This window comes from Frankia nepalensis (assembly GCF_016786325.1).
In the GTDB taxonomy this organism is placed as follows: domain Bacteria; phylum Actinomycetota; class Actinomycetes; order Frankiales; family Frankiaceae; genus Pseudofrankia; species Pseudofrankia nepalensis.
Genome location: NZ_JADWYU010000119.1, coordinates 1 through 57,671, shown reverse-complemented (window position 1 = coordinate 57,671; position 57,671 = coordinate 1). Strand labels below are relative to the sequence as shown.

The window sequence follows — 57,671 nt, the reverse complement described above, 5'->3', positions numbered from 1 at the left end:
CGTGACGGTGCGCGCCGGTGAGCCTGTCGGCGACGAGGTCACGGCGCTGCTGGCGACGCCGCTGCTGCGGCTCGCGGAGCTGACCGAGCTGGACCAGGAGGCCGTCGACGGGCTGCTGCGGGCCGTGCTGGGCGGGCCGGCCAGCCGCCGCGCCCTGGGCGTGCTCTACCAGGCGTCCGGTGGGAACCCCCTGTACCTACGGGAACTGGTGCATGGCCACCTGCGGGCCGGGACGCTCGCCGGTGACGGCGAGGTCTGGCATCTCAGCGAGGATCCCGCCGGTGAGGGACGGCCGGTCGGGACGGCCGCGCTGACCGAGCTCATCGACACCCACCTCGGGATGGCGGGCGCCGCCGGCCTGGAGGTGCTCGACACGCTGGCCCTGTGCGGCCCGCTGCCGGAGGCGGACCTGCGCGCCGCGGGCCAGGACCACGCGCTGTCGGAACTCGTCGGTGCCGACCTGATCCGGTTCGTCGCCGACGGGCGGCGCACCCTGGTGACCCTGACGCATCCGATCTACGACGAGATCCTGCGCGGGCGGATCGGCGAGCTACGGGCCCGGATGCTGCTGGGCAGGCAGATCGACCGCGTGGAGGCGCACGGGGCGCGGCGCCGTGACGACGCGCTGCACGTCGCGACGTGGCGGCTCGCCGCCACCGGCACCGCCGACCCGGCCCTGCTGGCCCGGGCGGCGAGCCAGGCGCAGCACGCCGGCGACTTCCAGCGGGTCCGGTCACTGCTGGAGGCGCTGCCGGCGAGCGCGCACACCGCCGCGACCCGGGGCATGCTGGCGCTGACGCTCGCCGACTTCGGGGAGTGGGAACGCGCGGACGAGCTGCTCGGCGACCTCGCCGCCGCGAGCGCCGACGAGGGCGAGGTGCTGCTGCTGACCGTGGCGCGGGCGACGTCGTTGCTGTGGGGAGCGGGCCGGGCGGACCTCGCCCTGGCCGCGAACGCCGAAGGACGGGCGCGGATCACCGATCCCGCCTCGCTGCGGGTCGTTCAGGTCACCGAGGGGACCGTGCGCGCGCTGTCCGGCGAGCCCACCCGCGGGCTCGCGCTGCTGGGCGAGCACCTGCCCCGTGACCACCGCGAGCTCGCGGACGTCAACGCCTGGCTGCATGGCGCGACCGCGGCGGGGATGGCGCTGGCGGCGACGGGCCGCGCGGCGGAGGGCATGGACTGGGCCGAGCACGCCTACGAGACCCATCGGCGCCTCGAGACGGCCGAGCTGGTCTCGCAGCCGGTGACGACCAGGCTGACGGCCGTGTTCGCGCTGGGCGAGTGCGGCCGGCTTACCGAGGCCCGGGCGTTGGGACAGGCGTGCGTCGACGCGATGATGCCCACCGGCACCGCCTCGCCGCGGGCCTGGGGAGCGTTGTACCTCGGCCGGGTGGAGTGGCTGGCCGGGCACCTGACCGAGGCCCGGCGCTGGTACGCCGAGGCGGCGGCGGTCGCCCGCAACCAGCGCCATCACCAGGTGGAGCACCTGGCCCTGATCGGGCTGACGGCGTCCGCGGCCGCGCTGGGTGACCTGGCCGCCGCCGACGAGGCGCGCGGGCGCGCCGCGGCGCATCGGCCGCTGGGGTTCCTCGCCGGCGAGGACCGCCTCGGTGAGGCCTGGTCACAGGTCGCCCGGGGGCATCTCGCGCTGGCCCGGGAGATCCTGCTGGAGAGCGCGGGCCGAGCCCGCGACACCGGTCATCTCAGCTGCGAGGGCCTGCTGCTGACCGAGCTCGCCAGGCTCGGGGGCGCCCGGGCGGCCGCCGCCCGGCTGGCCGAGATCGCCCGGATCGCGGGGGACCGGCTGGCCGCCGCCCGGGCGGAGCTGGCCGGCGCGCTGGCGGCCCGCGCCCCCGCGCGGCTGCTCGCGGTGGCCGACGAGCTGGAGGAGCTCGGCGCGGACCTGCTGGCCGCCGAGGCGGCGACCGCGGCGGCGGCCTTCCACGACCGGGGCGGGCGGCGCGGAGCCGCGGCGCGCGCCCGCCGGCGGGCCGAGGACCCGGCGAGCCGCTGCCCGGGGATGCGCACCCCGCTGCTGGCCTTCGCCGCCGGGCCCGCCCAGCTCACGCCGCGGGAGTGGGAGATCGCGCTGCTCGCCTCGGCCGGGCGGCCCAGCAAGGACATCGCGAAGGCGCTGGGGCTGTCGGCGCGAACGGTCGACAACCATCTGAGCAGCGTCTACGCCAAGCTCGGGGTGAGCACCCGGCGGGACCTGCGGGAGGCACTGGCCGTCGTCACCGTCTGACCAGCGCCCCCGCGACCTCCGCGATCGAGGAGATCACCAGGTCTGGCTGGCGCTCGTGGGAACCGAGGGTTGCCCAGCACGGGTACCTGGGGTGAGGGCGGGTCCCGCCGATGCCCGCAGGGCCGGGATCAGGGCGGCGAGCCGGTCGAGCTGCTCGTTCTGGGACCGCGGGTCCAGGGCGCCGAGGCGGACGACGACGTGCCGCGCGCCGGCGGCGACATATCGCAGCAGGCCCGCGAGGACCTGGTCGGCGGAGCCGGTGACCACCGCCTGGATCTTCTCCAGGTCCGCCAGCGGCATGCCGTAGGTCGCCCGCGCATAGGCGTCCAGGGCCTGGCGGCCGCGCTCGGTGTCCTCGTCGACCCGGGCCGAGACGAACAGCGCTGGCGTGACGTCCGCCGCCGCGCGACCGGCGTCGGCGGCCGCGTCGCGGATCTCGCCGAGCCCGGAGGCGTAGTCGGCCGGGTCGGGCGGGTAGGGCAGCCACCCGTCGTACCAACGGCCGGCGCGGGCGAGCGCCGCCGGGGTCGCGCCGCCCAGCCAGATCGGCGGGCCGCCAGCGTGAAACGGCCTGGTCATGGGCGGGAGGTCGGCGAACCTGAGGATCTCGCCGTGGAAGGAGCCGGCGCCGGTCCACAGGGCCCGCCACAGCGCGACCGTCTCGTCCAGCCGCGCGAAGCGCCGTTCCCACGGCACCTCGGACAGCGCGTACAGGGGCTGCCCGAAACGGCCGGGGAAGCCCGCGCCGACCGCCACGACGAGCCGGCCTCCGGCGAGCAGGTCGACCGACGCGAGGGCCTGCGCGGCCTGGAGGGGCCGGCGCAGGAACGGCAGCAGCGCGCCCGTGCCCAGGACGGCGGTCTCGGTGGCCGGGGCGAGCGCGGCCAGCATCGTCAGCGCCTCGATGCGCGGGCTGACCAGGGTGTCGTTGACGAAGAGCGAGGAGAAGCCCGAGCGTTCGGCCCGGCGGCCGAACGCGACCAGCTCCCGGGGGTCGCCGGCCGCGCCCCACTGGGCGGCTCCGGTCGGGATCAGTACACCGATGTCCATGCCGGTGAGGATCATGCGTGGTGTGGGGCGCGGCAATTCCCGCCAGGGAATGGCCGAGAACCGCGGTCGCGGTTAGAAACCGGTGGGTGGACTTCCCCCTGGCGCTGCGCGAGCGCCGCACCCGCCGCCGCGTCAGCCAGCTCGACCTGGCGCTGCGGGCGGGCACCACCCAGCGGCACCTCAGCTTCCTCGAGTCCGGCAGGTCCGTCCCCGGCCGGGACATGGTGGTGCGGCTCGCCGAGTCGCTCGACCTGCCGCTGCGGGAGCGCAACGAGCTGCTCTTGGCGGCTGGGTACGCCCCGGTCTACCCGCACAGCTCGCTCGACGGCCCGGCGCTGGCGCCGGTCCGCGCCGCGATCGACCACATCCTGCGTGGGCACCTGCCGTATCCGGCGCTGGTCGTGGACCGCGACGGCGACCTCGTCGCCGCGAACGCCGCGCTGGCCCTGATCACCGAGGGCGCGGCGCCCGAGCTCGTCGGGCCGGGTACGAACGTCTACCGCCTCGCGCTGCACCCAGACGGCCTCGCGCCCCGGATCCGCAACTTCGCCGAGTGGGCTCGGCACATCCTGGCGCGCATCGGTCACCTGGCGGAGCTGCGCGCCGAGCTCGCGGAATACGTCCCCGATTTGGCGCCGTCCGACGGGCAGCTCGGTTTCGCGGTGCCGCTGCGCCTCGCGTCCTCGCGCGGGGAGCTGCACCTGATGACGACCGTGACGACCTTCGCGACCGCCGTCGACGTCACCCTCGCCGAGCTGAAGCTGGAGGCGTTCCTTCCGGTCGACCCGGCGACGGCCGAAGCCCTCGCGGCCGCGGCAGTGGCAGCGGCGGGGCCGCGGCCTCGCGGGTCTGGAGACCAGACCCGCGAGGACGCGTAGGCCGGTTGCCCAGGCGTCAGTCGACGGGGGACAACCGGACCGGGATGCCGTTGAGGACGGCGTTGCCGGACAGCGGGTCGAGCTGGGACGCGTCGGTGAGGATGTTCGTGTTCACACCGGGGTGCGCGGCGGCGACCGACATCCGGGTGCCGGCCAGGCCGTGGCCCCAGCCGTGCGGGAGGCAGACGACACCCGCCATCACCTCGTCGCTCACCTCGACCTGGACCTCGAGCGTTCCCGTCGCGGACGCCAGCCGGGTCCGGCCGCCGTCGGCGACGCCGTGGCGGGCCGCGTCGTCCGGGTGCACGAGCAGGGTGCAGCGCTCCCGGCCCTTCACCATCGCCGGGACGTTGTGCAGCCAGCTGTTGTTGGTACGCGGGTGGCGCCGGCCGATCAGCACCAGGCCCTCGTCGGCGCCCGCGCCGGCCGCGGCGTCGAGCGTGGCGCGCAGCCGCGCGACGTCCGCCACGAGCGGCTCCGGGGCGAGCTCGACCTTCCCGCTCGCGGTGCGCAGCAGCGCCGGGAGCCGCGGGGTCAGCGCCCCGAGGTCCACCCCGTGCGGGCTGGCCAGCAGCCGGGCGAGCCGCAGCCCGTCCGGCCGGGCACCGAACCCGTCGCCGAAGTAGCCCGTGCGCAGGGCCACGTCCAGCAGGCGCTCCGGCGCGGACTCGCCGTCGACGAGCGCGCGCAGCTCGGCGGGGTCGCGGCCGGCGACCGGCGAGCCCGGCTCGGCCACCGCCCGGCGCAGCGCCTCGTCGAGCAGCGTCTCGTGCACGACCGACACGTCGGCGTCGGCCGGCTCGCCGAGCGCGATCAGCGTCAGCCGGGCCAGGATGTCGTGCTCGGCCAGCCCGCCGGGGTCGGGCGGCAGGACCGGTGGGGAGTAGCTGGCCACCGTGCGCACGGCCAGCGCCCCGAGCATGAAGTCGTAGTGCCCGACCCGGGCCGGGTCGGTGGGCGGCAGGATGACGTCGGCGTGGCGCGACGTCTCGTTCAGGTACGGGTCGACGCTCACCATGAACTCGAGCGTGTCGAGCGCCGCCGACAGCCGCCGCGCGTCCGGGGTGGACAGCACGGGGTTGCCGGCGACGGTGACCAGGGCCCGCAGCTGGCCCTCGCCGGGGGTGTCGATCTCCTCGGCCATGGCCGCGGCGGGGAACTCGCCCATTACCTCCGGCAGCCCGCGGACCCGGGTGTGCCACCGCCCGGTGGTCCACCCGCGCCCGCGGGCGCGGCCGTCCACCGGTGGCCGGTCGGCGCGGCCGTGGGCGCCGCGGCCGAACATCGCCCCGCCGGCGGCGTCGAGGTTGCCGGTCAGCGCGTTCAGGACGATCGTGAGCCAGCTCGTCAGCGCGCCGAACGCGACCGTCGTCGTCCCCATCCGGCCGTAGACGGCGGCCCTCGGCGCCGCGGCGAGCTCGGCGGCGATCCGCCGGGTCGTCTCGGCGGGCACCCCGCAGGCCGGCGCGACCGCCTCCGGGGTGAACGGCGCGGCCAGCTCGACGACGCGCTCGACGCCGGCGAGGTGCTCGGCGGCGGGGCCCAGGCTGACCAGGCCGGCCGCGGCCAGGTGGTTGACGAGCGCGAACAGCCACAGCGCGTCCGTGCCCGGCCGGATCGGCAGGTGCTCGTCGGCGAGGGCGGCGGTGCGGGTCCTGCGCGGGTCGACGACGACCACCTTGCCACCGCGGTCCCGGATCCCGGCGAGCCGGCCGGGGAAGTCGGGCGCGGTGCACAGGCTGCCATTGGAGACGGCGGGGTTCGCGCCGAGCATCAGCAGGTAGTCGGCGCGGTCCAGGTCGGGCACCGGGATCAGTGAGGGATGCCCGAAGACAAACCCGCAGGCGACGTGCATCGGCATCTGGTCGACCGTCGTCGCGCTGAACCGCCAGCGGCTGCCCAGGGCGCGGCTGAACGCCGGGAGGTGCTGGGAGCCGGACATCGTGTGCGCGTTCGGGTTGCCGACGTACAGGCCGACGGCGTCCCGGCCGTGCGCGTCGACGACCCGGCGCAGGCCCGCGCGCACGGTCTCGAACGCCTCGTCCCAGTCGACCTCGCGCCAGCCGGCCTCGCCGTGCCGGCCGCGCCCGCCACCGGCGGTGTCGCGGACCAGCGGGCGGCGCAGCCGATCCGGGTCGTTGAGCAACTGCGGCAGCGAGGCACCCTTCGGGCAGATGTAGCCCCTGCTGAACACGTGGGCCGCGTCGCCGCGCGCGCCGACCACCCGACCGTCGGCCACCCGCAGCTCCAGCCCGCAGGTTGCCTCACACAACGGACATATACGCGGCGCGGTCGACTCTAACCCGATAGTCATGTCTGGAAGAGTCGCACATCTGATGGTCATCGGCTCGTGTCCAGAGGCGGCGGGCTTGGCGCGCCGGCCGGCCGGCCCGAGGCGTAGGCAGGGAGCCGCCCCTGGCGACCCGCAATCGCGGAGGCGGCCGGTGGCGGAGCAGCCGGCCTGGCACGGCGGGGTCCGCCTCGGCACCGGCCCGAGCGGCGCCGAACTCTAGGGTGGGCCGCGTGACGGGGGTTCGCCGGGGGCGGAGGGGTGGGACGTGCCCGCGTGCGGCCGCGCGCTCGTCTTGTCCGACGTCACGGGGAATCGTGTCAGACATCAGAACCGCGACCGGCATCGTTTCGTGACTCTGATGTCTGACAGCGCGTCCGGGATCCCTCGGGCGTCTGCCACGACACCGGGAGAGGGGTGGCGGGGGTGCCGCTCTGCCAGGCCGTCGACCGGGCAGACGTTGCCTGATGCCTGGGGTCGCGCCACTTCTTAAAGATCTTGGTCTGCGGGTGCGGCTGGCGGGGCTGACGTTTGTTGAGATGGCGCCACGCGTTTGTTGAGATGGCACCACGCGTTGCACTGGCCAGGTGCTTGCCCGTTCATTCCTGGGCGGTGGCGGTGCGCGCGATCACCACGCCGAGCAGGGCCAGGAGCACGTTCCAGCCGCCGATGCCCAGGAAGAAGACGTCGCCGCCGGCCATGACCAGCGGGGTGAGGCCGACGAACACGAACACGCCGCACAGCAGCGGGACGAACCGGCCGGCGCCGCGCAGGGCGCGCTCGCGCAGCACGCCTATACCGGTCAGCGTGAACCCGAGCCCGGCGATCATCGAGGCGACCCCGATCAGGGTGCCGACCAGGACGAAGCCTGAGTCGTCCACCTCCGCGTGGGCGAACGGGATGAACGCCAGCTCGCACGGCACGAACAGCGCCATCCCCACCAGCATGACCGGGTTGCCGGCCCGGGCGGCGCGGCCGCGGCCGGCGAGGCCGGACCGGGCGAGGGCGAGGGCGCCGAGGAACGTCAGGACGTGCGTGAGCGTCCAGACCACCTCGAGGCCCTGGAACAGGCCCGGGCCGTAAGGCCAGCTGACCTCGTCCGTGGACACGGGCGAGGTTCGGGCGGCGCTCCAGGCCGCGCCCGCCACCGCGATCAGCCCGCCGGCCGCGCAGAGCGCGCCGAACAGGCGCGGGAACCGTGGGCCGGCCGCCCGGGCCGGGATCGGTAGCGGTCTGGTGGCCACACGGGTCGTGACGTCGTAACTGCCGGTCATCGTCCACCTCCTGGTGGGTCGTCGGAATGACGTCGAGGCTGCCGCGCCGGGGTGGCTCACCGCAGCCGCGCCGCCACCTGACCCGCGACAGGTGCTGGCACTGTTGTCACCGGCCGGGGCGGCACGCGACGATCACCCCGTGACCGGTCACGACGTCCGCGCGCACCCGCTCCCGGTGGCGCTGCTGGTGCTGACCTGCGCGGTCGCCGTCGCCTCGGTACCGCTCTCGGCCGGTCGGGAGCCCGTCATCGACACGGCGCTCTACCCGCTCAACGCGGTCGCGCTCGGCGCGGCCGGCCTGCTCATCCGGATGCGGCTGCCGCGGCACCGGGTCGGATTGCTGCTGGCCGGTCTCGGCCTGGTGGGGGCCCTGGTCGAACTGCTGGAGGGATACGGCTACCACGACACCTGGCCGGGCGCGCTCAGCGTGCAGTGGGGCGCGGCCTGGGGGTCGCCGGTCGGCGCGGGCAGCACCGCCACGCTGCTCGCGCTGTTCCCGGACGGGCGCGCGGCGGGCCGCCGGTGGCGGTGGCTGCCGCCCTTCACGATCGGAGCCACCGCGACGCTCGTGCTCGGGGCGGCGCTGTCGCACGCGAACGACGACTCGTACGCCTTCACCACAGACGGCAACCCGTACGCCGTCGACGGGTTCGACATCCTTTTCCACATCGGCGAGCTCGCGTTCGCGGCGTCGATCGTGCTCTCGATCGCCTCGCTGGTGGGCCGGTTCCGACGGGCCGGAGGCATGGAGCGCCAGCAGCTCAAGCTGATCTTCTGGTTCGCCTGCCTGCTCGCGGTGGTCGGCCCCGCCGCGGCGGTGAGCTACCACAGCAACGTCGTCGTGCAGGTCGCGATCACGCTGCTGGTGCCGCTGCTGCCGGTCACGATCTGTGTGGCGATCCTGCGCTACCGGCTGTACGACGTCGACGTCCTGATCGCCCGGACGATCGCCTACGCGGCGCTGACCGCGCTGCTGGCCGTTGCCTGGGGCGTCACCGCCCTCGTGCTCGGCGCCCTGCTCGGCGGCGGCTCGGCCTGGGTGACCGCGGGCGCGACGATCGCCGCCGCGGCCGTCGTCCTGCCACTACGGCGAAGGGTGCAGGACGGCGTCGACCGGGCGTTCCGGCGCGCGCGGCACCATGCGCTGGCCCGGGTCGACGCCTATCTGGAGGACCTGCGCGCCGGCCGGGCCTCGGCGGACGAGCTGGAAGGGCTGCTGCGCGACGTGCTCCGTGACCCCGCGCTGACGTTGCGGCTGCTGTTGCCCGGCCAATCCCCACCCGCCAGCGTTGACGGTCCCAGCGCCGACCGGCCGAGCGTCGACGGTCCCAGCGCCGACCGGCCCAGCACCGACGGCTCCAGCGTCGACGGCCGCGTCCGGACGCTGGTCGAGCGCTCGGGGGTCGCGCTCGCAGAGGTGACGCACGCGGTGCCGGAGGGCGAACCGCTGGCCGATGTGCTGTCCCGGGCCGGGCTGGCGATCGAGATCGCCCGGCTCCAAGCCGAGGTGCGCCACCGGCTCGCCGAGGTGGAGGCCTCGCGCGCCCGGATCGTCGCGGCGGCGCACGACGAGCGCCGCCGGCTGGGGCGCGACCTGCACGACGGGGCGCAGCAGCGGCTGGTCAGCGCGGGACTCGCGCTGCGGCATGTGCAGCACCAGCTCGGCGACCAGCCAGCGGCCAGCGACCTCGAGACCGTCGTCACCGAGATCGGCGGCGCGATCCAGGACCTGCGCGAGCTGGCGCACGGCATCCGCCCGGCCCGGCTCGACGACGGGCTGGAGCTGGCGCTGCGCGAGCTGGCCGGCCGGACGCCGCTGCCCGTGCGGGTGGCGGCCGCGCCCGGCCCGCTGCCGGACGCCGTCGTCGCCGCGGCCTACTACGTCGCCGCGGAGGCGCTGACGAACGTGGTGAAGCACGCGGTCGCCAACACGGTGGAGCTGCGGGCGGACCGGGAGGACGGGGAGCTGGTGCTGAGCGTGCGGGACGACGGCGTCGGGGGCGCGGAGCCGGGCGCCGGGTCGGGCCTGCGCGGCCTGGCCGACCGGGTGGGGGCGCTCGGCGGGCGGCTGCGGCTCGAAAGCCCGGCCGGCGCGGGCACGACGCTGACGGTAAGGCTGCCGTGCGCGTCGTGATCGTCGAGGACCAGGTGCTCCTCCGGGAGGGCCTCGTCCGCCTGTTCGAGGACCATGAGCACACCGTCGTCGCCGCCCTCGGGGACGCGACCGGAGTGCTCGCCGCGGTCGCCGGGCACGCGCCCGACCTCGTGGTGCTCGACATCCGGATGCCGCCGTCCTTCACCGACGAGGGCGCCCGGGCCGCCCGCGAGGTGAAGGACGCCCATCCGGAGGTGGGCGTCCTCGTGCTGTCCCAGCACGTGGAGGCCCGGTACGCCACCGGGCTGGTCGCGCTCGGCGGGTTCGGCTACCTCCTCAAGGACCGGGTCCTCAACGTGGGCGAGTTCCTCGCGGCCGCCGGCCGGGTGGCCGCCGGTGGCTCGGCGCTGGATCCGCACGTCGTCGGCACGCTGCTCGCGGCGCAGGGCACGGCGGACCCGGTGGCCGGGCTGTCGGCCCGCGAGCGGGACGTGCTCGCGCTCATGGCCGAGGGTCTCAACAACACCGCCATCGCCCGGCGGCTGGTCGTCAGCGAACGCACCGTCGAAGGGCACGTGCGCCACCTGCTGATCAAGCTCGGCCTGGCCGAGGTGGACGACGGCCACCGCCGCGTGCTCGCCGTTCTCGCCCACCTGCGCCACGCCGCCCTGCCGCCCCCGCGACCGTCCGGTCCCAGCGGCTGACCTCACTCGCGCCCGTCAGGAGCCGGCGGACGGTTCCGAGCCGCTGTTCCCGAGGTCCATGCTGGCCAGCTCCGTGGCGCGACCTCGGCGTACGTCGTCTCGATCAGCGCGGCCCGGGCGACATCGCCGGGCAGGACGGCACGGCGTGCCTCGGTAAGGGAACCGAGCGCGTGCTGGAAGCATCCGCGCCGTAGTTGCACCTGCGCCAGCGACGTGAGCAGCTCGCCTCGGACGTGGGCCTGGCCGGTGTCGTAGGAGAGAGTGAGGCCCCGGGCCAGGTGGCGTTCGGCGTCGGGCAGCCGGTCCAGCGCCGACTCGGCGGCGCCCAGGCGTCGCAGACTGGCGAGGTCACGGATCAGCTCGGCGTCCGGCGCCGCGTCGATCAGGTCGGCCGCCGCCGTGGCCGCCGTGGCGGCCACGCGGGCAGGGGCCGCGTCGCCGGCGTGCAGCCGCGCCAGGGACAGCACCGCCAGCGCCCCGGCCTCGCCTGTCCGGTCAGCGAGGCCGCGGGCGAGGCCGGCGGCCGCCGCGGCGTACCAGACGGCGGTGGGCAGGTCGAGGTCCTCGAGCGCGAGCTCGGCGATCTCGGTGTGCAGCGGCACGACGTCGCCCGTATCGCCGTCAGCCGTGCGCAGCCCGTTCTCGAACAGCGCGCGGGCTTCCCGCCGGCGGTCCAGCAGCCGGCTGGCTCGGCCGTGGTAGAGGGCGAACCGTGCCGAGGCGCGCGGCGCCGTCGGCTGTGGCACCAGCGCGCGAAGGCCCCGCCGGGTCTCGTCGGGCCGGCCGAGCAGCAGGTGGGCTCCGGCGAGCAGCAACTGGGCGTCGTACCTGCGCGGGTCGGTCCGCGGGAGCAGGTCGGACGCCGTCGTGAGCCACGAGGCGGCCGTCGCCGGGTCGTGGTGCATCAGCTCGTCGGCGCCGGCCAGCAGGATCACGGCGCGTCCGTGATCCGGGCCGAGCTTCTCGGTGGCCTGCCGGGGGAGACCGGTCTGGCCTGCTCGGCCGGCCGCACCCAGGTACGGGTCGGTGTGGCGTGCCGGTGCGTGCCGCCATGGCATGGACGTTCTCCTCCGGTCGACGACGGGACAGCGGTCGGTCGGACGGTGATCCAGCGCGACGCCGGCGGCCCCGTGCTGTCGACCGCCCTCCGACCCCCGGGTGCGCCCCTGCCGGCTTGGCCGGAAAAGGTTGCACAAATACTCTTCGTCGCGGGTTTGCCGTTGGATGGCCGCCGCGGGGCGCGGCAAGAGTGATGAATGCCATTGTCGGGCAGGCGACATTCGGGTGCGAGAACTCGGATCCGGTGGGGCATGGACGGCCCGGGGATTTCGAGCGAGCGGAACGGGATGCGCTGACGACCGGCGCTTTTCATGATCGGAGGAACAGTTTCGGCGGGGTTGCTCACGGGAAGTAGTGGATTGACCACCTGTGGCGGTCATGGTGGATTGTCGCGGGCAGGCGAACCGTCGTCGACTTTGTGGTCGGCGGTCCGAGCGCTGGGACAAGGGTTATGGAAGGTACCGGCACATCCGGCGCGCGCCCTACCGGCATGCCCGACGTTTGGACCGCGGTCGAGTCGTCAGGCCGTCCGGGCGGCGACGCGGGCGAGATGGACCGTGTGTTCGCTGCTGGTGGCGCGGTGGGCCGGCTGATGGCGAGCATGGACTGGTCCGCGACCGCGTTGGGCCCTGTCCGCGACTGGTGCCCGACCCTGCGCACGGCGGTCAGTATCTGCCTTGAATCCCGGTTCGCGCTGGAGGTCCTCTGGGGGAGAGATTTCCTCCAGGTCTACAACGACGCACTGGTCACCCATATCGGTAGGAAGCACCCATGTCTGGGTGTGCCGTTCCGGGAGACGTTTCCCGAGCTCGAGGACGACTACATCCCGATGCTCAACCAGGTACTGGCTGGCAGGGGCGCCACCTGGTCGAAGGACTGGCTTCTCCTGCTCGACCGGCACGGATTTCTGGAGGAATCCTACTTCACCTTCTCTTTTGGTCCCATCCGCCGGCATCCGGGAGCTGAGGTGGTCGGTGTGCTGACGGCGACGCAGGAGACCACTCGTCAGGTGCTCGGCACGCGGCGGCTGTCCTGTCTGCGTGACCTCGCCAGCGCCACGGTCGGCAGCCGAACCCCGGGAGAGACCTTCACCCGCGCGGTCGAGGTGCTGGGCAGGTACGCGGCGGACATTCCCTACTGCCTGATCGCGGTCGCCGCCCCGGAGACACCGCGCAGACTGGTGCCCGTGGCGAGCAGCGGCCTGGCCGTGGCACCATCGGCCGCCGACCACCCCGGCGGCCTCGACCCGGCCGCCGCCGTCCCCGAACTCGTGGACGCACTGGTCACCGATCGGACGCGGACCGTCGGGCAGATCCTGGAGCGGCTCTCGCTCCACCGGACCGCGGGCACGCCACCGTCAGGATCGGCGATTGTCATCCCGCTCTCGGAGGGCGGTGACGCCCCGCCCCTCGGGCTGCTCCTCGCAGGCATCAGTGACCGACTTCCGATGGACGACGACTACCGCACCTTTCTCGCCCTCGCGGCCACCCAGATCACGGCCGTCACGACCGCGGCCCGCGCCGCCGAGGCGGAGCGGGCGATGGCCGCCGACGCCCGCCGCCGCGCCCTGTGCGACCCCCTGACGGGGCTGCCGAACAGGGTGGCGCTGTTCGAGCGCCTCGACCAGATGATCACCGATTCCCAGTGTGATCAACAGGGTGTCGCGTTTCTCTTCATCGATCTGGACGGCTTCAAGCGGGTCAACGACACGTTCGGCCATCAGACGGGCGACGACCTGCTTCGCGAGGTCGCGCGGCTGCTTCGGCGCGTGGTCCGTCCTGACGACACCGTCGCCCGACTTGCTGGCGACGAGTTCGCCGTGCTGTGTCAGAACCTCACGTCCAGCGCGGCGGTAGAAGCCGTCGCCGACCGGATCATCTCCAGGGTGGCGGCGCTCCGGATCAACGGCGACGAAGGCGCCGCGGTGACCGCCAGCATTGGCATCGCGCTGACCGGGCCGATGATCTCCAACGCCGATGAGCTCGTCTGTGCCGCGGACACGGCGATGTACTCCGCCAAACGGGGCGGCCGCGGCCGCTGGCGGCACTTCGACAGGTCCATGCCGATCCGCCTGGCCCGGCCGCGGCTCTGAGACGGCGGTGGCGGCCGCACTTGGGTCCGGCCTGCGCTACGAGGGATTCCAAACGTGTGGATGCGGCAGAAAGCCGAAGTATCGACCGCGAAGCAAAGCTGAGGTCCGGGCGCGACGGGCGATAGCGGCTCGCAAAGGGCTCAGCGACGCCCAGCATTGTCGTTGCGCCATGCGAATAGCGTTCGCTAAGGCCTCCGACCCGATGGAGGCGCGGAATCAGCGAAGGGCCGTCAACACCAACCGCCCGATTACGATATCGGAACGGGTGGTCCGCTGACGTCCAAGCTGTCCGTCGTTCCTGGTCACAGCCCTGCCGTGTCCATCGCCGTCCACCCCGGTCGGCTGGCGTCGGCGGGCTTGGCTGTACGGATGGGGGCACGTCAGGCCTCGGCGGGGCCTCCGCCGCACCCTCTGTTCTGCGGACCTTGGCAGCGGCCTGCCGACGTCCGCCGGCGTCATCAAAGCGCAGTTCACGCGTAGGCAAATGGAGTTGCACCAGTTGCAATGCTGGCGTCAGGGATTGGCCAGAGTCCGGGTCAAGATTCAGTCGCTCCTCGTCGCTTATGTCGACTCGTCGACCGTGAAAGGTGCGTAGCCGTCCGAAACCGGTGTCACGGACAGGTCGTTGAATATGAGTGTGAGGTTGTGACCGTTCGTTTCAATTCGGACTTCGTGGAAATCAATCCCGATCGCGTCGGACCAGGCTTGGGCGCGTGGAGAGTCGTCGAGGAGGGTGGCGCCTGGGTACAAGGCCTGCCACTTTACGCCCCAGACATAGCCGTCGAGATCTTTTCCGGTCTCGTGGTCGATGAGCCGGTCGTCGAGCGACTGTTTCCACACCTCGGGCGTGACCGCGGGCCGAACATCGACCTCAACGCAGTAGCGAAACAGGTAGCGCAGATGCTCCGCTGGGACGGCAAGTCTTGGGTCGCTGGTGGCGTACACGAGCATCTCGTAGTCGCGCATGTAGTCGGTGAAGGCGTGATAGACGATGGCCTGGTCGAACACATCGTCGAGGGCACGCCGGATAGCGACAACATCCACCCCTGGGTTGTACACCCCGAGGAGTTGCCTCGCTTCAAGTCATGGTGCATCGCAGGCGGCGGCCAGAACGCCCCGCGCCGGGAGCACCGCGCGCTCGCACCGCGCGCAGCCGTCGCGCGGCGCCGGGTTCCCGGCGCAAACTCGTCGTTGATCTGGATCTTCCGCGGGCGTCCGGGCCGTGGGCTGCGCCAGGACTCCTGCGCGCAGCCCGCTGAGGTGCGCGACGATCCCGTCGTCAACCGGCCACCTGTCAGTTGGTTGTCAGCTCGTCTGGCCTGGCCACTCGTGGTCGACGGCCAACCCCTGCTTTGCAAAGTCGGTCTGTTTGCTCGCTGATGTCCGTGGTCGTCCATGGCCATGGTCGGATGTCGGACGGGTTCCGGGACGTGCATACCGGTCTGCTGGCTTGGCTACCTGGCTGGCTACACGACTGGGTGTTTCGCGGTGTCCGTGGCGCTGTCCGGTTCGTCGCTGGTGGGATGCTGGTCGCCAGGGTGACGGGTCGTGCCGTTCGGGTGACCGGTCGTGTCGGGGGGTGGGTCGTGGTGTCGGGTCTGTCGGATACCGAGGTGGGGGCGCTTGCCGAGGTGTTCTCGGATCCTGTGTCGGCGGGGCAGCTCCTGGACGCCGCGGGGTTGTCGAGGGCGGATCATCCGTCGTGGATGGGGCTGACGGCGCGGCAGTTCTGGGGTGAGGTGTCGCGGTTGTTCGCGGCGGGTGTGCTTGTCGATGGCCGGTCGAGTCTGCTGTCGGTGGCGGCCACGTTGTATTCGGGCAATGCGGTGTTCGGCGGCACCGCGTCGGACGGTCAGAGTTCCGCCGCGGGTGGGGCGTCGGTGTGGGGGGTGCCGTGGCCGCGGAATCCGAATTTCGTGGGACGGTCGGTGGAGCTGGCGCGGTTGCGGGAGCGGTTGGCGGGGGTGGGTTCGGCGTCGGTGTTGCCGCAGGCGTTGCATGGGCTGGGCGGGGTCGGCAAGACGCAGTTGGCGGTGGAGTACGCCCACCGGCATCGGGATGGCTATGAGGTGGTGTGGTGGCTGGCCGCGGAGCAGCCGGGTGATCTGACGGCGGGGTTGGGGGAGCTGGCGGGTCGGCTGGGGGTGGCTGCCGGTGAGGTGGCCGAGTCGGCCCGGCGGGCGGTGGCGGCGCTGGCGGCGCGGAGGGTCGGGCGGTGGCTGGTGGTGGTCGACAACGCCGGGGCGCCGCCGCGGGGCGGGGACAGCGCTGATCCGGAGGGGCCGTTGCTGTCGGGGCTGTTGGCTGCGGCGGGTGGTGGTGGGCATGTGCTGGTGACGTCGCGGGACCCGGCCTGGTCGGGAGTCGCGGAGGCGGTCGCGGTGGACATGCTGCCGCGACCGGATGCCGTGGCTTTGCTGCGTCGACGGGCGGGGCGGCTGTCGGAGGCACAGGCGGACCGGGTGGCGGAGCTGCTGGGGGATCTGCCGCTCGCGGTGGAGCAGGCCGGGGCATGGCTGGACCGGTCGGGGATGAGTGTGGAGACCTATTGCGCGCTGGTGGAACAGCGGGCGCGGGAGATTCTGGCGGAGGGGAAGCCGGCGGGTTATCCGGTGCCGGTGGCGGCGACGTGGACGCTGGCGGTCGACCGGCTCGAGGACCCGGCCGCGGTGTGGCTGCTGTGGCTGTGGGCGCGATGCGGGCCGGAGCCGATCCCCACCGACCTGATCGGCCCGCGCGTCGCCGACCGACTGCCCGGGCCGCTGAGGGCGGCCGCGTCCGACCCCCTCGTGCTCGGGCGGCTGACGCAGACGCTGGCCTCGCTGGGGCTGGTCCGTCTGCACACGGACGGGGTGGTGCTGCACCGGCTCGTCCAGGCGGTCCTACGCGACCACACCCCGCCCGCCGACCGCGACGTCGCCCGCCAGGCGGTGCATGGGCTGCTGGCTGCCGCCGACCCGGGCGCGCCGGACCGTCCGGACTGCTGGCCGCGCTACGCCCAGTTGCGGCCGCATGTGGCCGCCTCCGGCATGGTCGACAGCCACGACACGGACTGCCGCCGGCTGGTCTGGCGGCTGGCCTGGTATCTCAACGCGGCCGGTGACTACGCCACCAGCCTGACCCTGGCCCGCGACACCCGCACCCACTGGCTCCGGATCCTTGGCGAGGATCATCCGGATTCGATGATGTCGGCGGCGAATCTCGCCGCCACGTTGCAGTCGTTGGGTGACTACCCGGCGGCCCATCGGCTGCAGGGGGATGTGCTCGCCCGGCGTCGGCGGATCCTTGGCGAGGATCATCCGGATTCGATGATGTCGGCGGCGAATCTCGCCGCCACGCTGCGGTCGTTGGGTGACTACCCGGCGGCCCGCCAGTTGCAGGAGGATGTGCTCGGCCGGCGTCGGCGGATCCTTGGCGAGGATCATCCGGATTCGATGATGTCGGCGGCGAATCTCGCCACCACGTTGCAGTCGTTGGGTGACTATCGGACGGCCCGCCAGTTGCAGGAGGATGTGCTCGCCCGGCGCAGGCGGGTCCTCGGCGAGGATCATCCGGATTCGATGATGGCGTCGGCGAATCTCGCGGTCACGTTGCGGTCGTTGGGTGAGTACCTGGCGGCCCGCCAGTTGCAGGAGGATGTGCTCGGCCGGCGCAGGCGGGTCCTCGGCGAGAGCCATCCGGATTCGATGACCTCGGCGGCCAGCCTCGCCCACACGGTCTGGTCGTTGGGTGACTATGCGGCGGCCCGCCAGTTGGAAGGGGATGTGCTCGCCTGGCGTCGGCGGGTTCTTGGCGAGGATCATCCGGATTCGATGATGGCGTCGGCGAATCTCGCGGTCACGTTGCAGTCGTTGGATGAGTACCCGGCGGCCCGCCAGTTGCAGGAGGATGTGCTCGCCCGCAGCCGGCGGATCCTCGGCGAGGATCATCCGGACACGGTGACCTCGGCGGCCAACCTGGCCGTCACGTTGCGGTCGTTGGGTGACTATCAGGCGGCCCGGCAGTTGCAGGAGGATGTGCTCGCCTGGCGTCGGCGGGTTCTTGGCGAGGATCATCCGGATTCGATGATGGCGTCGGCGAATCTCGCGGTCACGTTGCAGTCGTTGGGTGACTATCAGGCGGCCCGGCAGTTGCAGGAGGATGTGCTCGCCCGGCGTCGGATGATCCTCGGCGAGGATCATCCGGACACGGTGACCTCGGCGGCCAATCTCGCCGTCACGTTGCGGTCGTTGGGTGAGTACCCGGCGGCCCGCCAGTTGCAGGAGGATGTGCTCGCTCGGCGCCGGCGGATCCTCGGCGAGGACCACCCACTGACCACCGCTGTTCGCGGCGCGATGGGCCAGCAGGATTCCGGATCGGAATGAGCCTTTCCGCCGGGACCGGAACCTCAGCCGGGGACCAGAGCTCGGATGCGGGTGATCCGCCCCGGGGGTCGACAAACACCCTAGGTTCGGGGTGCGGGCCTCCCGGAGGGGCTCATCAACCGGCGTGGCAGCAGACCTCCAGCTCCATGCCGTCCGGGTCGCGGAAGAACAGCGACCACTCGGAGCCGAGTCGCTGGATCTCGCCGATGTCCGCGCCGAGTTCGCGCAGCCGGTCGCGGGTCGCTTCGAGGGTCTCCAGGGAGTCGACGGCGAGGCCGAAGTGGTCGATGGGACCGCGGCCGCCCTGGCGGCGCCTGTCTCCGATGATGTCCATGTCCTGCACCTCGAAGACGTTGAGCGCCGCGCCCCCGCCAAGATCGAGAATCGTCATGCGCGGGTGGCCGTCCTCTGCTGCCATCTCGAACGTCACCGTGGCCCCGAACGCATCGGCATAGAACTTCACGATCTTGTCTAGGTCGGCCGTCATCGTGGCGATGTGGTTGAACCCCGTGGTGATCGGCACCTGCATCCTCGATTCGGTAGGTGCTGGCCTTGACATAGTTTGCCCGACCCCGCCGGTCTCCGCGCTGCTCGAACGAACGGCCCGGGAGAAGATCGCCGATCGGTGCGACCAGCGACGGCGTCCCTTGGTTCGCGCGAGCGCCAGCACACCAGGTTAGAACCTCGAGTCCTCTCGAGGTCAACACGAGGCAGGCACGCGCCCGCCCGCGCCGGGCAGGTCTCCAGAGGGCACTACCGGCGCTCATGTGCAGCAGGCCAGCGTTGGCTCGCGGCGGTAGCTGGCTCTGGTGGCGCCGTAGGTGCTTACGGTGACGCGATGCGGGCGGCGCGCGGTGAGCAGGTCGAGAGTGGCCGGGTCCGCGAACCCGTCGCGGTCGCCAGGCGGCGAGCGTGATCGCGTTCTGTTTCCTTGAACGCGCGTTTTCCGAGGGAGGAATGGACCTCAAGAACGGCAACCTTCTTTGGGCCGTCCTCGAGAAGGTCACTCGCTCCTGACGGCGGCGGACTCGTTCCCGGCGTCGGCGGGGGTTCCCGCGCGGTTCCTGGCGGCCCGGCCCGCTCGCGGCGGCGTCGCCCGGCCCGCGCGCGCTCAAACCCACCGGCATGATCGTCGAATGGTTGCGGAAATGGCTCGACGGGCAGCCGGCCCCTTCACCGTTTCCGCAAACAACTGGTGATCATCTGTGCCGTCTGCCGGGCCGGACCGGGGCGAAACGAAGCGGTCGCGGCACCGATCGGGCATTGGCGAGCAAATGCGGCAGGCCCGGGCAGTGGCGTGCGGGAAGCGGAAGATCCTCAAAATCCGGGGTTCGTTGTCGCGGATTTCCTGACGCTGGGGCGGTGGACAACAGCCGCGAGCCCCTCGACACCCCTGACGCCGCCGGGGTCCCTGACCCCGTCGGCGGCCTACCCACCCAGCGGGACGCGCCAGCCGCCGAAGCCGACGGCATCCTCGCCGAGACGCCTACGACGGCCGGCGAGGTTTCGCACGATCCGCTGTTGATCTACGGGCGGGAGGACGACGACCCCACCGGGGCGTGGACGAAGCACAACAAGACGATGGAACGGACCGGGGTGCGTACCATGGCGCGGCGGTTGCCGAGCCTGCTCCGGCTGTCCTGGTCGCTGGCCTGGGAGGCCGACCGCGCCGGGCTGATCGCGCTCGTCAGCGTCCGGGTGGTGTCCGGCCTGGTGGAGGCGGTCGGCCTGCTCGCCGTGGCCGGCGCGCTCACCGGGCTGCTGCGCGAGGGCCCGACGCCCGACCGGGTGCGCGCGGCGCTGCCGGCGCTCGCGCTGGTCGTCGCCGCCGGGGTCGTCCGTACCGGGCTGTCGCTGGTAGAAAGCCTGCTGCGCAGCCGGTTCGGCCCGCGGATCGACCGGGTCTGCGTCGTGCGGCTGCTCGACCTCGCGACCCGGACGTCGGTGATGGCGTTCGACGATCCCCGGTTCGTCGACGACCTGGAGGCCGCCGAGCGCGGCGCCGCCGGCGGGCGCCAGCTCGTCGACAACGCGGTGGACGTGTTCACCTCCGCGGTGCGGATGGTCGCCGCGGGCGGCGTGCTCGGCGTGCTGCACCCGCTTCTGCTGCCGCTGCTGGTCCTGTCGATCGTGCCGGACGGCTGGGCGACGGCGCGCTCGGCGCGGCTGGCGTACACCTCGTGGCTGAGCCGCATCCGCCAGATCCGGCGACAGTACATGCTGCGCTACCGCATGACCGACCGGGACTGCGCCGCCGAGATCCGTTCCTTCGGGCTGAGCCGGTTCCTGCTCGACGAGTACACGCTGCTCGCCCGCGACTACGAGGCCGAGCAGCTGCGGGTCGGCCGCGGCCAGGCGCGGTACCGGCTGATCGGCGAGAGCGTGGCCGGGCTCGCGCTCGGCGCCGTGTACGGGACGCTCGTCCTGCTCCTGAACGCCGGGGTGATGCCGCTCGCGGCCGCGGGCACGGCCGTCCTCGCGATCCGCAACGGGCGCGGTGCCCTGTCGACGGCCCTGTCGAGCCTCAACGACGCCTACGAGAACTTCCTCTACTTCGGCGAGTACCGCTCCTGGACCCAGGAGGCCGCCCGCCGGATCCCCGAGTCGCGGTCGGCGAGCGCGCCGGTGAACCCGACGGTCATCCGCGTCGACGGCGCCACCTACACCTACCCCCACACGGACACCGCCGCGCTGCGCGGGGTCACCGTCGAGCTGCGCAGGGGGCAGGTGGTCGCGTTCGTCGGCGTGAACGGCAGCGGCAAGTCCACGCTCGCGAAGATCCTCGCCGGCCTGTACCTGCCGGACGCCGGCACCGTGCGCTGGGACGGGGTCGACCTCGCCGGTGTCGAGCCGGACAGCGTCCGCGACCGGGTCGGCCTGATCCCGCAGTCGTACACGCGGTGGCCGATGTCGGCGCGGCTGAACATCGCCGTCGGCCGCGTCGGCCGGCTGGCGGCCGAGGGCCCGGACAGCGTCATCCCCGCCGCGGCGGCCACCGGCGCCGACGAGGTGGTCGACAAGCTGCCGCATGGCTACGACACGTCGCTCGCCCGCCAGTACAACTCCGGCCACGACCTGTCCGGGGGCCAGTGGCAGCGGATCGCCTGCGCCCGCGCCGTCTACCGGGACGCGCCGTTCCTCATCGCCGACGAGCCGTCGGCGGCCCTCGACGCCCGCGCCGAGCAGGCCCTGTTCGACCTGATCCAGCGGCTCGGCCGGGACCGGATCGTCCTGCTGATCACGCACCGGCTCGCCAGCGTCCGCACCGCCGACCGCATCTACGTCCTCGACGAGGGGCTCGTCGTCGACCAGGGCACCCACGCCGACCTGATGAGCCGCCCCGGCATCTACCACGACCTGTTCACCCTCCAGGCCCGCCAGTTCGTCGACACCCCGGACGCGCCGTCGCCGGTGCCCGAACCGCCGGCCGAGCCAAGTCGAACCCACTGACGTTCTTCCTGTAGATCTTGCCGGGACTGCTCGACCGCCGATTCGCGTACACGCTTCGACCCACAGGGCATGACCAGCCGCTCGTCGGGGGCCACCCGCTCATCGGCCGAATATCCCCGCGGCGCGAGGTGGCTGAGCTGGGATGCTGTCCGGGTGACCGCCATCCGTTCGGTGGTCCTGGTGGGGCTGTTCTCGGCGAAGGACCGCGACTATCAGGCCCGGCTCGACGTCCTCGACGCGCGGGTGACGGCGCTGGGCGGACATGTGCTGGGGCGGTTCGTCCAGCGCAGGGGCGTCTCCGACGGCGGGGTACGGCTGATGACCGCCCCACTGTCCCGGCGCTTCCTCATCGGCCCGGGAAAGCTCGAGGAGATCGCGACGACCTGTTCGAGCAGGAACATCGACGCCGTCATCTTCATCAACGATCTGAGCGCCTACCAGCGCCGGTGGCTGTCGACCCGACTCGGGCGTCCAGTGCTCACCCAGACCGATCTTGACCTGCCAGCGGCGAGCCTGATCATCCCAACCCGATCTCAACCTCCCACAGGCCAGGGCCACAGATCCCGCGGCCGTCGCGGTCGCCGATAACGACTACGCATGGGGTGGCGACTTTCAGACGCTCGCCAAGGCGCCAGGCGATGAGCCGACACCGACCTCGGATCCCCGGTACCGGTGCCCGACCCCCGGCCGAACCCAGCCGGCGCGGCTGACGGCCGGGCCGGAGCGCCCGCGAGCCGCGAACTCAACCCGGCGGCACGCAAGAGACCGCCTTCATAGACGCGACACCGGCGCTCAGCGCCTCGGCTGACGTTGCCCTTAATGGTTCTTCGTGACCCAGGAGGCGGTCTTGGCGCGACGGCGGCCCGGTGGCGAGGCTGGGCATCGCGGGCTGGAGGGCCCGGTGGTGGTCAGGGGACTCGGTAGCCGTCGCGGGTGAGGAGGCGGACGGGGTCGGTGCCGTCCCACTGGGCGCAGGTGGCGGCGACGTTCGCCAGCTGCCTGAGGAATCGCGGCGTCTGCTCGACGACCTCGGTGAAGAACCCGAAGTCCGCGACGGTGTCGAAGTAGCCGACCCGGATGCCGTCCGCGGAGGTGAGCTCGCAGGCGAGTTCATAGCCGAGGCCCGAGTAGAACGCCCGCTTGCCGTCGTAGTCGGCCGTGACGGTGCAGAGCTGATGGAACCCCGCCTGGCCGGTGACCGCGAGCTCCCGGAAGATGCTGGGCCGGTCGCAGCGCTGCTGGATCAGCTCGATCTGCGCCGGGCCGGCCTGCGCCACGCCGACCTGGAGGTTGATCCCCGAGGAGGCCCCGCGGTAGGTGCAGACCTGCTCGACGGGTGGCAGCACGTGGAAGGGCCCGACGCCGTACACCGTCGCCCACCGGGTGGCGGCGGCGACGACGTCGTCGACCACGAAGCCGAGCTGGAACAGCCCGTACTCGCCCTCCGGCCACGGCTGCTCGAACAGGCGAGGCGGGAACAGGCCAGGCGGGAACAGCCTAGAAGGCATCTCGGTCATCGTCCCACCGCCAGCGGGCGCGCGAGCACATCCTGGGCCACCGTGGCCACCAGCCGCCCGTCGGCGTCGTGGATGGCCCCGCGCACCAGGCCGCGGTCGCCGGCGACGACGACCGTCTCCTGGGTGTGCCGGTGCCAGCGGTCGAACCGGACCGGCTGGTGCAGCCAGATCGCGTGGTCGAGGCTGCAGGCCGACCGGAAGTCCGGGACGAGACCCTCGGGGAAGGAACGGAAGGCCATGTCGAGCAGCAGGTAATCGCTGGCGTAGGTGAGCAGCGCCGCGTGCAGGCCGGGGTCGGCGCCGACGTCGCGGGGCAGGCGCATCCACACGTCGCGCGGGTCGGTGGCCGGGGAGCCGCCCATGAAGATGGGCGCCTCGTCGAGCCGCATCTCGATCGGCGGCGGGTGGTCGACCCAGGCGCGGGCGGTCGGCTCGAACGCGGGCGGGGCCTTGCGCGCCCAGTCCTGCAGCAGCGGCAGCCGCTCCGGCTCCGGTACTGGCGCGGGCGTCCGGGCGGGCCGGGCGCCCGGTGTCCCGGCGCCTGGGGGCGTGCCGCCGGCGGGGCTGGCGTGGAACGTGACGATCGCGACGAGGAGCACGCGGTCGCCCTGCAGGACGGTCACCCGCCGGGTCGCCATCGACCGGCCGTCGCGTACCCGGTCCACGGCCAGCTCCAGTGCCGCGTCCGGCGCGCCGGCCGCCACGAAGGACGCGTGCAGGGAGGAGAAGGCCTTGCCGTCGACGGTCGCGCCCGCCGCCACCAGCGCCTGGGCGAGCGTCTGCCCGCCGAAGATCCGGTTGAAGCGAGGCGGTTCGGAGCGGACCAGGAACCGGTCGTCGCCGAGCGTCTCGAGGTCGAAGGCCCGCAGCAACCCGTCGAGTGACTCGAGGATGGCGTGGCGCAGGGCGAGGTCGATGCTCACCGGCCCATCACATCACTCGCCACACATTGGATCAAATATCCTATTAGGCTCCACGTCCGGTGGGCTGACGGGGGGAGATGAAGATCGTGTTAAGTGGCGAGAAGATCTTAGTTACCGGGCCAGCCGGACGCATCGCGTACGGACTGGCCCGAACGCTTTCGCCCCACAACGAGGTCTGGGGCGTCGCCCGCTTCAGCGATCCTGCCACGCGGGAGCGAGTCGAGGCGCTCGGTGTGACGACCCGGGTGGTCGACATCGCCGACGGACCGCTCGACGAGCTGCCCACCGACTTCACCTACCTGCTGCACCTGGCGGCCGACTTCAGCGCGAACGACTACGAGCGGGCGATCCGGGTGAACGCCGAGGCGACCGGCCGCCTGCTCGAGCACTGCCGGTCCGCGCGGGCGGCGCTCGTGATGTCCACGGTGAGCACCTACAAGCCGCACCCCGACCCGTGGCATGGCTTCCGGGAAGACGATCCCCTCGGGGACGCGATGGCCCCGCCGTCGGCGCCCTACTCGGTCTCCAAGATCGCGGGGGAGGCGGTGGCGCGCTACTGCGCCCGTTCGTTCGGCCTCCCGGTGACCATCGCCCGCATGGGCTGCGCGTACAGCGACGACGACGGCCTCCCGGTCTGGCACCTGCGGGCCGTCGCCGCCGGCGAGCCGGTCAGGACCCGCTGGGACCCGATGCCGTACAGCCCGATCCACGACGACGACATCTGCGCGCAGCTCGAGCCGCTGCTGGCGGCGGCGAGCGTGCCGGCGACGATCGTGAACTGGGCCGGCGACGAGGCCGTGAGCGTCCAGCAGTGGGCGGCGTACTTCGGCGACCTGCTCGGCACCCAGGCCGCGGTCGACGTCGAGCCGATCCCTGGCGCGTCCGTCGGCTCCGTCGCCGATCCCACCCGGCGCGCGTCGATCACGGGGCCCTGCCGGGTCGGCTGGCGCGACGGCTTCCGCCGGGTCGCCGAGCGGCTCTTCCCGGACCGGCTGGCCGTCGCCGAGGCGAGGAGCTGAGCGATGTCCCCGACGCGCTACCCGACCAGCGAGGCCCTGCTGGACGCCGCGGTGGCGGCGACCGGCCTCACCGACTTCGGCCCCGGCGACTTCCGGGAAGGTCTCGACGTGCTGCTCGACAGCCTCGAGCGCGACGGCGACCTGAGCCCGGCGGCGGACGACGCCGTCCTCGGGGTCTTCCATCGCAGGCTGGTCAACCGCCTCGAGCTGGAGGCGTGGTACCGCGAGCATCCCGAGATCGAGGGACTCCCGGTACGGGGGCCGGTGGACGTCAACGGCCTGCCGAGGACCGGTACGACGGCGCTCGCGAACATGCTGTCACTCGACCCGCGATTACGTGGCTTACGCCCCTGGGAACAGTCGAAGCCCTGCCCGCCGCCGGAGCTCGACACCGAGTCGATGGACCCGCGACGCCTGGAGCTGGTCAAGGAGTACGCGCAGATCCCGGCCGAGCTGAAGGCCATGCACCTCTACGACGCCGACGCGACGATGGAGGACAGCGAGGTCCTTGGCATGACCTTCCACGGCCAGCAGATGACGCTGCCGGTGTACGGCTACCACGCCTGGTGGCGCGGCGCGGACCTGACGGACACCTTCCAGTACCACCGGCGGGTCATCAAGCTGCTGCAGTCGCGCCGCCCACCCAACCTCTGGCTGTTCAAGGCGCCGCATCACAAGTTCCACCTCGAGCCGCTGGCGGCCGCCTACCCGGACGCGCGGTTCGTCATGACGCACCGCGATCCCGCCAAGGTGGTCCCTTCCTACGCCAGCATCGTGTCCGCGATCCTCCCACCATCGGCGGGCGAACGCGACCACCGGCGGCTGGGCGAAGAGATCTGCGAGCACCTGCGGGCCGGCATGGAGAACGCCATCGCCGCGCGTGCCCGGCTCGGCGAGGACCGCTTCCTCGATGTCCACCACCGTGAGCTGGTCGCCGACCCGATGGGGACCATCCAGCGGGTCTACGCCTTCCTCGGGCTGGAGCTGCTGCCGTCGGTCCAGCGCGCGCTGGCCGACTGGCAGCGGGCCAACCGCTCCGGGGCGCACGGCGCCCACCGCTACACCGCCGAGCAGTTCGGCCTGACGACGGCCCGCATCCGGGCCGACTACGACTTCTACATCGAACGCTTCGGCGTCGAGCTCGAAGGCTGAGGGAGATCCAGATCATGAGCCTGCCTACCTGGGCTGAGCAGATGAAGGCCCTCGGCGGCGTCGCGGACAACCTGATCGCCACGTGGCGGCCGGGCGGCGCATCTCCAGCCGAGACACAGGACATGAACAAGCTGGCGCTGTCGATCCTGGCCGGTGGCTACCTGTGCCGGGTCTACACCGACGCGCGCCGGCCGGTGTTCATGCCGCTGTGGAACTACGCGTTCAACCAGGGCGGCCCCGACCCCGACTACGTCTACTCGACGACCGAGGTCGACCACGGCGGCGTGTACGAGATCTCCGGCTACCGCGGCACCACGCGCTTCGTCGAGATCACCCAGCAGGGCTTCGACATGATGAGCCCGGCGGACATGAGCAGCGGCCCGGTCCCGGCGACGCACGACCTGGACGATCTGGAGCTCGGCAAGGACGGCTCGTTCCGCGTCCTGCTCAGCGCCGAGCGCCCGGACGGCCACACCGGGGACTGGTGGCGGCTCGAGCCCACCACCCGCCGCCTGCTCATGCGCAAATGCGCCTGTGACTGGGCCGGCGAGCAGGACGCCCGGGTGGCGATCAACCGGCTCGACGACCCGGGAGCCGACATGTCACCGGCGGAGTCGGCCCGGCGCTTCGCCGACCTCGCCGCGTGGGTCGAGGGCATGATCGCCTTCGACATGCAGCTGGTGCGCTACTACCGCGAGCACCACGGCCTCAACACGCTGCTGCGCTCCAAGAAGATCGACGAGATGGGTGGGCTGCCGAAGCAGGTCTACTACGACGGCATCCATGAGATCGCCGACGACGAAGCCCTGATCATCGAGACCGAGCTGCCCAGGCAGTGCCGCTACTGGCAGGTGCTCGTCGCCGACGACCGCTTCTGCACGGTCGACTGGGTGAACCGGCAGTCCAGCCTCAACGACGCGCAGGCCCGCCTCGACGGCGACGGCCGGTTCCGGGCCGTCATCTCGCGGCTCGACCCCGGCGTGCCCAACTGGCTCGACAAGGCCGACTACCCCTGGGGCGTCATCCAGCTGCGCTGGAACCATGCCAGCGACCATCCCGATCCCACGATCAAGAAGGTGCCGTTCGCCGACGTGCGCGCGCACCTGCCGGCTGACACGCCCCTGGTCACCCCGGCCGAGCGCGCGGCGGCGCTGCGTACCCGCCGGGAGGGCGCCCAGCTTCGCCGGATCTGGTGACCCGGCCAGCGCGGGCGCGGGACCAGGGCGCCTGCCCGCGCGGGGTCGCCGCGGGCGTCGCCGCCGACTAGGAGAGGTAGTCGCGCAGGCCCTCGGAGCGGGCCGGATGGCGCAGCTTCGTCAGCGTCCGCTGCTCGATCTGGCGGATCCGTTCGCGGGTCAGGCCGAACTCGCGGCCGATCTCGTCCAGCGTGCGGCCACGGCCGTCCACCAGGCCGAACCGCAGCTGGATCACTCGCCGTTCCCGGTCCGGCAGGGCGCCCAGGACGGCGCCCAGCTGGTCCGCGCGAACGGAGATCATCGCCGCCTCCGCGGGCTCGATGGCGGCGGTGTCCTCGATCAGGTCGCCGAGCTCGATGTCGGCCTCGTCGCCGACCGGGCTGTCGAGGGACACCGGTTCTCTGGAGACCCGCTGGAGCTCGTCGACCCTGCTCACGGTGACGCCGAGCGCGGTGGCGATCTCCTCCGTGGTGGGCTCGCGGCCGAGTTCCACCAGCAGTTCGCGGCGAAGCCGGACCAGTTGGTTGAGCAGTTCGACGAGGTGCACCGGGAGGCGGACCGTGCGGGACTGGTCGGCGAGCGCCCGGGTGATGGCCTGCCGTATCCACCAGGTCGCGTAGGTGGAGAACTTGTAGCCCTTGGTGTAGTCGAACTTCTCCACTGCCCGGATGAGGCCGAGATTGCCCTCCTGCACGACGTCGAGGAAGAGCATCCCCCGCCCGGTGTAGCGCTTCGCGATCGAGACGACCAGCCGGAGGTTGGCTTCGACGAGTTGTTGACGGGCCCGCTGCCCGTCCTGCTCGACGGCCATGAGTTCCTGGCGCTGCCGGGGGGCCATCTCGTCGGCGCCGGTCGCCAGCTTGTGGCCGGCGAACAACCCGGCCTCGATGCGCTTCGCGAGGTCCACCTCGCCCTCGGCGGTCAGCAGCGTCGTCCGGCCGATGGTGGCCAGGTACATCCGCACCGGATCGTGCAGGAGGGAGGGCGTCACCCGCGCCGCCGCCCGCCGCCGGGCCTGCGACGCGGGCTCGTCCGCCGGGGCATCGTCGCCGTGCTGGCTGTCGCCCTGGTGGGTGCCGCCGTGGGGGGTGTCCTCCTGCCCGTCGTCATCGCCGTCATCCATGTCCAAAGGACCCGTGGGGCCGCTCATGGCGAGGTCGTTCGGGTCCGAGCCTTCCGACTCGTCGGCGACACGAGCGGGGATCGTCGCGGTCCGCGATCCCGCGGGGGCGCGTCCGGCACCGAGCCGCGTCGTACTGACCATGGGTAGCTCCAGCCTGTTGGAGGGTCTGCGCGTGGAGTCACCAAAGTCATGGGTCATGACGCCGGAGGCGTCTCACGGCCGTCGGCGCATCGTGAACGGCGGCACGCGGCTGTCGCCGCGCGCACTGGCTGCCGTTGGGTTGCGTCGGCGTCCGGCGGCGATGGTGCTTGGGCGGGGCGAGGGTGCTTGGGCAAGGCGATGTGCTTGGACGGGGCGATGATGCTCGGGCGGAGGGTGTGGGGTGATCTGGGTCAGGCTACGCCATCATGTGGCGCCTACCGGGAGCCAAGGCCAAACCGGCCCCGCCGGCTCGTCGGCCGGGGACCTCGCCAGACCGGCCGGAGACACTCCCGGCCAGGCCCGTGACCGTTGGTCGTTTCCCCACCCGGCGCCCTCGGACCGGCCGTGACGAGGACCTGGTGCCGTTGGCCGTCGGCGCCGGCAGCGGGTAGGGTAGCGGCGTTGCCTGTTCTCCGCTGTGTGAGCGTCATGCATCGTCGAACGGAACGGCTGGGAGCGGGACTCATCTGCCCCCGGCGCGAGACCCGGAGACGAGAGACGTTTGCCGGGGAAAGTAGCAGGGAGAACGCTCGTGGCTCAGGGCACCGTCAAGTGGTTCAACGCGGAGAAGGGCTTTGGTTTCATCTCCGTGGATGGCGGCGGTCCGGACGTGTTCGTCCACTTCTCCGCGATCCAGTCGGACGGGTACAAGTCCCTCGATGAGGGGCAGAACGTGCAGTTCGAGATCGTGCAGGGCCAGAAGGGCCCGCAGGCCGACAACGTTCAGCCCGTCTGACGACACTTCGGCTTCCCACAGAAAGTGCGCGGCCCGCTTGGCCGCGCACTTTCTTTGCAATATCGCGCGTACGCACCAGACCGGGCATGCCCGTGAACGCCTACCGCGTGGCCTGAATACCGGACACCGGCGGTTGGGTGACAAACTGAGAGGCTGACGCGTTAACAAGCGACGAGCTGAGCACGTGTGCCCGTTCCGATTGCGTCTGTTCTGTTTGCGCCCGTTTCTTTCGCGCGTGTTTCGTTCGTGCCTGTTTCGTTCGTGCTTGTTTCGTTCTTCGCGCCCCACCGAGCCGGGAACCGCGCCACGGGGCACCGTACCAAATACCCGCGTGCGCGACAAAGGGGACATCGCTGTGACCTTTTTGATCCCGTCGAGCGTGGCGCGGGTGGCGTGACGGCGCGAGCCACCCCGAGGTGGCTGGCGTCCGGTGCCGCTTCGCTGCTCACGACCCCCCTGCGGGCTGACGACTTCCTCGAACTCGTCAATCCCCTCTGGTCCCGGCGTCAGCTGTGGGGCCGGGTGGAGGCCGTGCGACGGGAGACGCCCGACGTCGCGACGCTGACGATCCGGCCCGGCCGGGGCTGGCGGGAGCACCGGCCCGGCCAGTACGTCGGGACCGCGGTGCGCGTGGCGGGAGTCTGGCGGCACCGCCCGTACTCGGTGTCGTCCGCGCCCGGCCGCCCCGACGGCTGCTTCCAGATCACGGTGAAGGCGGCCCGGGACGGCCGGGTGTCTCGCCGGCTCGTGTTCGAGGCGGCACCGGGCACGGCCATCAGGCTGGACTCGCCGGCCGGCGAGTTCGTCCTGCCCGAAGAAGTCCCGGAACGGGTGCTCTTTCTGACGGCCGGCAGCGGGATCACACCGGTGATGTCGATGCTGCGTCATCTGGCGCTGCGGGACGCGATGCCAGACGTCGTGCTCCTGCACTCCGCCAGGACGCCCGAGGATGTGATCTTCGGAGCGGAGCTGCGTGCGCTGGCCGGGCGTTTCCCGAGGCTGCGGCTGCACGAGTGCCACACCCGGCCGGCCCGCGGCACCGTGGATCCGGACCGCGCCAGGAGCCAGCGGTTGGCCGGGCTGCTCGCCGTGTGCCCGGACTGGTCACGACGGTCGACGTGGGCATGCGGACCGTCCGGTCTGCTCGCGGAAGTCGAGACGTTGTGGAGCGAGGCCGGCGTCGCCGACCGGCTCCGGGTCGAACGGTTCCACCCCGCCGTCGCCAGTCCCGCCGTCCCCGGGCCCGGTGGTAGCGGTGGCGGTGGCGGTGCCAGTGTCCATTTCACGCGCAGCGGGCGGCGGGTGGCCACGGACGGCGCGACGCCGCTGCTGCACGCCGGGGAGAGTGCCGGGGTGCTGATGCCGAGCGGCTGCCGGATGGGCATCTGCCGCGGCTGCGTCGCCCGGCTCGGCGCGGGCCGAGTCCGTGACCTGCGTACCGGCGTCGAACACGGTGAGGCGGGCGAGCTCGTACAGACCTGCGTGTCGGCCGCGGCCGGCGACGTCGACATCGACCTGTAATTCACCCGAACAGGAGCGGCGTTGCCGGACAGACCCGAGATGACCGCGGCGGATATCGATGAGCTTGGCCGCGAGCTCGACCAGATCCGAGCCCAGGTGACGGCCTCCCTTGGGGAGGACGACGCCCGCTACATCCGCCGGATAATTTGCGTCCAGCGCCTCCTCGAGGTCGGTGGACGGGCCACGATGTTCGCCTCCCGCCGCCCACCCGCCTGGCTCGCGGGCACCACGATGCTGGCGTTCGCCAAGATCCTGGAGAACATGGAGATCGGGCACAACGTCATGCACGGGCAGTGGGACTGGATGGGCGACCCCACGATCCACTCCACCACCTGGGAGTGGGACGCGGTATCCCCGTCCGACCAGTGGCGGCAGGCCCACAACTATCGGCACCACACCTACACCAACGTGCTCGGCAAGGACCGGGACATCGGCTTCGGCATCCTGCGAATGACACCGGCCCAACGCTGGAATCCGGCGTATCTCGGGCAGCCCCTGTACAACCTCGTTCTCGCGGCCACCTTCGAATGGGGTGTGGCGATCTTCGACACGGAGATCGACCGCGCCGTGAACGGTGAGAAGACCTGGCAGGAGACCTTCACCCACCTCGGCGCGATGCTCCGCAAGGGCGGACGACAGGCCCTCAAGGACTACCTGGTGTTCCCGCTGCTCGCCGGGCCGGCGTTCCTCCCGGTGCTGCTCGGCAATCTGGCGGCGAACGTCGTCCGCAACCTCTGGGCACACACGATCATTTTCTGTGGGCACTTCCCCGACGGTGTCGAGACCTTCACCCCCGAGCAGGTCGAGCGTGAGACGCGCGGGGAATGGTATCTGCGCCAGCTCCTGGGTTCCGCCAACATCGAGGGCTCCCCGCTCTTCCACATCCTCAGCGGCAACCTGAGCCACCAGATCGAGCACCATCTCTTCCCTGACCTGCCCAGCAACCGATACGCCGAGATCGCCCCCCAGGTCCGGGCGCTCTGCGAACGGTTCGGACTTCCCTACACCACGGGGTCGCTCCCCACGCAGACCGCCAACGTCTGGGCGCGGGTCCTGCGGCTGGCCCTGCCGGGACAGGCCGCCGCGCCCGCCATTCCGGCACCCCGGCGACCTGAACGTCGCGTCAGCGCTGCCCACCGGCGCGTCCGCGCCCAGTACCAGCTCGCCAAATACCAGCTCGGCTACTGACCTCACCAGGATTCCCCGGCTCGAGACGTGGTCGAGCCGGCCTTGAGGGGGAGCCCGGCCGGAGCCGGCCGCGTCGCGCGGCCCCGACCGGGCTCGGTACCTGCCGTCAGATCTTGAGCAGGGCGCCGCAGGACAGCTTCGCCGTGACGTTGTAGGCCTTGCCGTCCAACTGGACCATGGACGCGCAGGGTGCGTTGACGAAGTGGTTCAGCGGGTAGCGCGTCTCGGGGAGCGCCCCCTCGACGTAGTTCGAGTAGTCGTCGTTCAGCAGCTTGAGCAGGCTGTCGACGGTGAGGTCGCGGCCGACCTTGGTGGCGGCCGTGACGAACATGTCGGCGGCCCAGTAGCCGGCCATGGTCGACTGGCTCAGCGTGGCCTCGGGGGTGTACTTCTTCACGTCGGCGACGAGCTGCTGGACCGCGGGCGAGGTGTCCTCGGCCGGGGACCACTGGATCATCGAGTAGGACTTCTGCAGGGCCTGGAAGCCGACCGCGGCGAGCCGGGGGTCGTAGCCAACGGTCGTCAGGTGCTTGCCCTCGTAGCCGGCGGCCTGCATTGCCTCGATCATCTTGGTCGTGGAGGTGAAGTCGGTGGCGTACAGGATGACGTCCGGCGGCCCACCGTCGGCGGATGTCATGATCTTGTTGACGATCGGCGTCGCGTCGGTGATGCCGGAGGTGGGCACCGGGTTCTCCGCGTAGACGACGTCGGCGCCGACGGTCTTGATCTGACCGTTCATGTCCTTGATCCCGATCACCGACGAGTCGGTGTCGGAACCGAGGAGCGCCACCTTCAACCCGGTCGCGTCGCCGTTGTTGAGCGACTGGAGCATGATCCCGTAGGTCGTGGCCGAGGCGGGCCGCTTCTCGGGCAGCAGGCAGCCGGTGATCCCGAAGCCGATGGTGTTGTCGCAGAAGCCCTTGTTGATGCCCCAGCCGAAGAACGGCACGGTATCGGCGCAGAAGGTGTCGACGAAGTTGGCGAAGCTGGTGATCACGGGTACGACCGCGAAGACCTGCTGCTGCTTGGCGAGCACGTTTGCCTGCGAGATGTTGCGGCTGGCGTCGTTGCCGTCGTCCATGACGCCGATGAAGTTGATCCTGCGGCCGTTGATGCCGCCCTCGGCGTTGGCCCGCTCGAACCGGGCCTTCGCGCCGAGGTCGACGCCGGCCATCGTGCTGCCGTTCGTGCTCGTCAGGTAGGCGAGGCCGCCGATCTTGATCTCGGTGTCGGTGACGCCGCGGGTCGGGTTCGCCGCCGTCGTCTTGCAGTCGAGGGTGGACGGGTCCGGGGTGAACCCGCCGTCGCTCCAGCCGGTCGCCGGCCCCGCCTTGATCTCCTCCGCGGCGATCGTCGGCTGGGGGGCCGTCGTCCCCGCGTCGTCGTCGCCGCAGGCGGCCAGGCCGGTCGCGAGCGCGGCGGACGCGGCGAGCACCGTGACTAATCGAAGAGCGCGCATCAAACTTCTCTCCTGGTGGGCGGACTCGAAGGTTCGTGGGCCCGTGGGCCCGTGAGAGGATCAGCCGGTCGTGCGCGCGACGTCCTCCTCGACCGATCTGTCCACGCGGACGTGGGCGACGGCGTGGCCCCGGCCCGCGGCGTCGCCCCCAGGTCCCTGCCAAGCGCGTCCCCGGCCGGTGAAGGCGACCGACACACCCTGCTCGATAAATATCTTAACGTTTTTGGCACTTGTGTCGCGGTGTCACCGGTGACGAGCTGGCCTTTCCCCGCCGCGCGGGTCAGCGGCCGGGGTTGCGGGCGGCGATCGCGGCGTTCAGCCCGGTGGCGAAACCGGTCCAGGCCAGATAGGGCAGCAGGGCCGCCCCGGCCACCCGGTCGGCTCGCCAGGCCTGGACCGCGAGCGCGACGTTGGCGCCGTCCAGGGCGATGATCTCGGCCAGCGCGAGGCGCGGGCGCCGGGCCCGGAAGAACAGCGGGGTCCAGCCGGCGTTCAGGGCGAGGTTGATCCCGTAGAGGCGCCGCAACCACCGTCGCTGCCCGTCACCCGTGCTGGCGTCCAGCGCCCGGGCGCCCGCGAACGCGATCGACGCGTAGAGCGCCGTCCAGACGGGCGGGAACGCCTCGGCGGGCGGCTGCCACGCGGGCCTGTTCAGGGACCGGTACCAGGCGGAATCGGGGTCGACCGCGACCGCGCCGGCGGCGGCGGCGCCCGCCGTGGCCAGACCAGTCCTGAAGAGAGTGGGACCGCTCATCACAAGGTGGTGCCCGTCGCGCCGCCGACCACCCTTCCCGACACCCGGGCCGGCGGGGCGGCCTCGCGCGATCACCTTGTCGCGGCCCACGCCTGGCTACGAGGCGCGCCCGGTTGAATGCTTTGCGTCAGCATCGTGACCCTGGACAGTCGCGTCATGCGCCGTACCAGGGCTTCACTCGTCACAGCCGGTGTGACCACCGTGTTGGCGTTGCCGATACTCACCGCCTGCGGCTCCTCGGGTGAGTCCCCGGCCGCCAGCGCGCAGACTCCGTCCGCTTCCACGACCTCGACGGCTTCTCCAGGGACGACCACCTCCCCCGCGCCGACGATCGTGCTCGCCGAGTTCGCGCCGTACCACCCGGGTGCCCAGGCGATCACCTACGACCCGGCGCGGGTTCCCGCCGGCGCGGACGTGGCCGTCGTGTCCGTGCGGGACGCCGGCAGGACCCGGACCGCGCTGGCGGTCCGCGGCCTGCCCCCGAACCAGAAGTTCGGCGCGCACGCGCACGCCAACGCCTGCGGCGAGGATCCGGCGGCGGCCGGCTCCCACTACCAGCACCGGGCCGATCCCAAGCAGCCGTCGGTGAACCCGGACTACGCCAACCCGCGCAACGAGATCTGGCTGGACTTCACCACCGACGCGGCCGGAAGTGCCCGCTCCGACTCCACCGTCGACTGGACCTTCGGGGACAATCCTCCCAAGTCCGTCGTGATCCACGCGGAGCACACCGCCACGGATCCCGGCCACGCGGGTCAGGCCGGCGGCCGGCTCGCCTGCGTCGACTTCTGACCCACGACCGTCGCCTCGGGGCCCGCGCCCGCGAGGCTACCGTTCCTCGATCACCTGGTCGATGAGCCCGTAGTCCCGCGCCGCGGCCGCGGTGAAGACCCGGTCGTGGTCCGTGTCGGCGCGCAGGGTCTCCGTGCTCTGCCCGGTGTGCCGGGACAGGATGTGCTCGATGTCCGCGCGGACGCGGACGACCTCGTCGGCCTGGAGGATGAGGTCGGGGATCGTGCCGCGGCCCTGCGCCGCCGGCTGGTGCAGGACGACGCGGGCATGGGGGAGCGCGGCGCGCTTGCCGGCGGCGCCGGCCGCCAGCAGGACGGCGCCGACCGCGATGGCCTGTCCCACGCAGGTCGTCGCCACGTTGGGCCGGATATAGCGCATGGTGTCGTACACGCCGAGCATCGCGCTCGGGTCGCCGCCCGCGCAGTTGATGTAGAGCTGAATGTCCCGGTCGGGGGCGTCTGCCTCCAGATACAGCAGCTGCGCGACGAGCGCGTTCGCGACGCCGGCGTCGATGCCGGTGCCGAGGTAGATGATGCGCTCCGTGAGCAGGTGCGAGTAGACATCCATGATGCGGTCGCCGCGCGGATGCTGCGCGATGACGTTCGGGATCGCGTAGGTGCTCATCGGGCGGTTCCCTCGGCGGCGAGGCCGATCCCGATGGGCGTGCGCCGGCGCGGCGCGACGTCGTCGAAAGTCTGCACGATCCCGTCGATGAAGCCGTAGTCGAGCGCCTCCTGGGCCGTGAACCAGCGGTCGTGCAGCGAGTCCTCGAAGATCCGCTCGATGGGCTGGCCCGTGTCCTCGGCGATCAGCCGGAGCACGGTGTCCCGGGTATGGCGCAGGTCGTTCGCCTGAAGTTCGATGTCGACCGCCGTACCGGCGATCCCGGCCGAGCCCTGGTGCATGAGCACACGGGCGTGCGGCATGGCGCGCCGCTTTCCGCGGGTGCCCGCCGACAGCAGGAACTGGCCGGCGCTGTAGGCGATGCCGAGCGCCAGCGTGGACACGTCGCAGGGAATGAGCCGCATGACGTCCCGGATGGCCAGCATCGACGGGACCGATCCGCCCGGCGAGTGAATCCACAGCGCGATGTCGGCGGAGGCGTCCGCGGTCGCCAACGCGATCAGCTGCGTCGCCAGCAGCGTGCCGTTGTCGTCGTCCAGGGGACCGTCGAGTACCAGGACCCGCTGCGCGTAAAGGTCCTGCCGCACCCGGTCGTTGAACAGCGGGGGCTTCTGATCATCACTCATGGCTCCACTCTGCTGCGCCATCCGGCCCGGTGGCCCCGCGCTCTGCCCGCGGCAGATCTGCTCACGGCTAATCCGCCCGGGCGCGCCCGAGGCGAGTGGGAGAACAGCGGGTGCGCGCGGGCGGCCGGTCGCCGAAGATGGTCAACGGGTGATCTCCGGCACGGGCCGGCGGCGCCGCGTCGACCGGCCCGGCCCGGAGGGCGAGCCCGAACACCCCAAAGACGCCGAACACCCCGAGCACCCGAAGACCCCGAACATCCGAAGACGTTGTCCCGAACACGCAGTGAGGTGACTGGCATGTCCGCTCCCCAGGTTCTCGCGCCGGCATCGGAGCTCGAGTCGATCCGCGCCGTCGCGCCGGCCGCGGCGACCTGGCTGCGTGCCGGGTGGGAGGGCGCCTTAGCCACGGTCGAGCCGCGGCTGCTCGACCTCGTCCAACGACGGATGGCCGTCGGGCACGGCCTCGCTCTCGAGACCGACGGGGGGCCGGCTGGGCGCGAGGGCGCCGATCCGCTCGACGAGGCGGTGGCCGCGTTCACCGACGGGTTCGTGCGGCACGTCGCCACCAGGCGGCCCGAGCTGGTCGCGGTGCTGCGGGAGCGGCTCGGCCGGCGGGGGACCCGCGGGCTGGTCGACGCCCTGTATGTGTTCGACCAGAACGCCCGCCTGGTGATCGGCCACGGCAGGCTGTTCGATCCGGGCGAGTTCGGGGACGCCGCGCCCGCCGCGGCGCCGGCCGAGCCGAAGTCGCTCGCCGCGGCCAACTTCCTGCTGCACGACGCCGCGCTGGAGCTGGGCGCGCTGGACCCGGTGACGACGGAACTGGTCCGGCTGCGGGCGGGCAGCTACCACGACTGCCGCACCTGCCTGTCGATGCGGCTCGTCGTCGACGGACGGGTGGTCGTCGACGACGCGCTGTTCGCCCGGCTGGAGCACTACGGCGCCGACCCGGCGTTCTCGCCGGCGCGCCGCGCGGCGCTGCGCTACGCCGACGCGCACATGACCGGGCCGCACCAGATCACCGAGGACCTGCGGACGGAGCTGCGCACGCACTTCTCCACGGCCCAGCTGGTCGAGCTCTCGCTCGACGTCGCGGCCTGGAACTACCAGAAGACCCTGGTCGCCCTCGACCTGGATGCCCCGGCCAGCAAGGACGGCCTCACAGGAATGATCATCAATCCCGACGGCACCGTCCAGGTCGCGCCCCTCGGCTGACCTCCGCTGCCCCGGCCGGCGCCTGATCAGCCCGCGAGGCCGTCCCGCCTGGGCTCGCCCCGACCCATGGCTCTCACGGGGTGTTGCCGCGGCCGCGGGGGAGCAGGAGCAGGGCGAGGACGGCGGCCGCGGCCATGAGCGCCACGGGGAGCAGCATCGTGTCGTGGAACGCCCGCGCGAGCTCGCCGGACGCGGCGCCGCCGGCGGGGTCCGGCAGCTCGCCGCGGCCGCCGGTGGCTGTCGTGCCGGCCAGCTGGGCGACGAGGAGCACGGAGGTCAGCGCGGTCCCCAGGGCGACGCTGACCTGGTTGATGATGCTGAGCAGCGTGCTGCCCGACGGGGTGTGCCGGTCGGGGAGGTGGCGAAGCGCGGTCGTGATGGTCGGCATGATGGTCGCGCCGGCGCCCGCGCCCGCGACCGCCATGGTCACGACCAGCTGCCAGAACGGCCGGTCCGCGCTGAGCAGCAACGCCGTGGCGAGCATGCCGCCGGCCGCCAGCGTCACGCCGGCGCCGACGACCTTCGCGGGCGCGACCCGGTCCACCAGCCGGCTGGCCACCTGCAGCGCGATGCCCGTGGTCAGGGCCTGCGGGATCGCGAGCATCCCCGCCTGGGCCGGGCTCTGCCCGCGGACCAGCTGCCAGTACAGCGGCACCAGGAGCATCGACCCGAAGTAGGCGGAGGCGAACAGCGCGAGCGTGGCCGTGCCGGACGCGAGCGCCCGGTGCCGCAGCAACCGGACCTGGACGAGCGGATCGGGCACCCGCAGGGCGCGCAGCACGAACGCGGCGCAGAGCCCGAGGCCGAGCAGCGCGGGGACCAGGACCGACGGCGCGGCCAGCGTGCCGAGGCGCCCGCTTTCCGCCAGCCCGTAGACGACCAGGGCGAGACCCGGCGCGACCAGCGCGAGCCCGAGGACGTCCAGCCGGGCGCGGCCCTCGTCCGCCGACGGGAGCGGACGCAGGAACCGCCAGGCCATCGCCAGCGCGAGCAGCCCGACCGGGACGTTGATCAGGAAGATCCACCGCCAGGAGAAGCCGACGAGCCAGCCGCCGAGCGTCGGGCCGACCAGTGGCCCGACCAGCACCGGCAGCCCGAGCAGGCCCATCGCCCGGCCGCGGGTGGCCGGCGGCGCCGCGCGCAGGACGATCGTCATGGCGACCGGGTTGATCAGGCCACCGCCGAGGCCCTGGACCACCCGGAACGCGATCAGCGACTCGATGTTCCAGGCCAGGCCGGCCAGCACCGAGCCCAGCAGGAACAGGCCCAGCGCGCCGAGGTAGACCCGCCTGGTGCCCAGCCGGCCGGCGAGCCAGGCCGTGGTCGGCACGACGACGGCCAGCGCCAGCGTGTATCCGCTCGACACCCACTGGATCACCGGCAGCGGCGCCCCCAGTGACACGGAGAGGTCCCGGATGGCGACGTTGGTGATCGTCACGTCGAGCACGACCATGAGCCCGCCGAGCACGAGGACCGCCATCATCAGGCGGGTGTGGCGGTCGAGCCTCGCGGCCGTGCCCGGGTTCGCGCTCGTCCCGGTCGCCGGGGCGCTGGGCGCCTCCATCGCCCCGGCGGCCGCGTCCGTGGAGCGCGTCATCGGCGGGTATCCGCCGGGTAGTCCCGCCCATTGTTCGTCAATGTCATGACGACAGCCTGAAACCTCAGGCAGGCTTTAGGTCAACCTTGCTTCCCGCGCGGCTGGCCCGCTGGACGCGCATCGGACGGTCCGGGCCGCCCGATGTCGGTCATTCACGAACGCCCATGGGGCGCGCGCCTTGGACGGCGGCGTCGTCGGCGCACCGTCGTGCTGACCGCCGTGGCCGGCGTCTTCAGGGGCCGCCGGCTGGGCCAGGAGGTCAGGCTTGGATCGGGCCGCGGAGGCCGGGCCCTCCCCGAGGAGCGCGTCGACGACCCGATCGACGGTCACCGCCAGGACTTCCATGCTCGCGTCGTCGCCGATGGCCATGCCGTGAGAGCGGAAAAGCTGGTAGGAAAGATCCTCGCGAAATCCTGGCGCGGCCGGGTCGTGATGACCACACACAGCCCCTCGCCGCCCTCCGGGCAGAAAGAGGGTGAGCCGACGATCAGGCTCAGGGTATTCCTCGCAGAAAACACACGCCTGCCGTGCGCTGTACATGTTCCCCCCCGTTGTGGCCTCTGAGCGCCACGGCGGCATTCTGGCACACAAGGCCGGATGACCTGGGCATTTGGGCGCCGCGTGTCGGCGAGGCCACCGCGCCGTCCGCGTGGCGGGCGCGGCCATTTCTTCGAGGCGGACGGCTGGCGTCTCGACGATCTGTCAGGTGTTCGACGGTGCCGAAGGAAGGGGCGGCGCGGGCGCGCTCGGCGGGTCGACCGCCAACGGCCGTGGGTCAGGGCGCCCTCGACGTTGCGCGGCCGGGCGGCGGAGCAGGGCGAGAGCCGGCACGACCCCGGCGAGGGAGATTCCGGCGGTGACCCACCAGGCGGTGCGGAAGGCATGCAGCTCGCCGGTCTGCGCGGCGCCGCCGAGGACGGCGACGAGGATGGCGACCCCGAGGGCCAGGCCGGTCTGGCGGATCATGTTGATGACCGCCGACCCGGTCGCGAACTCGGGCGGGGGGAGTGAGGCCGAGGCGGTGGCCATCATCGTCGGGAGCGTGAGGCCGACGCCGAGACCGGTGAGGATCATGCCGCCAAGTACGCCCGAGACGTAGTTGGGCTCGGTCCCGATCGCGAGGGCCCACCACGCAACGCCAGCACCGAAGATGACGCTTCCGGCCGTGATCAACATCGCGGGCCCGTAGCGGGCGATCAGGCGGCCGGCGATGCCAAAGGAGACCAGCGGGACCATCAGCGGCCCAGGAGCCATTGCGAGGCCTGCTTCCAGGGCTGACCATCCCCAGCGGCTCTGCTCCCACAGCACGATCGACAGCAGCATCGCGCCGAACGACGCGGAGAAGGACAGGGCGACGATGGACGCGCCGGTGAAGGACCGGGACGCGAACAGTGACGGGGAGATCAGCGGGGTCCGGCTGTGTCGGCAGTGCGCGCCGAACGCGGCGAGCAGCAGCCCGGCGGCCGCGAGCGAGCCGCCGATCGAGGGCGAGGCCCAGCCCCAGTCGCTGCCCTTGACCAGCCCGAACGTCAGCAGCGCGACACCGCCGGTCACGAGGGCGACGCCGAACGGGTCGGGCCGCTCGGCGGGGTGGCCGTCGACGCGGGGCAGCCGGCGCCAGCCGACGACCAGGGCGGCGATCCCGATGGGGACGTTGACCAGGAACACCCACCGCCAGCTGGCGGCTGCCAGCAGGCCACCGACGACCGGGCCGATGCCCGCGGCCATCCCGCCGGCCGCGGTCCACGCGCGGACCGCGCCCTGGCGGCGCGCCGGTTCGTAGGCGGCGAGCACCAGGCCGAGCGAGGTCGGGGTCAGCAGCGCGGCTCCGGCTGCCTGCGCCAGCCGGAAACCGATCAGCATCTCGACGCTCGTCGACGCCGCGCAGGCGGCGGAGGCGGCCGTGAAGACGACGACGCCCAGCAGGAATCCGTGATCGCGGCGGTAGCGGTCGGCGAGACGGCCGAAGAACACCAGCAGTGACGCGTAGACGATGGCGTACCCGTTGAGTACCCAGGACAGCTGGCCCAGGTCGGACGCCCCCAGGTCGTGGGCGATCTGCGGCAGGGCGAGATTGACGATGAACAGGTCGAGGCTGGCGAGGACCACGCCCGCGCACACGATCAGCAGCACCTGGCGCGGCGCCGCCGAGCCCGGCGTCGTGGCCGGCCGAGCGGGGGCCGAAGCGAGTCCTGTCATGGAACGGACACTAGGGGCGTGAGTTCTTTCATGCAACTAGCTAGCATGGAGACATGGAGCGCAAGAGCTTCGCCGACATGCACTGCTCGGTCGCGCAGTGCCTGGAGATCGTCGGCGAGTGGTGGTCGATGCTGATCGTGCGGGACGCCTTCTTCGGGGTCAGCCGGTTCGACGCGTTCCAGCAGCGGCTCGGGATCTCCCGCAACGTGCTCAACCAGCGCCTGAACAAGCTGGTGGAATCCGGGATCCTGATGAAGGTGCCCTACAGCGAGCATCCGCCGCGGCACGACTACCGACTCACCGAGAAGGGCCGAGACCTGTGGCCGGTGCTGAACAGCATGCGGCAGTGGGGCGACAAGCACGCGGCGCCGGAAGGCCCGCCCGTCCTCATCCGGCACGAAGGCTGTGGGCAGATCGTGACCGCGGTCCTCACCTGCTCCGCCTGCGGCGCGCCGCTCGGCCCGCGAGAGGTGCGGGCCGTCCCCGGGCCGGGGGCGCCGGCCAGCTCCGTCGGCGCCGGCGGCCGCTCCGACGGATGACCGTGACTATGCGGACGCGAGACGTGGGGCCCGCGAACGGGGCGCGTTCATGCTCAGGCGCGGCTTTCGACGCGAGCCTCGACCGGGGACGGGCGTAGCACGACGATGGCCACGTCGTCGCTGCCGGCGGTGGCCGAGGGGAGGGCGTCCAGCAGGCTGTCGGCGAGCGCCTCGGGGGAGAGCGCCCGGTGGCGGGTCAGGTGGTCGGCGAGGCGGGTGAGCCCGACGTCGATGTCCTCGCCTCGCTGTTCGACAAGCCCGTCGGTGTAGAGGACGAGGGTGGCGCCGTCGGGGAAGGCGGTGCGCGCCTGTGGCCGGGGGACGTGCTCGGGACGGGCGCCCAGCGGTGGATCGGTGGCCTGGTCGAGGAACTGGACGGTCCCATCGGGATGGATCAACAGGGGTGGCGGGTGGCCGGCGCAGCTGTAGGTGATGGTGCGGGCGTGGCAGTCGACGATGGCCTGGACCGCGCTTGTCCCCTCGGCGCCTTCGACCGAGCGGGAATACAGGCAGGCGACGTCCAGGGCGCGCGCGGGGTTGTCGACGACGCGCGCGACCGCGGCGAGCGCGCTGCGCAGCTGGCCCATGACGCCGGCGGCGGCCAGGCCATGGCCGACGACGTCTCCGACGGCCACCCCGATGCGGTCGCCGGGGAGGCTGACCAGGTCGTACCAGTCGCCGCAGACGTTGAGGGCGGTTGCCGGCCGATAGCGCACGGCGATGTCGGCGCAGCGGAGCGGGGTGGGCGCGGGCAGCATCGCCTCCTGCAGGGCCAGCGCGACCGCCTGCTCCCGGGCGTGTGCCTGCCGCAGCTGCTCGTTGAGGTTCTCGACCTCGCGGGCGCGGGCGAGAAGCTCCACCTGCAGCGCCTGGCGTCTGGCTTCGTCGCCCCAGTCGAAGTCCGCGCCGCCCTCGCGGACGAAGTCGGTGACCTCGAAGGACCGGATCATGATCAGCGTGACCCGGCCGTCCTCGTCCAGGATCGGCACGCTGATCACACTCCAGTAGCGCTCCTCGAAGAGGCCCGGACAGCCGGGGCGTTCGATGTCGTACCTCAGCAGAGCCACCGGGTCGCGGCGTCCGGTCGCCACCACCCGGGTCAGCGAGGCGCGCAGCTTGTCCCGCGCGTCGGAATGGGCGCCGGGGAAGACGTCGAACACGTCCCGTCCAAGCAGGTCGTCCAGGCGGCGGTCAGAAGCTTGTAGATATGCGCGGTTCGCGTCGACCATCCGGAAGTCCGGTGTCAGCAGCAGGACCGGGCTAGGCAGCTCCTCGTACACCGCCTCGTAGTCGATCCCGGGCTGTCTCATGCGCTCCCGATCAGCTGCACTCCCGATCAACCGCACTCTCGATCAACGCGACCGCTGAGCCTCTTCTCCCACCGTAGGTCGACCCGTCCAACCCCGCTGGGCCGCGCCGGAGCGCTTCGCCGGTGACCCCGCGTCCCGCGGCGGCCGGTCCGGCGGGCGGCCAGTCAGCTGTCGCCGACGAACAGCGGCGGCCGGCGGTCGCGCCAGGGCATTGCCTCCTCCAGCGCGGCCGAGACCCGCAGCAGCAGATCCTCCCGTCCGTGGGCGGCGATGAGCTGCACGCCGATCGGCAGGCCGCTGGCGCTCTGCCCGAGGGGCAGGCTCACCGCCGGCTGGCCGGTCAGGTTGACGACGCTCGTGAACGGGCCGAAGGTGAAGATCTCCCGAAGCCAGCTCTCGACGGTGTGGCCGGGGTCGTCGTAGCGCAGCGTGCCGTGCGGCGGGGGGAGCCCCGCGAGCGTCGGGGTCACGAGCAGGTCGTGGTCGGCGAAGAAGCGGCCGACGGCCTGGCTGACCCGGCCGGCCGCGTCCAGGCCGGCGACCAGGTCGACGGCCCCGCGCCCGCGGGCCTCGGCCATCACCTGGCGGGAGACGGCCTCGAGGCGGTCGGGTGGCGGCTGGCGAGGGGCGAGCAGGAACGGGGCCGCCGCGCCGACCGCCTCCGCCTCGCAGGCGTGGATCACCTCGTCCCACCCGACGGACGGGGACGCCTCCTGGACGTGATGTCCCAGCGCCGCGAGCGTCACGCCGGCCCGCGTCGTCGCGGCGGCCACCTCCGGGTCGACCGGAGCCCCCGACCACGCGTGCGTCGTCACCGCCACCCGCAGGCCGCCGCCGGGGTCGACCGCCGGCCGGCCGGCGGCCGGCCCGTCGGGCCGTGCCTCCTCGGCGTAGGGACGGACCGGCGCGGGCGCGGCGAACGCGTCACCGGGGGCCGGCCCGTGCACCGCGTCGAGCAGCGTCGCCGCGTCACGCACCGTACGGGCCAGCGCGAACTCGGAGAGCATGCCGAACAGCGCCGCGCCGAGGCCCGCGCCGGTGGGCGTCCTGCCGCGGCTTGGCTTGAGCCCGACCAGGCCGCAGCACGCCGCCGGCACGCGGATCGAGCCGGCTCCGTCGTTGGCGTGGGCCAGGGGCACGGCCCCGGACGCGACCAGGGCGGCGGCGCCCCCGCTCGAACCCCCCGCCGCCCGCGCCGGATCCCAGGGATTGCGTACCGGGCCATGCAGCAGCGGCTCGCTGGTGAAGCTCAGCCCCATCTCCGGGGAGATCGTCAGACCCAGCGTCACCAGGCCGGCGGCCCGGAAGCGGCGCATCAGCTCGTGGTCGGCCGCCGCCGGGATCCCGGGGCCGAGCGCCCGGCTGCCGCAACGGAACGGCACCCCTTCGGCCATCGGGCCCGTGTCCTTGATGAGAAACGGCACCCCCGCCAGCGGACCCCGCGGGTCGTGGTCGAGCGCTGGCGTGAACAGGGGGGCGGCCAGGGCGTTCAGGCGGCCGTGCGCCCGCGCCAACGCCGCGCGGGCGGCCGCCTCGACCTCGGCGGCGCTCACCTCGCCGCCGGAGATCAGCCCGCGCAGGCCGACCGCGTCGAGACCGGCGTATTCGTGCAGCTCCATCGGCTATCCCTCTCCGGCGGCGGGAAACTCGGCATCGGATGCGGCCGGGGGCGCGTCAGGCGTGCTCGCGGGTGACCGTCCCCAGCGCGCCCCTCGCGCCCCCGGGAGCTCATCGCGGCGCCGGGGCCGGCGCTGGCGCGGAACCAAACATATGGGCGTGGTCGCGGACGAACTCGGTGATCGATCTAGGCTGCCGGCCGGTGACCTCTCGCACGGCCCGCGTGGTCGTGGCCATGAGGCCCGCCCGCTGCGCCGCGAAGATGGCGACGACGGCGTCGGCCACCATCGGCGGCAGCCCGTCGGCGGTCATCGCGTGGCGGGCGTCCTCGTCGGTGACGTGGACGTACCTGACGGGCCGGCCGATCGCGGCGGCGAGCTCGTGGGCGACCCGCTCGAAGGTGATCGCCTCCGGTCCGGTCAGCGTGTGGGCCCGCCCTTCGAGCTCCTCGGCGGCGAGGCATTCGACGGCGACGCCGGCCACGTCGCGGGGATCCACGAAGGAGATCTCGGCCGTGCCGGCCGGGGCGAACAGCATGCCCGTCCGCGCTATGGCCGGCGCGTAGGCCAGCAGGTTGGTCATGTACGTCCGCGGGCGCAGCGTCACCGCGGGCAGGCCGGAGCCGGTCAGATGCCGCTCGATGGCGCCGTGCCAGCTGTCGAAGACCAGCGGCGAGTCGAGGTCGGGGGCTGGCCCGGACAGCTTGACGACGCGGGTGACGCCCGCGGCCTTCGCCGCGTCGATCGCCGCGCACTCGTGCTCCACCTGCGCGGGGACGTTGCCGCAGGCGAGGAAGAGCCGGTCGGCGCCGGACATCGCGCGCCGCAGCGAGCCGCGGTCGGCGAGGTCACCGGTGGCGAGCTCCACCCCGGGGCCGAGGGCGCGGGCCGCCCGGTCCCGGTCGCGGACGAAGGCGCGCACTGGCAGGCCGCGCTCGGCGAGGCCGCGGACGACGTGCCGGCCGACGTCGCCGGTCGCGCCGGTGACGAGGATCTTCATCGGGTCACTTCCTTGCTGGTGGGGAGGTTCCGGATGGCGGAGAGGTCCTGGCTGGTGGGGATGTTCGGGTTCAGGCGGAAGACGTTGGACGGGTCGAAGCGGTCCTTGAGGGCGGTGAGCCGGCCCAGACGGTCGCCGTAGGCGGCCTGGACGCCGGCGGGGCCCTCGTCGGACAGGAAGGTCGCGTACTGCCCGGCGCCGTGGGGCCGCAGCCTCGCCCACCCCTCGCGCGCCCAGGACAGGTGCCGCTCGTGGTCGGCGTCCCCCGGCCGCCAGTTCGCGATCACGCGTAGCTCGAAGCCGGGCTCGCGAGGGCCGACGGCGGTGGCGTCCGGGGCCACCCGGCTGACCGCGCCGCCTATCATCCACCCGTTGAGCAGCGACAACGGCGACGTGATCGAGGCGACGAGGTCGACCACGATGTCGATCGCCGCGTCGGACAGGTCGGGCAGCCGGTGCGAGCGCCAGTAGGAGCCGTTGCCTGGCGAGGCGCTGAGGTCGAGCAACGACTGGACGGCCCGGTAGGGCACCGGGCGGACCAGGTCACCGACCGGCCTGCCCACCGCGCGGAGCGGCGCCAGCGCCGCGGCGCCCTCGGCGAGGTCGCCGCACCACACGGGCAGCAGGCCGAGGACCGGTGTGCCGTACCGCTCGGGCGGCAGGAACGGCATCGGCGGAGCCAGCATGGCGACGACGGCGACGCCGAGCTCGTCGGGCGCCGTGGGCGCGAACTCGCGCAGGAAGCGCAGCACCTGGGTGGCCTGCTCCAGCGGCCAGAAGATCGGCCCGCCGAGCACGACCGGCCCGACCGGGTGCAGGTCGTACTCGAACGCCGTGACGACGCCGAAGTTGCCGCCGCCGCCGCGCAGCCCCCACAGCAGCTCCGGCTCGGTGGCGGCGTCGACCCGCAGGCGCTCGCCGTCGGCGGTGACCAGGTCGGCGGCCCGCAGGTTGTCGACGGTCAGCCCGTGCCGGCGCATCAGGTGCCCGAACCCGCCGCCGAGCGTCACGCCGCCGATCCCCGTCGAGCTGACCGAGCCGCCGGTGGTGGCCAGCCCGTGCCGGCCGGTGGCGAGGTCGAACTCGGCCCAGGTCAGGCCGCCCGCCGCCCGCGCCACGCGGCCGGCGGGGTCGACCGACACCGCCTTGAGATGCGACAGGTCGATCACGACGCCGCCGTCGCACACGCCGTACCCGAGCACGGAGTGACCGCCGCCGCGGACCGCGACCGGCAGGTCGTGTTCGCGGGCGAACCGGACCGCCGCCTGGACGTCGTCGGCGCCGGCGCAGCGGGCGATCAGCGCGGGATGACGGTCGATGGCGCCGTTCCAGACCCGGCGGGCCTCGTCGTAGCCTTCTTCGCCTGGTTGCAGCACCGCGCCGCGGAAGTGGCGGCGCAGCGCGTGTGGCAGCTCGCGGTGCACGGTGGTGGTCATGCCGCCACGGTGCGCCGGCTGGCGTTCCGCGAGCGTTCCTCGGCACCGGGCTCAGCGTTTGGCGTCTGGCTGCCGGACCTCCAGCTCCGCCGGCTGCCGGGTCTCCAGCTCCGCCCGCGCCATGGCGTCCCAGACCCGTACGCCGTCGGCCAGCAGCCGTCGGGCCGTCTCGCGGCACTCGGCGTCGAGGCCGGCGGCCCGGGTGGCCGCCAGGCGGATGCGCAGCAGCATCGCGGGCACGCCAGGGGCGGTGTCCCGGGCGGGATCGGCCAGCGCGCCGTCGATGGCCTTCAGCCCCGGCCCCGCCGCGCCGTCCAGCACGGCGAGGTAGCCGCCCATCGCGTCGGTGACCAGCCGGATCGGCGGCGCCTCGACCCGCGGGCGCATCGCCGTCAGCTCGTCGACACGTTCCCGCAGCGCCGCCACGTCCGCCAGGTCCAGGTCGAGCAGCGCGGCGAACAGCAGGGCCCCGGCGAGCGTGAACGGGTGGTTGACTGCCCTGGCCAGCTCGATCGAACGGTGCCGCAACCGGCGTGCCTCGGCCGCGTCGCCGAGGCAGAAGTGCACATGCGCGAGGCGGACGAGGCACAGCACCTGCGGGTCCTGCCCGTAGGCCAGCAGATGCGCCGACCGGTTCCGCGTCCGGTAGCGGGCGACGGCGGCGCGCAGATGGTCGCGAGCCAACGCGGCCTCGTTGCGCCAGGCCGCGGCGACGCCGCGGACGAAGTCGCCCTCCACCGCGAGCACGTCGTCGTCCTCACCCAGCGCGCGCAACTGCCCGCCGTACTCGAGGGCGGCGTCGAACTCCCCGCGCGACAGCACGGCCATCGCCCGCGCCCGCAGCAGCGGCGCCCCCGGTTCGACGCCGAGCCGCGCGGCTAGGACGAACGCCCGGTCCAACGCCGTGCGCAGGTGAGCCGACGCATACCCCCGCGCGGCGCTCAGCGGGCCGGGCAGCGCGGTCAGCAGCGCCAGCTCGCGCTCGTCGCGGCCCCGGGACTCCGGCGCGGACCGCAGGATCTCCCACGCGCGGCGCAGCAGGTCGGCGGCGTCCGCGTCGGCGTAGAGCAGCTGGGCCGCCTGGGCGGCGCGCTGGTACCAGTCGACCGCCTCCTCGCGGGAGCCGGCCTGGTACAGGTGGACGGCGATCTGCCCGGCGACGGCGTCCAGCCGGTCGGCGTGGACGTCCTGGAGCGCCCGGGCGAGCAGGGCGTGGGCGCGGCGGCGCCGCGCGGGCGACATCAGGCGGTAGGCGACCTCGCGCAGCTTGCCGTGGCTGAAGTCGTACCGGTCGCCGCCACTGGTGAGCAGCAGCTGCCGTCGCCACAGCTCGTCGAGGTCCCGGGCGACCTCGTGCTCGCCGCGCGGGTGGATCCGCGCGAGCACGTCGACCGAGACCGACGATCCCGCCGCGGCCGCCACGCCGATCAGCTCCCGGGCGCCGTCGGTCAGCGGCAGCAGCCGCGCCTCCAGGACGGCCTGCACCTTCGGCGTGAGCACCCGCGGCTCGCCCGCGTGCCAGCCGGCGCGCAGCGCCTCGACGACGAACAGCGGGCTGCCCTCCGTCTCCGCGTGCAGCCGGTCGGCGTCCGCGTGACCCAGGTCGTGGCCGAGCCGGTGGGCGAGCATGGCCGTCTCCACGCGGTCCAGCCGTCCCAGGGCCAGCTCGGTGCAGCGCTCGAGCGCCGTGAGCCCGGTCAGCAGGCCACGCAGCGGGTGCCCGGCCTCCGTCTCGACGAGGCGGGCCGTCGCGGCGACGAGCAGCGGCGCGGGCGGGTCGGCGCGCATCAGGTAGTGCAGGAACTGCAGCGTCGGAGCGTCGGCGGCGTGCAGGTCGTCCGCGACGAGCAGCACGGGGCCGACCCCCGCGCGCAGGGCGGCCGCGGCCGCCTCGAACAGGCGCAGACGGGAACCCGGCTCGGCCGGCGCCTGCTGGGCCGGTGCCTGCTGGGCCGACAGCTCCGGCAGCAGCGCGGTGAGCGCGGCGAGCTGGGCGGGGGTCAGGCGCCCGCGCCAGCGGGCCACGCCGAGCTCGCGCAGCCAGGCCACCACCGGCGCGTACGCCAGCGCGCCCTCCGCCTCGTACGACCGCGCGGACGCGGTGGGCGCGCCGCGCTGGCCGGCCCAGTGCCGGAACTCCTCGAGCAGGCGGGTCTTGCCGATGCCGGCCTCACCGGTGACCACGACCAGGTGGGGCACCCCGGCGCCGGCGTCCCGCCACAGCTCGGTCAGCAGCCGCCGCTGCGGCTGGCGGCCCACGAAGGTCGCCGCGCCGCTCGTCCTGGGCCTGGTGTCGCCCTCCGGCAGCAGCGCCTCGTACGACGCCAGCGTCTTCGCGGACGGGGAGACGCCAAGCTCGTCCTCCAGCCTGGCCACGCACTCGTGGTAGACGTTCACCGCCCGGGCCCGGTCGCCCCGGGCGTCGTACAGCCGCATCAGCCACCGGTAGGGCGCCTCCGCGAGGCGGTCGAGCTCGCGGGCGCGCTCGGCGTACCCGGTCGCGGCATCGAGCTCGCCGCGCGCCTCCAGCAGCGGCACCAGCCGGGCCAGCGCCGCCAGCACCCGCTGGCGGTACTGCTCCCGCTCGCCGATCAGCCACTCGTCGTACCAGCCGTCCAGCAGGTCGCCGCCGTACAGGTCGGCCGCCAGCCGCAACGGAGCCACCTCGTCGGCGCCGTCCCCGCCGGACCGCGCGAGGGCCGCGTCGAACGCCGTGAGGTCGGCGGAGAACTCGTGCAGCGACAACGTCCGCGCCGTGGTGCGCACATGGCGGTCGGGGTCGGGCACCGAGGCGCGCAGCGTGTGCAGCACATGCCGCAGGTTCGTGCGCGCCTGCTGCTCGGCGGAATCGGGCCAGAGGAGATACGCGACCTGCTCACGCCGCTGCGGGGCGCCGCCGCGCAGCGCCAGGTACGCCAGCAGCGACTGCGCCCGCAACGAGCTCATGGCGACGGGCGTACCACCTGAGCGGACCTCGAAGGCGCCGAGCAGGCGTACCTCAAGCATGGCGCCCATCCTCGCCCGGGAGGACCAGGCGGCCACGCCGGAGGCCGACAACTGACAGGCGAGACGTCCTTGGCCACCGAACGTCGCTGGCCGTCGAACGTCGGAGGCCGTCGAGCCGCCTGGAGGCGGGCTCCAGGCGGCCGCCCCGGTCAGGCCGAGGTGAAGGTGACCGGCAGGGTGGTCAGGCCGCGGACCCAGATCGCCGGGTTCCAGAGGAGGTCGTCCGCGGGGACGGCGAGGGTGAGGTCCGGCAGCCGGTCGAGGAGCACCTCCACGGCGGTCTGGGCGACCACCTCGGCGAGCTCCTGCGCGGGGAACGGGCAGCGGTGCTCCCCGGTGCCGAACGTCAGGTAGGCCTGGTTGCCGCCGGGGCCGGCGGCCGGGTCGGGACGGACCTCCGGGTCGGCGTTCGCCGCGGCGACCCCGACGACCAGCATGTCGCCGGCCTGGATGCGCTGGCCGCCGAGCTGCCCGGCGCGCACCGCCCAGCGGCCGGTGAAGTTGGCGACGGGCGGGTCCTCCCAGAGGACCTCGGTCATCGCCTGCCCGACGCTGCGCCGCCCGCCCGCCAGCGTCGTGGCGAACCGCGGGTCCGCCAGCAGCAGCCGCAGGGTGTTCCCGATCCAGTAGGCGACCGGTTGCTGGCCGGAGGCGAGGATCGCGAAGATGTCCTGGAGCGCCTCGACGTCGGTGAAGGCCGCCGGGTGCGTCACCATCCGGGAGATCGCGTCGACACCCGGGTTGTCGCGCCGCTGCGTGATCAGGCGGGTCACCAGCGCCATGAGGCGACCGTGCGCCGCCAGCGCGTCCGTGCTGTGGTCGAAGAGCGCCACGAGGTCCTGGACCATCCCGGCGGTGTCCTCGGCCGGGATGCCGAGGACACCCGCGATCGCCCGGGCCGGCATCACGTGGGCGAAGGAGTACATCAGCTCCGCCCGGCCGCGGTCGGCGAACGTGTCGATGAGCTCGTCGGCGATCCGCTCGCACCGGGCGCGCAGCTCGAAGGGGTCGACGGCGGCGAGCACCTCGTGGATGGCGTCGGAGTGGCGGGCGTGTTCGGCGCCGGTCACCCACGTGACCGAGTCCCCGCCGTTGCCGAGGGCCGGCCGCAGCGGCCAGTCCGCGGGGACGAGGTCCCAGGCGTTCCACACGGCCGAGTCGCGGATGTAGAGGTCGGCGCGGCTCGCGACGTAGTACGCCTCCCGATAGCCGAGAACCAGCCAGGCCGGGATGTCGCCTTCCAGCAGCACCGGCGCGACCGGGCCATGCTCGGCCCGCAGCCGGCGGTATAAGGCGTCCACGTCGCCGCTGATCGAGTCTCCGTAGAGGCGGGCCGCGCCGGCGTGCGCCGGGTAGCGGTCCAACACGTCGATCTGCCCGTGAGCCGGGGCTGGTCGGGCGCCAGCAGGCCGCGCGCCCTCGGTCATCAGGTCGTCCATCGGGTCGTCCCCCTCGCGCCGTGTCCTGACAGTTCCTGGTGTGACCGGCGATCATGCCAGGAACGTGGCGCGGCCGCACTGGCAGGTCAGCGCGTTCGCCGCACACGCGCCCGGCCCTGCGCCGCGGGTCGCGGGCGGCCGCCGCCCGGGCACGTCGCCGGTCGCTAGCATCGTGGCCATGGGTGAGCGAACCGGCACCCCTGGCGCCTCGCTGCGGCCGTATGTCCGCGGAGTGCATGCCTACGACCTCACCGGGGCGTCACCCGGCACGCACGTCGGCATGCCGTCGCCGTCGCTGACGCTCGTCCTGCCGGTGGACCAGCGGCTGGTGGCCGGGGCGCCGGGTGAGCAGCCGCGCGCGGTGACGAGCTGCGTCGGTGGCCTGCACGACCGGCCCGTCCTGATCCATCACGACGGTACGCAACGCGGCGTCCAGCTCGCGCTGTCGCCGCGCGGCGCCCGCGCGCTGCTGGGAGTGCCGCCCGCGGAACTGGCCGGGCGGCTGGTCACCCTCGACGACCTGTTCGGCGAGGCCGCGACCGGGCGCCTGCTCGACGACCTGCACTGCGCGCGGGACTGGCCCGCGCGGCGCGCGGTCGTCGAGTCCGCGCTGCGCCGCCGGCTTGGGTCCGGGAACGCCGGCGAGCCGCCGTGGCAGGTGCGCCGCGCCTGGCGGCTGCTGGTCGCCAGCGGCGGCCTGCTGCCCGTCCACCGGGTCGCGGCCGAGGTCGGCTGGACGCCGCGGCATCTCACCGAGCGGTTCACCGCCGAGGTGGGGCTCGGCCCGAAGCGCCTCGCCCGCGTCGCGCGCTTCGGCCGCTCGGTCGCGCTCGTGCGCCGCGGCGTGCCGCTGGCGGAGGTGGCCGCGCGCACCGGTTACGCGGACCAGGCACATCTGACCCGCGACTGGGCCCGGCTGGCCGGGGCGCCGCCGGCGCGCTGGCGGCGCGAGGACGGTCTCGCAAACGTTCAAGACGGCGCGCCCGCGCCCAGGTGAGCCTGGGCCTATGACGAACACGCGTACCGACCACAACATCTGGACAGGCCTCACCTACGACGACCCACGCGCGGCCCGCGCGTGGCTCGTCGAACTCGGCTTCGCGGAGGGCATCGTCGTGGCCGGCGACGACGGGCAGATCCACCACAGCGAGATGCTCTGGCCCGAGGGCGGCCGGGTGATGATCTCGAGCCGCGGCCGGGCGGACGACACCTTCGCCGTCCCGCGCGGCGCGGCCTCGGTCTACGTCGTCGTCGACGACCCGGACGAGGTGCACGCCCGCGCCCGCGCGCTCGGCGCCGAGATCGTCCGGGACCTGGCGGACGAGGACTACGGCTCGCGCGGCTTCAGCGTCGCCGACGCCGAGGGCAACCGCTGGAGCTTCGGCACCTACGCGGGCTGACCCGGCGCCGCTGGACCAGGGCAGCCCAGCCATGGCCCCGGTCCGGACCGCGGCGCCGGCGGTCCGGACCGGCGCCGCGGCGGGCAGGCGACGAGGACCGCGAGACGCGGCTCGCGCGGGCCCGGCTGGTTTCGCGGGCGCGGGCCGGTGCCCGCTCCGACCGGTCGTCCGCGTACGCCCGATACCGTCGTGGCCCGTCGTCTACCGGTACCGAGGGGACCCGCGACTTGTGAACCTGGGCATCATCGGTCAGGCGGTCGGGCTGTTCGCCGTCACCAACGTCGACGACATCCTGATCCTGGCGCTGTACTTCGCCCAGGGCGCCGGGTACCCCGGGGCCACCCGCCGGGTGGTGCTCGGCCAGTACCTCGGGTTCGCCGCGATCCTCGTGGTCGCCGGGGCCGCCGCGTTCGGCGCCACCTTCCTGCCCGAGGACGCCGTCCCCTACCTCGGCCTGCTCCCGCTCGCGTTGGGGCTCAAAGCGGCGTGGCAGGCCTGGGCCCACCGCGGCGAGGACGACGACGAGACCGAGGCGCGGCAGGGCGGGCCGCGAGCGATGGAGGTCGCCGCGGTCACCTTCGCCAACGGCGGCGACAACATCGGTGTCTACGTGCCGGTGTTCGCCACCGCGGGCGCCGGCGGGATGACCGTCTACGCCGCGGTCTTCCTCGTCCTGGTCGCGGTCTGGTGCGCGGCGGGGAAGCTCTTCGCCACCCGCCCGGTGGTCGCGAAGGCGCTCTCACGTTGGGGGCATGTCCTCCTGCCGGCCGTGCTGATCGCCATCGGCCTGATCATTCTCGTCGAGGGCGGCGCCTTCGGCCTGTGACCCGACCGTCGACAGGGCGGTCGTCGCCGTCCGAGGCCGTCGCCGACCGGGGTCTTGCCTGGCCACCGCCCGGCCCGTCTGGGCGTCCGGCCCGCCTGCCCGCCCGGCCCGGCCGTCGGTGCCCGGGCGAGGCGCGTCACCCGACGATCGGCTTCACGATCGTTGACGGGTACGGCCCGCCGGTCGGGGCGCTTCGCGCGGTGCGCGCCCCACCTATGGGCGCGGGGGCGGGCCCGGGGGCTCGGAACGCGACCACCGCGTGAATCTTCACCGGTCGGGCTCTATACTGCGCCATGATCGGTTGGTCAGGTGTACCTAACCTAAAGCTCGCGGGTGCTACCTGAAGCTCGCGCTGGGTGGCGCGGTGGGTGACGTAGGGGATCGCCGCGGTCACTCCGTCGCGGCTCGGCGCCGCTGCCTGGGTGGCGTGCGCGGGCAGGGCTGGCAACTTGGGGTTTATAAGGTTAAGTTAACCTTATGTCTCGCTTCCTCCGCCTTTGGCGGTCGGTCCCGGCCTTGCTGGTGGCGGTGCTTGTCGCCGGCCTGGCCGCTGGTTGTAGTTCTGATGACGACGAGTCGCCCACGCCCGCCAGCTCCTCGGGCGCCGCGGGTCTCGCGGCGCCCGTCAAGATCGAGCACCAGTTCGGCACCACGACGATCGAGTCCATTCCGAAGCGGGTCGTCACCCTCGACCAGCAGTGGACCGACGTGATGATCGCGATGGGTGTCACGCCCGTGGGGTACGCCGACGACCCGGGGATGCCCGACGGCGCCGCGCCCTGGGCGAAGCTGCCCGCGGACGCCGAGAAGATCTCGGTCACCGACGGCCTGCCGATCGAGCAGATCCTCGCGCTCGACCCCGACCTCGTCGTCTCCACGTACATGATCACCGATGACGCGACGTACCAGAAGCTGTCGCCCATCGTCGCGACCATCGCCGGCCCGCCGAACGACAAGGTCCCGGCCTGGCAGGACCTCGTGCGTCAGGCCGGTGAGTTCCTCAACCAGCCGGAGAAGGCCGAGAAGGTCATCGCCGACGCGCAGGCGCCGGTCACGCAGACCGCGAAGGACCTGCCCGGGCTCAAGGACAAGACCTTCGCGCTCGCGCAGTACATCGTCGGTGACTCGATGTACATCGTGGGCGACGAGACCGACGGGTCGAGCGTGTTCTTCCAGCAGCTCGGCATGAAGATGTTCCCGGCGGTCGTCGAGGAGAGCGCCAAGACCGGCCAGGTCCGGGTGAACGTCAGCACCGAGCGGGTCGACCTGCTGCGCGCGGACCTCCTGGCGTTCCTCATCAACGGCGGTGACGAGAGCGACCTCACCGACATCCCCGGCTTCAACGAGCTGCCCGGCACCGTGGCGATCCTCGACTACGCGACGATCGTGGCCCTGAACGTGCCGACGCCGCTGTCGATCCCCTACGCGCTGGACGCGCTGCGCCCCTACCTCGAGAAGGCGGCCGCCGGGGCCGGTAGCTGAGGATGGCGCTTCCGAGCGCGCCGCGGCCGGCGCCATCGCCCAGCCGTGCTGTCGCCGGGAGCCTCGATGACCGACCCGCCGGGTCGGTCATCGAGGCTCGCCCAGCCGACCGGCGGCCGTACTCCGCCAGGCACGGCCGCCTGGCGGCGGGCCTGATCGGCCTCGTCCTCCTGCTGCTGGCGGTGTCGTTCCTCAGCATCGCGCTGGGCGCCCGGCACGTCGGGCTGGATGTCGTCTTCGACGTGCTGCGTAACCAGGGGACCGGCGACGCCGAGCACCAGGTCGTCGAGAACCGGATCCCGCGGCTGGTCGCGGGCCTGCTCGTCGGCGCGGCGCTGGGGCTGGCGGGCACCATCATGCAGGCGGTGGCCCGCAACCCGCTGGCGGACCCGGGACTGTTCGGGGTCAACGCCGGCGCGGCGTTCGCGGTGGTGTGCGCGATCAAGATCGGGATCACGGCCGCCCTGGGCTACGTCTGGTTCGCCATGGCCGGGGCGGCGGCCGTCGCTGTCCTGGTGTACGTCATCGGCTCGTTCGGGGGTGGCGCGACGCCGGTGAAGGTCGCGCTCGCCGGCGCGGCCATGCACGCCGCGCTGACCGCGCTGACGACCGCCGTCCTGCTGACCGACACGACGACCTTCGACCAGTACCGGTTCTGGAGCGTCGGATCGCTCGCCGGCCGCCAGTGGGACCTGATCGGCCGGCTCGCGCCGTTCCTCGTCGTCGGGATAGTCGTGGCGCTGGGCAGCGGCTGGATTCTCAACACGCTCGCGCTGGGCGACGAGGTCGCCCGCGGCCTCGGCCAGCGCGTCGGTCTTGCCCGGGGCGCCGCCGCGGCGACGGCCGTCGTCCTGTGCGCCGCGGCCACCTCGCTCGTCGGGCCGCTCTGGTTCGTCGGCCTGGTCGCGCCGCACGTCGCCCGGATCATCACCGGGCCCGACCAGCGCTGGATCCTGGCCTACTCGGCGGTCGTCGCGGCGATCCTGCTGGTCGGCGCTGACGTGGTCGGGCGCCTGATCGCCCGGCCCGGGGAGGTACAGGTGGGGGTCGTCATGGCGCTCGTCGGCGCGCCGGTCCTCGTGCTGCTGGTCCGGCGCGCCCGGGTGGCCCAGCCATGAGCGCCGCGCCGCACCCGCGGGCCACGCTGCCGGCGCGCGCCGGCGCGCCCGACGTCGCCGTGGCGCGCGCGGCGGTCGTGCGGGTACGCCGGCTGCGCGAGGCGCGGCTGGTCGCCGTGACGCTGACGCTGGCCGGCCTGTGCTTCCTCGTGCTCTGTGTCTCGCTGTCGCTGGGTGAGATCCACATTCCGCTGCCCGACGTCGTCCAGAGCCTGTTCGGCGGCAGCGACCGGCGCAGCCGCTACATCGTCACCAACCTGCGCCTGCCACGGGCGCTGACCGGCGTGCTGGCTGGCCTCGCGCTGGGGCTGGCTGGCGCGATCTTCCAGACGCTGGTCCGCAACCCGCTGGCCACGCCGGACATGATCGGCATCACCGCCGGGGCGAGCGCGGCCGCGGTCGCCGGGATCGTGCTGTTCGACCTGGCCGGCTACGCGCTGTCCGTCGCGGCCCTCATCGGGGCGCTCGCGACCGCGCTCCTCATCTACGCGCTGGCCTGGCGGCGCGGGGTGACCGGCTACCGGCTCGTCCTGGTCGGCATCGCGATGAACGCGCTGCTGACCAGCGTCGTGTCGTACCTGCTGACCATGACCGACATCTACGACGCCCGGCAGGCCTTCGCCTGGCTCGTCGGGAGCCTCACGTCGTCCTCGTGGGACACGGCCCGCACGCTCGGTCTCTGCCTTGCCGTGCTGGTGCCCGCGGCGCTGTTCGCGGGCCGGCGGCTGCCCGTGCTGCAGGCCGGCGACGAGGTGGCGCGGGCGCTCGGCGTGCCGGTGGAACGCGCCAGGGCGCAGCTGGTCGTGCTCGCCGTCGCGCTCGCCGCGGTGGCCACCGCCGCCGTCGGACCCGTGGGGTTCGTGGCGTTCGTGGCCGCCCCCATCGCCCGTCAGCTGCTGCCGGGTGAACCGGCGGTGCTGGTGCCCTCGGCGCTGGTCGGCGCGCTGGTGATGACGACGGCCGACCTCGCGGGCCAGCACGCGGTGCCGTCCATGTCGTACCCGGTGGGTGTCGTGACGGCGGTCGTCGGCGCGCCGTACCTGCTGTGGCTGCTCGCCGTCAGCAACCGGTCCGGCCGGGGCGGCTGACGACTCGGGCGCGGGGGGGGGGGGGGGGGGGCGCGGGGGGGCGCCCCCGCGCCGGCCCGCCCGCG

44 protein-coding genes (1 of these 44 running past the window's edge) are annotated in these 57,671 nt (G+C 73.0%); 23 read left to right on the top strand and 21 right to left on the bottom strand.

Going from position 1 to position 57,671, the window contains the following annotated elements; translation table 11 throughout:
* Nucleotides 1–2,248: the 3' portion of a helix-turn-helix transcriptional regulator gene (locus I6A81_RS15710; RefSeq protein WP_203001515.1), read on the top strand. The gene continues 488 nt to the left of window position 1, outside the view; only the last 2,248 of its 2,736 coding nucleotides appear in the window; its start codon lies beyond the left edge, outside the window; the stop codon is at nucleotides 2,246–2,248.
* Nucleotides 2,249–2,281: 33 nt separating this feature from the next.
* Here the strand turns inward: I6A81_RS15710 and I6A81_RS15705 are convergent, their stop codons facing one another.
* Nucleotides 2,282–3,298, bottom strand: a complete 1,017-nt coding sequence (locus tag I6A81_RS15705; RefSeq protein ID WP_203001517.1) for an LLM class flavin-dependent oxidoreductase — start codon at nucleotides 3,296–3,298, stop codon at nucleotides 2,282–2,284.
* A gap of 86 nt (nucleotides 3,299–3,384) precedes the next feature.
* Here I6A81_RS15705 and I6A81_RS15700 point away from each other — a divergent pair, with 86 nt between their 5' ends.
* On the top strand, nucleotides 3,385–4,176 hold the full coding sequence (locus tag I6A81_RS15700) for an MmyB family transcriptional regulator (protein WP_203001519.1): 792 nt from the start codon (nucleotides 3,385–3,387) through the stop codon (nucleotides 4,174–4,176).
* A 16-nt stretch (nucleotides 4,177–4,192) separates the two neighbouring features.
* Here I6A81_RS15700 and I6A81_RS15695 read toward each other — a convergent pair whose 3' ends face one another.
* Nucleotides 4,193–6,490, bottom strand: a complete 2,298-nt coding sequence (locus I6A81_RS15695; protein ID WP_238428578.1) for a molybdopterin-dependent oxidoreductase — start codon at nucleotides 6,488–6,490, stop codon at nucleotides 4,193–4,195.
* 575 nt (nucleotides 6,491–7,065) lie between these two features.
* Nucleotides 7,066–7,740, bottom strand: coding sequence for a hypothetical protein (locus I6A81_RS15690; protein WP_203001523.1), 675 nt, complete (start codon nucleotides 7,738–7,740; stop codon nucleotides 7,066–7,068).
* A 139-nt stretch (nucleotides 7,741–7,879) separates the two neighbouring features.
* On the opposite strand from I6A81_RS15690, the gene I6A81_RS15685 reads away from it, so the two are divergent.
* Both I6A81_RS15685 and I6A81_RS15680 read left to right on the top strand, forming a co-directional pair.
* The gene (locus I6A81_RS15685) at nucleotides 7,880–9,874 is read left to right on the top strand and encodes an ATP-binding protein (protein ID WP_203001525.1); all 1,995 of its coding nucleotides are present in this window, start codon (nucleotides 7,880–7,882) and stop codon (nucleotides 9,872–9,874) included.
* Nucleotides 9,862–10,539, top strand: a complete 678-nt coding sequence (locus I6A81_RS15680) for a response regulator transcription factor (RefSeq protein ID WP_203001527.1) — start codon at nucleotides 9,862–9,864, stop codon at nucleotides 10,537–10,539. Before I6A81_RS15685 ends, I6A81_RS15680 begins: the two co-directional genes overlap by 13 nt.
* Nucleotides 10,540–10,541: 2 nt before the next feature.
* Here I6A81_RS15680 and I6A81_RS15675 read toward each other — a convergent pair whose 3' ends face one another.
* Nucleotides 10,542–11,597, bottom strand: coding sequence for a hypothetical protein (locus I6A81_RS15675; protein ID WP_203001529.1), 1,056 nt, complete (start codon nucleotides 11,595–11,597; stop codon nucleotides 10,542–10,544).
* Between the two features lie 551 nt (nucleotides 11,598–12,148).
* On the opposite strand from I6A81_RS15675, the gene I6A81_RS15670 reads away from it, so the two are divergent.
* Nucleotides 12,149–13,690 carry a GGDEF domain-containing protein gene (locus I6A81_RS15670; protein WP_203001531.1) on the top strand — a complete coding sequence of 514 codons (1,542 nt, stop codon included), beginning with the start codon at nucleotides 12,149–12,151 and terminating at the stop codon, nucleotides 13,688–13,690.
* A gap of 561 nt (nucleotides 13,691–14,251) precedes the next feature.
* Here I6A81_RS15670 and I6A81_RS15665 read toward each other — a convergent pair.
* Nucleotides 14,252–14,734, bottom strand: coding sequence for a YxiG-like protein (locus I6A81_RS15665; RefSeq protein ID WP_203001533.1), 483 nt, complete (start codon nucleotides 14,732–14,734; stop codon nucleotides 14,252–14,254).
* Nucleotides 14,735–15,276: 542 nt separating this feature from the next.
* Here I6A81_RS15665 and fxsT point away from each other — a divergent pair.
* Complete coding sequence (gene fxsT / locus I6A81_RS15660; RefSeq protein ID WP_407661311.1) at nucleotides 15,277–18,054, top strand: FxSxx-COOH system tetratricopeptide repeat protein; 2,778 nt, start codon at nucleotides 15,277–15,279, stop codon at nucleotides 18,052–18,054.
* Between the two features lie 115 nt (nucleotides 18,055–18,169).
* Here the strand turns inward: fxsT and I6A81_RS15655 are convergent, their stop codons facing one another.
* Nucleotides 18,170–18,583, bottom strand: coding sequence for a VOC family protein (locus I6A81_RS15655; RefSeq protein ID WP_238438589.1), 414 nt, complete (start codon nucleotides 18,581–18,583; stop codon nucleotides 18,170–18,172).
* A gap of 833 nt (nucleotides 18,584–19,416) precedes the next feature.
* Here I6A81_RS15655 and I6A81_RS15650 point away from each other — a divergent pair.
* Together I6A81_RS15650 and I6A81_RS45585 are read left to right on the top strand one after the other, a co-directional pair.
* The gene (locus tag I6A81_RS15650; protein ID WP_203001539.1) at nucleotides 19,417–21,504 is read left to right on the top strand and encodes an ABC transporter ATP-binding protein; all 2,088 of its coding nucleotides are present in this window, start codon (nucleotides 19,417–19,419) and stop codon (nucleotides 21,502–21,504) included.
* Between the two features lie 153 nt (nucleotides 21,505–21,657).
* A complete protein-coding gene (locus I6A81_RS45585) occupies nucleotides 21,658–22,092 on the top strand; it encodes an HflX-like GTP-binding protein (protein ID WP_203001540.1) in 435 nt (144 codons plus the stop codon).
* Nucleotides 22,093–22,412: 320 nt separating this feature from the next.
* Here the strand turns inward: I6A81_RS45585 and I6A81_RS15640 are convergent, their stop codons facing one another.
* Entirely contained in the window at nucleotides 22,413–23,012 is a 600-nt protein-coding gene (locus tag I6A81_RS15640) for a VOC family protein (RefSeq protein ID WP_238428579.1), read from the bottom strand.
* Nucleotides 23,013–23,017: 5 nt separating this feature from the next.
* Nucleotides 23,018–23,944, bottom strand: a complete 927-nt coding sequence (locus I6A81_RS15635) for an acyl-CoA thioesterase (protein WP_203001544.1) — start codon at nucleotides 23,942–23,944, stop codon at nucleotides 23,018–23,020.
* A 77-nt stretch (nucleotides 23,945–24,021) separates the two neighbouring features.
* Between I6A81_RS15635 and I6A81_RS15630 the strand changes: the two genes are divergently transcribed.
* From I6A81_RS15630 to I6A81_RS15620, 3 genes are read left to right on the top strand one after another with little or no spacing between them, the layout of a single operon-like run.
* Nucleotides 24,022–24,963 (top strand): NAD-dependent epimerase/dehydratase family protein, encoded by a 942-nt coding sequence (locus I6A81_RS15630; RefSeq protein WP_238428580.1) that lies wholly within the window; start codon nucleotides 24,022–24,024, stop codon nucleotides 24,961–24,963.
* A gap of 3 nt (nucleotides 24,964–24,966) precedes the next feature.
* Entirely contained in the window at nucleotides 24,967–26,115 is a 1,149-nt protein-coding gene (locus tag I6A81_RS15625; RefSeq protein ID WP_203001546.1) for a sulfotransferase family protein, read from the top strand.
* 14 nt (nucleotides 26,116–26,129) lie between these two features.
* Nucleotides 26,130–27,311 (top strand): DUF1214 domain-containing protein, encoded by a 1,182-nt coding sequence (locus tag I6A81_RS15620; RefSeq protein ID WP_203001548.1) that lies wholly within the window; start codon nucleotides 26,130–26,132, stop codon nucleotides 27,309–27,311.
* 67 nt (nucleotides 27,312–27,378) lie between these two features.
* Here I6A81_RS15620 and I6A81_RS15615 read toward each other — a convergent pair whose 3' ends face one another.
* Nucleotides 27,379–28,575: an RNA polymerase sigma factor gene (locus tag I6A81_RS15615; RefSeq protein WP_203001550.1), complete on the bottom strand. Its 1,197-nt coding sequence runs from the start codon at nucleotides 28,573–28,575 to the stop codon at nucleotides 27,379–27,381.
* A 592-nt stretch (nucleotides 28,576–29,167) separates the two neighbouring features.
* Between I6A81_RS15615 and I6A81_RS15610 the strand changes: the two genes are divergently transcribed.
* From I6A81_RS15610 to I6A81_RS15600, 3 genes are all read left to right on the top strand, one after another.
* Nucleotides 29,168–29,371 (top strand): cold-shock protein, encoded by a 204-nt coding sequence (locus tag I6A81_RS15610; RefSeq protein ID WP_203001551.1) that lies wholly within the window; start codon nucleotides 29,168–29,170, stop codon nucleotides 29,369–29,371.
* A 393-nt stretch (nucleotides 29,372–29,764) separates the two neighbouring features.
* Nucleotides 29,765–30,892, top strand: a complete 1,128-nt coding sequence (locus I6A81_RS15605; RefSeq protein ID WP_307874685.1) for a ferredoxin reductase — start codon at nucleotides 29,765–29,767, stop codon at nucleotides 30,890–30,892.
* Between the two features lie 39 nt (nucleotides 30,893–30,931).
* A complete protein-coding gene (locus I6A81_RS15600; protein WP_203001552.1) occupies nucleotides 30,932–32,080 on the top strand; it encodes a fatty acid desaturase family protein in 1,149 nt (382 codons plus the stop codon).
* A 106-nt stretch (nucleotides 32,081–32,186) separates the two neighbouring features.
* On the opposite strand, the gene I6A81_RS15595 is transcribed toward I6A81_RS15600, so the two are convergent.
* Nucleotides 32,187–33,539 (bottom strand): ABC transporter substrate-binding protein, encoded by a 1,353-nt coding sequence (locus I6A81_RS15595; RefSeq protein ID WP_203001553.1) that lies wholly within the window; start codon nucleotides 33,537–33,539, stop codon nucleotides 32,187–32,189.
* Between the two features lie 280 nt (nucleotides 33,540–33,819).
* Nucleotides 33,820–34,293 (bottom strand): TspO/MBR family protein, encoded by a 474-nt coding sequence (locus I6A81_RS15590; RefSeq protein ID WP_203001554.1) that lies wholly within the window; start codon nucleotides 34,291–34,293, stop codon nucleotides 33,820–33,822.
* A 156-nt stretch (nucleotides 34,294–34,449) separates the two neighbouring features.
* On the opposite strand from I6A81_RS15590, the gene I6A81_RS15585 reads away from it, so the two are divergent.
* Nucleotides 34,450–35,085 (top strand): superoxide dismutase family protein, encoded by a 636-nt coding sequence (locus I6A81_RS15585; protein WP_203001555.1) that lies wholly within the window; start codon nucleotides 34,450–34,452, stop codon nucleotides 35,083–35,085.
* 36 nt (nucleotides 35,086–35,121) lie between these two features.
* Here the strand turns inward: I6A81_RS15585 and I6A81_RS15580 are convergent, their stop codons facing one another.
* Nucleotides 35,122–35,709, bottom strand: a complete 588-nt coding sequence (locus tag I6A81_RS15580; RefSeq protein WP_203001556.1) for a ClpP family protease — start codon at nucleotides 35,707–35,709, stop codon at nucleotides 35,122–35,124.
* A complete protein-coding gene (locus tag I6A81_RS15575) occupies nucleotides 35,706–36,335 on the bottom strand; it encodes a ClpP family protease (RefSeq protein ID WP_203001557.1) in 630 nt (209 codons plus the stop codon). The genes I6A81_RS15580 and I6A81_RS15575 overlap by 4 nt, the downstream gene beginning before the upstream one ends.
* Nucleotides 36,336–36,632: 297 nt before the next feature.
* Between I6A81_RS15575 and I6A81_RS15570 the strand changes: the two genes are divergently transcribed.
* Nucleotides 36,633–37,550 carry a carboxymuconolactone decarboxylase family protein gene (locus I6A81_RS15570; RefSeq protein WP_203001558.1) on the top strand — a complete coding sequence of 306 codons (918 nt, stop codon included), beginning with the start codon at nucleotides 36,633–36,635 and terminating at the stop codon, nucleotides 37,548–37,550.
* A gap of 73 nt (nucleotides 37,551–37,623) precedes the next feature.
* Here I6A81_RS15570 and I6A81_RS15565 read toward each other — a convergent pair whose 3' ends face one another.
* Both I6A81_RS15565 and I6A81_RS15560 read right to left on the bottom strand, forming a co-directional pair.
* Nucleotides 37,624–39,147 carry a DHA2 family efflux MFS transporter permease subunit gene (locus I6A81_RS15565; protein ID WP_203001560.1) on the bottom strand — a complete coding sequence of 508 codons (1,524 nt, stop codon included), beginning with the start codon at nucleotides 39,145–39,147 and terminating at the stop codon, nucleotides 37,624–37,626.
* Between the two features lie 702 nt (nucleotides 39,148–39,849).
* Complete coding sequence (locus tag I6A81_RS15560; protein ID WP_203001562.1) at nucleotides 39,850–41,346, bottom strand: MFS transporter; 1,497 nt, start codon at nucleotides 41,344–41,346, stop codon at nucleotides 39,850–39,852.
* A 53-nt stretch (nucleotides 41,347–41,399) separates the two neighbouring features.
* On the opposite strand from I6A81_RS15560, the gene I6A81_RS15555 reads away from it, so the two are divergent.
* Entirely contained in the window at nucleotides 41,400–41,885 is a 486-nt protein-coding gene (locus I6A81_RS15555) for a winged helix-turn-helix transcriptional regulator (protein WP_203001564.1), read from the top strand.
* 53 nt (nucleotides 41,886–41,938) lie between these two features.
* On the opposite strand, the gene I6A81_RS15550 is transcribed toward I6A81_RS15555, so the two are convergent.
* From I6A81_RS15550 to I6A81_RS15525, 6 genes are all read right to left on the bottom strand, one after another.
* Nucleotides 41,939–43,195 (bottom strand): PP2C family protein-serine/threonine phosphatase, encoded by a 1,257-nt coding sequence (locus tag I6A81_RS15550; RefSeq protein ID WP_203001566.1) that lies wholly within the window; start codon nucleotides 43,193–43,195, stop codon nucleotides 41,939–41,941.
* A 164-nt stretch (nucleotides 43,196–43,359) separates the two neighbouring features.
* On the bottom strand, nucleotides 43,360–44,814 hold the full coding sequence (locus tag I6A81_RS15545; protein WP_203001568.1) for an amidase: 1,455 nt from the start codon (nucleotides 44,812–44,814) through the stop codon (nucleotides 43,360–43,362).
* 109 nt (nucleotides 44,815–44,923) lie between these two features.
* Nucleotides 44,924–45,811, bottom strand: a complete 888-nt coding sequence (locus tag I6A81_RS15540; protein WP_203001570.1) for an SDR family oxidoreductase — start codon at nucleotides 45,809–45,811, stop codon at nucleotides 44,924–44,926.
* Entirely contained in the window at nucleotides 45,808–47,247 is a 1,440-nt protein-coding gene (locus I6A81_RS15535; protein WP_203001572.1) for an FAD-binding oxidoreductase, read from the bottom strand. The genes I6A81_RS15540 and I6A81_RS15535 overlap by 4 nt, the downstream gene beginning before the upstream one ends.
* Before the next feature lie 51 nt (nucleotides 47,248–47,298).
* Nucleotides 47,299–50,253: an ATP-binding protein gene (locus I6A81_RS15530; protein ID WP_203001575.1), complete on the bottom strand. Its 2,955-nt coding sequence runs from the start codon at nucleotides 50,251–50,253 to the stop codon at nucleotides 47,299–47,301.
* Nucleotides 50,254–50,402: 149 nt separating this feature from the next.
* On the bottom strand, nucleotides 50,403–51,692 hold the full coding sequence (locus tag I6A81_RS15525) for a cytochrome P450 (protein ID WP_203001577.1): 1,290 nt from the start codon (nucleotides 51,690–51,692) through the stop codon (nucleotides 50,403–50,405).
* Nucleotides 51,693–51,870: 178 nt separating this feature from the next.
* Between I6A81_RS15525 and I6A81_RS15520 the strand changes: the two genes are divergently transcribed.
* From I6A81_RS15520 to I6A81_RS15495, 6 genes are all read left to right on the top strand, one after another.
* A complete protein-coding gene (locus I6A81_RS15520; protein ID WP_203001579.1) occupies nucleotides 51,871–52,689 on the top strand; it encodes a helix-turn-helix domain-containing protein in 819 nt (272 codons plus the stop codon).
* A gap of 10 nt (nucleotides 52,690–52,699) precedes the next feature.
* Entirely contained in the window at nucleotides 52,700–53,092 is a 393-nt protein-coding gene (locus I6A81_RS15515) for a VOC family protein (RefSeq protein ID WP_203001581.1), read from the top strand.
* 229 nt (nucleotides 53,093–53,321) lie between these two features.
* On the top strand, nucleotides 53,322–53,918 hold the full coding sequence (locus I6A81_RS15510; protein ID WP_203002556.1) for a cadmium resistance transporter: 597 nt from the start codon (nucleotides 53,322–53,324) through the stop codon (nucleotides 53,916–53,918).
* 522 nt (nucleotides 53,919–54,440) lie between these two features.
* Entirely contained in the window at nucleotides 54,441–55,400 is a 960-nt protein-coding gene (locus I6A81_RS15505) for an ABC transporter substrate-binding protein (RefSeq protein WP_203002555.1), read from the top strand.
* 2 nt (nucleotides 55,401–55,402) lie between these two features.
* Complete coding sequence (locus I6A81_RS15500) at nucleotides 55,403–56,518, top strand: FecCD family ABC transporter permease (RefSeq protein WP_203002554.1); 1,116 nt, start codon at nucleotides 55,403–55,405, stop codon at nucleotides 56,516–56,518.
* Entirely contained in the window at nucleotides 56,515–57,606 is a 1,092-nt protein-coding gene (locus I6A81_RS15495; protein ID WP_203002553.1) for a FecCD family ABC transporter permease, read from the top strand. The genes I6A81_RS15500 and I6A81_RS15495 overlap by 4 nt, the downstream gene beginning before the upstream one ends.
* Nucleotides 57,607–57,671 lie beyond the last annotated feature (65 nt).

Excerpts from the sequence above, each read along its gene's own strand:
- I6A81_RS15705 (WP_203001517.1), bottom strand. The coding sequence starts at position 3,298 with ATGGACATCGGTGTACTGATCCCGACCGGAGCCGCCCAGTGGGGCGCG.
- I6A81_RS15695 (WP_238428578.1), bottom strand. The coding sequence starts at position 6,490 with ATGACTATCGGGTTAGAGTCGACCGCGCCGCGTATATGTCCGTTGTGT.
- I6A81_RS15690 (WP_203001523.1), bottom strand. The coding sequence starts at position 7,740 with ATGACCGGCAGTTACGACGTCACGACCCGTGTGGCCACCAGACCGCTA.
- I6A81_RS15675 (WP_203001529.1), bottom strand. The coding sequence starts at position 11,597 with ATGCCATGGCGGCACGCACCGGCACGCCACACCGACCCGTACCTGGGT.
- I6A81_RS15670 (WP_203001531.1), top strand. The coding sequence starts at position 12,149 with ATGGACCGTGTGTTCGCTGCTGGTGGCGCGGTGGGCCGGCTGATGGCG.
- I6A81_RS15655 (WP_238438589.1), bottom strand. The coding sequence starts at position 18,583 with ATGCAGGTGCCGATCACCACGGGGTTCAACCACATCGCCACGATGACG.
- I6A81_RS15640 (WP_238428579.1), bottom strand. The coding sequence starts at position 23,012 with ATGCCTTCTAGGCTGTTCCCGCCTGGCCTGTTCCCGCCTCGCCTGTTC.
- I6A81_RS15630 (WP_238428580.1), top strand. The coding sequence starts at position 24,022 with ATGAAGATCGTGTTAAGTGGCGAGAAGATCTTAGTTACCGGGCCAGCC.
- I6A81_RS15625 (WP_203001546.1), top strand. The coding sequence starts at position 24,967 with ATGTCCCCGACGCGCTACCCGACCAGCGAGGCCCTGCTGGACGCCGCG.
- I6A81_RS15620 (WP_203001548.1), top strand. The coding sequence starts at position 26,130 with ATGAGCCTGCCTACCTGGGCTGAGCAGATGAAGGCCCTCGGCGGCGTC.
- I6A81_RS15615 (WP_203001550.1), bottom strand. The coding sequence starts at position 28,575 with ATGGTCAGTACGACGCGGCTCGGTGCCGGACGCGCCCCCGCGGGATCG.
- I6A81_RS15600 (WP_203001552.1), top strand. The coding sequence starts at position 30,932 with ATGACCGCGGCGGATATCGATGAGCTTGGCCGCGAGCTCGACCAGATC.
- I6A81_RS15595 (WP_203001553.1), bottom strand. The coding sequence starts at position 33,539 with ATGCGCGCTCTTCGATTAGTCACGGTGCTCGCCGCGTCCGCCGCGCTC.
- I6A81_RS15590 (WP_203001554.1), bottom strand. The coding sequence starts at position 34,293 with ATGAGCGGTCCCACTCTCTTCAGGACTGGTCTGGCCACGGCGGGCGCC.
- I6A81_RS15585 (WP_203001555.1), top strand. The coding sequence starts at position 34,450 with ATGCGCCGTACCAGGGCTTCACTCGTCACAGCCGGTGTGACCACCGTG.
- I6A81_RS15580 (WP_203001556.1), bottom strand. The coding sequence starts at position 35,709 with ATGAGCACCTACGCGATCCCGAACGTCATCGCGCAGCATCCGCGCGGC.
- I6A81_RS15575 (WP_203001557.1), bottom strand. The coding sequence starts at position 36,335 with ATGAGTGATGATCAGAAGCCCCCGCTGTTCAACGACCGGGTGCGGCAG.
- I6A81_RS15570 (WP_203001558.1), top strand. The coding sequence starts at position 36,633 with ATGTCCGCTCCCCAGGTTCTCGCGCCGGCATCGGAGCTCGAGTCGATC.
- I6A81_RS15565 (WP_203001560.1), bottom strand. The coding sequence starts at position 39,147 with ATGACGCGCTCCACGGACGCGGCCGCCGGGGCGATGGAGGCGCCCAGC.
- I6A81_RS15560 (WP_203001562.1), bottom strand. The coding sequence starts at position 41,346 with ATGACAGGACTCGCTTCGGCCCCCGCTCGGCCGGCCACGACGCCGGGC.
- I6A81_RS15555 (WP_203001564.1), top strand. The coding sequence starts at position 41,400 with ATGGAGCGCAAGAGCTTCGCCGACATGCACTGCTCGGTCGCGCAGTGC.
- I6A81_RS15550 (WP_203001566.1), bottom strand. The coding sequence starts at position 43,195 with ATGAGACAGCCCGGGATCGACTACGAGGCGGTGTACGAGGAGCTGCCT.
- I6A81_RS15545 (WP_203001568.1), bottom strand. The coding sequence starts at position 44,814 with ATGGAGCTGCACGAATACGCCGGTCTCGACGCGGTCGGCCTGCGCGGG.
- I6A81_RS15540 (WP_203001570.1), bottom strand. The coding sequence starts at position 45,811 with ATGAAGATCCTCGTCACCGGCGCGACCGGCGACGTCGGCCGGCACGTC.
- I6A81_RS15535 (WP_203001572.1), bottom strand. The coding sequence starts at position 47,247 with ATGACCACCACCGTGCACCGCGAGCTGCCACACGCGCTGCGCCGCCAC.
- I6A81_RS15530 (WP_203001575.1), bottom strand. The coding sequence starts at position 50,253 with ATGCTTGAGGTACGCCTGCTCGGCGCCTTCGAGGTCCGCTCAGGTGGT.
- I6A81_RS15525 (WP_203001577.1), bottom strand. The coding sequence starts at position 51,692 with ATGGACGACCTGATGACCGAGGGCGCGCGGCCTGCTGGCGCCCGACCA.
- I6A81_RS15520 (WP_203001579.1), top strand. The coding sequence starts at position 51,871 with ATGGGTGAGCGAACCGGCACCCCTGGCGCCTCGCTGCGGCCGTATGTC.
- I6A81_RS15515 (WP_203001581.1), top strand. The coding sequence starts at position 52,700 with ATGACGAACACGCGTACCGACCACAACATCTGGACAGGCCTCACCTAC.
- I6A81_RS15500 (WP_203002554.1), top strand. The coding sequence starts at position 55,403 with ATGGCGCTTCCGAGCGCGCCGCGGCCGGCGCCATCGCCCAGCCGTGCT.
- I6A81_RS15495 (WP_203002553.1), top strand. The coding sequence starts at position 56,515 with ATGAGCGCCGCGCCGCACCCGCGGGCCACGCTGCCGGCGCGCGCCGGC.